Source organism: Nocardiopsis sp. CA-288880 (assembly GCF_050955985.1).
Taxonomy (GTDB): Bacteria; Actinomycetota; Actinomycetes; order Streptosporangiales; family Streptosporangiaceae; genus Nocardiopsis; species Nocardiopsis tropica.
Genome location: NZ_CP192105.1, coordinates 6,148,869 through 6,205,109, shown reverse-complemented (window position 1 = coordinate 6,205,109; position 56,241 = coordinate 6,148,869). Strand labels below are relative to the sequence as shown.

General features: G+C 73.3%; 52 protein-coding genes, 1 tRNA gene and 1 riboswitch (2 of these 54 running past the window's edge). Of the genes, 34 read left to right on the top strand and 19 right to left on the bottom strand.

Annotated features, from left to right (window positions below):
• On the bottom strand, positions 1–94 hold the 5' portion of the coding sequence (locus tag ACQPYD_RS26760; protein ID WP_433698230.1) for a glycosyltransferase family 4 protein. 1,256 nt of this gene lie to the left of the window's left edge; only the first 94 of its 1,350 coding nucleotides appear in the window; it begins with the start codon at positions 92–94; its stop codon lies off the left edge, out of view.
• A gap of 171 nt (positions 95–265) precedes the next feature.
• Entirely contained in the window at positions 266–1,294 is a 1,029-nt protein-coding gene (locus tag ACQPYD_RS26755; protein ID WP_433698229.1) for an MBL fold metallo-hydrolase, read from the bottom strand.
• Between the two features lie 362 nt (positions 1,295–1,656).
• Here ACQPYD_RS26755 and ACQPYD_RS26750 point away from each other — a divergent pair, with 362 nt between their 5' ends.
• Complete coding sequence (locus ACQPYD_RS26750) at positions 1,657–2,280, top strand: TetR family transcriptional regulator (protein ID WP_433698228.1); 624 nt, start codon at positions 1,657–1,659, stop codon at positions 2,278–2,280.
• 56 nt (positions 2,281–2,336) lie between these two features.
• Here ACQPYD_RS26750 and ACQPYD_RS26745 read toward each other — a convergent pair whose 3' ends face one another.
• Positions 2,337–3,791, bottom strand: coding sequence for a sigma-70 family RNA polymerase sigma factor (locus ACQPYD_RS26745; protein WP_433698227.1), 1,455 nt, complete (start codon positions 3,789–3,791; stop codon positions 2,337–2,339).
• A 171-nt stretch (positions 3,792–3,962) separates the two neighbouring features.
• Positions 3,963–4,961 (bottom strand): quinolinate synthase NadA, encoded by a 999-nt coding sequence (gene nadA / locus ACQPYD_RS26740; RefSeq protein ID WP_267946285.1) that lies wholly within the window; start codon positions 4,959–4,961, stop codon positions 3,963–3,965.
• Positions 4,962–5,097: 136 nt separating this feature from the next.
• On the opposite strand from nadA, the gene ACQPYD_RS26735 reads away from it, so the two are divergent.
• The 6 genes from ACQPYD_RS26735 to ACQPYD_RS26710 all read left to right on the top strand — a co-directional run bounded on the left by ACQPYD_RS26735 (position 5,098) and on the right by ACQPYD_RS26710 (position 10,407).
• Positions 5,098–5,829, top strand: a complete 732-nt coding sequence (locus ACQPYD_RS26735) for an NUDIX hydrolase (protein ID WP_433702139.1) — start codon at positions 5,098–5,100, stop codon at positions 5,827–5,829.
• Positions 5,830–5,903: 74 nt separating this feature from the next.
• The gene (locus ACQPYD_RS26730; protein WP_267946283.1) at positions 5,904–6,575 is read left to right on the top strand and encodes an HAD family hydrolase; all 672 of its coding nucleotides are present in this window, start codon (positions 5,904–5,906) and stop codon (positions 6,573–6,575) included.
• 285 nt (positions 6,576–6,860) lie between these two features.
• On the top strand, positions 6,861–7,976 hold the full coding sequence (locus ACQPYD_RS26725; protein ID WP_433698226.1) for an ABC transporter ATP-binding protein: 1,116 nt from the start codon (positions 6,861–6,863) through the stop codon (positions 7,974–7,976).
• Positions 7,976–8,776, top strand: coding sequence for an ABC transporter permease (locus ACQPYD_RS26720; RefSeq protein ID WP_433702138.1), 801 nt, complete (start codon positions 7,976–7,978; stop codon positions 8,774–8,776). Before ACQPYD_RS26725 ends, ACQPYD_RS26720 begins: the two co-directional genes overlap by 1 nt.
• Positions 8,764–9,444, top strand: a complete 681-nt coding sequence (locus tag ACQPYD_RS26715; protein WP_433698225.1) for an ABC transporter permease — start codon at positions 8,764–8,766, stop codon at positions 9,442–9,444. The genes ACQPYD_RS26720 and ACQPYD_RS26715 overlap by 13 nt, the downstream gene beginning before the upstream one ends.
• A 54-nt stretch (positions 9,445–9,498) precedes the next feature.
• Complete coding sequence (locus ACQPYD_RS26710; protein WP_433698224.1) at positions 9,499–10,407, top strand: ABC transporter substrate-binding protein; 909 nt, start codon at positions 9,499–9,501, stop codon at positions 10,405–10,407.
• Between the two features lie 226 nt (positions 10,408–10,633).
• Here the strand turns inward: ACQPYD_RS26710 and ACQPYD_RS26705 are convergent, their stop codons facing one another.
• Positions 10,634–11,635 (bottom strand): LacI family DNA-binding transcriptional regulator, encoded by a 1,002-nt coding sequence (locus ACQPYD_RS26705; RefSeq protein WP_433698223.1) that lies wholly within the window; start codon positions 11,633–11,635, stop codon positions 10,634–10,636.
• 151 nt (positions 11,636–11,786) lie between these two features.
• Between ACQPYD_RS26705 and ACQPYD_RS26700 the strand changes: the two genes are divergently transcribed.
• The 5 genes from ACQPYD_RS26700 (at position 11,787) to ACQPYD_RS26680 (ending at position 17,529) form a co-directional block, all read left to right on the top strand.
• Positions 11,787–12,347: a TRAP transporter small permease gene (locus tag ACQPYD_RS26700; protein ID WP_433698222.1), complete on the top strand. Its 561-nt coding sequence runs from the start codon at positions 11,787–11,789 to the stop codon at positions 12,345–12,347.
• Positions 12,344–13,618, top strand: coding sequence for a TRAP transporter large permease (locus ACQPYD_RS26695; protein ID WP_433698221.1), 1,275 nt, complete (start codon positions 12,344–12,346; stop codon positions 13,616–13,618). The genes ACQPYD_RS26700 and ACQPYD_RS26695 overlap by 4 nt, the downstream gene beginning before the upstream one ends.
• A gap of 102 nt (positions 13,619–13,720) precedes the next feature.
• Positions 13,721–14,716 (top strand): DctP family TRAP transporter solute-binding subunit, encoded by a 996-nt coding sequence (locus ACQPYD_RS26690; RefSeq protein WP_433698220.1) that lies wholly within the window; start codon positions 13,721–13,723, stop codon positions 14,714–14,716.
• Positions 14,717–14,761: 45 nt separating this feature from the next.
• A complete protein-coding gene (locus ACQPYD_RS26685) occupies positions 14,762–16,651 on the top strand; it encodes a bifunctional sugar phosphate isomerase/epimerase/4-hydroxyphenylpyruvate dioxygenase family protein (RefSeq protein WP_433698219.1) in 1,890 nt (629 codons plus the stop codon).
• On the top strand, positions 16,648–17,529 hold the full coding sequence (locus ACQPYD_RS26680; RefSeq protein WP_433698218.1) for a shikimate dehydrogenase: 882 nt from the start codon (positions 16,648–16,650) through the stop codon (positions 17,527–17,529). The genes ACQPYD_RS26685 and ACQPYD_RS26680 overlap by 4 nt, the downstream gene beginning before the upstream one ends.
• 48 nt (positions 17,530–17,577) lie before the next feature.
• Here ACQPYD_RS26680 and ACQPYD_RS26675 read toward each other — a convergent pair whose 3' ends face one another.
• Both ACQPYD_RS26675 and sppA read right to left on the bottom strand, forming a co-directional pair.
• Positions 17,578–18,036, bottom strand: coding sequence for a flavin reductase family protein (locus ACQPYD_RS26675; protein WP_267950490.1), 459 nt, complete (start codon positions 18,034–18,036; stop codon positions 17,578–17,580).
• A 20-nt stretch (positions 18,037–18,056) separates the two neighbouring features.
• Entirely contained in the window at positions 18,057–19,799 is a 1,743-nt protein-coding gene (sppA, locus tag ACQPYD_RS26670; protein ID WP_433698217.1) for a signal peptide peptidase SppA, read from the bottom strand.
• 157 nt (positions 19,800–19,956) lie between these two features.
• On the opposite strand from sppA, the gene ACQPYD_RS26665 reads away from it, so the two are divergent.
• The 4 genes from ACQPYD_RS26665 to ACQPYD_RS26650 all read left to right on the top strand — a co-directional run bounded on the left by ACQPYD_RS26665 (position 19,957) and on the right by ACQPYD_RS26650 (position 25,059).
• Positions 19,957–20,640: a hypothetical protein gene (locus ACQPYD_RS26665; RefSeq protein ID WP_433698216.1), complete on the top strand. Its 684-nt coding sequence runs from the start codon at positions 19,957–19,959 to the stop codon at positions 20,638–20,640.
• Positions 20,641–20,810: 170 nt separating this feature from the next.
• On the top strand, positions 20,811–22,154 hold the full coding sequence (locus tag ACQPYD_RS26660) for a M16 family metallopeptidase (RefSeq protein ID WP_433698215.1): 1,344 nt from the start codon (positions 20,811–20,813) through the stop codon (positions 22,152–22,154).
• 55 nt (positions 22,155–22,209) lie between these two features.
• Positions 22,210–23,556, top strand: a complete 1,347-nt coding sequence (locus ACQPYD_RS26655; protein ID WP_433698214.1) for a M16 family metallopeptidase — start codon at positions 22,210–22,212, stop codon at positions 23,554–23,556.
• Positions 23,557–23,892: 336 nt separating this feature from the next.
• Positions 23,893–25,059, top strand: coding sequence for a serine/threonine-protein kinase (locus tag ACQPYD_RS26650; protein WP_344178195.1), 1,167 nt, complete (start codon positions 23,893–23,895; stop codon positions 25,057–25,059).
• Positions 25,060–25,350: 291 nt separating this feature from the next.
• Here the strand turns inward: ACQPYD_RS26650 and ACQPYD_RS26645 are convergent.
• Positions 25,351–25,425: transfer RNA gene (locus ACQPYD_RS26645), tRNA-Leu, on the bottom strand.
• Between the two features lie 88 nt (positions 25,426–25,513).
• The gene (gene bcp, locus ACQPYD_RS26640; protein ID WP_433698213.1) at positions 25,514–25,996 is read right to left on the bottom strand and encodes a thioredoxin-dependent thiol peroxidase; all 483 of its coding nucleotides are present in this window, start codon (positions 25,994–25,996) and stop codon (positions 25,514–25,516) included.
• Between the two features lie 327 nt (positions 25,997–26,323).
• On the opposite strand from bcp, the gene ACQPYD_RS26635 reads away from it, so the two are divergent.
• Both ACQPYD_RS26635 and ACQPYD_RS26630 read left to right on the top strand, forming a co-directional pair.
• Positions 26,324–27,508 carry a CDP-alcohol phosphatidyltransferase family protein gene (locus tag ACQPYD_RS26635; protein WP_433698212.1) on the top strand — a complete coding sequence of 395 codons (1,185 nt, stop codon included), beginning with the start codon at positions 26,324–26,326 and terminating at the stop codon, positions 27,506–27,508.
• Entirely contained in the window at positions 27,468–27,863 is a 396-nt protein-coding gene (locus ACQPYD_RS26630; protein WP_267946265.1) for a DUF3618 domain-containing protein, read from the top strand. The genes ACQPYD_RS26635 and ACQPYD_RS26630 overlap by 41 nt, the downstream gene beginning before the upstream one ends.
• 165 nt (positions 27,864–28,028) lie before the next feature.
• Here ACQPYD_RS26630 and ACQPYD_RS26625 read toward each other — a convergent pair whose 3' ends face one another.
• On the bottom strand, positions 28,029–29,267 hold the full coding sequence (locus ACQPYD_RS26625) for an alanine racemase (RefSeq protein WP_433698211.1): 1,239 nt from the start codon (positions 29,265–29,267) through the stop codon (positions 28,029–28,031).
• Between the two features lie 171 nt (positions 29,268–29,438).
• Here ACQPYD_RS26625 and purU point away from each other — a divergent pair, with 171 nt between their 5' ends.
• The 8 genes from purU (at position 29,439) to ACQPYD_RS26585 (ending at position 33,506) form a co-directional block, all read left to right on the top strand.
• A complete protein-coding gene (purU, locus tag ACQPYD_RS26620; protein ID WP_433698210.1) occupies positions 29,439–30,326 on the top strand; it encodes a formyltetrahydrofolate deformylase in 888 nt (295 codons plus the stop codon).
• A 305-nt stretch (positions 30,327–30,631) separates the two neighbouring features.
• A complete protein-coding gene (locus tag ACQPYD_RS26615) occupies positions 30,632–30,820 on the top strand; it encodes a CsbD family protein (protein ID WP_267946262.1) in 189 nt (62 codons plus the stop codon).
• Positions 30,821–30,868: 48 nt separating this feature from the next.
• Positions 30,869–31,342, top strand: coding sequence for an Asp23/Gls24 family envelope stress response protein (locus ACQPYD_RS26610; RefSeq protein WP_433698209.1), 474 nt, complete (start codon positions 30,869–30,871; stop codon positions 31,340–31,342).
• On the top strand, positions 31,342–31,662 hold the full coding sequence (locus ACQPYD_RS26605; RefSeq protein ID WP_267946260.1) for a hypothetical protein: 321 nt from the start codon (positions 31,342–31,344) through the stop codon (positions 31,660–31,662). The genes ACQPYD_RS26610 and ACQPYD_RS26605 overlap by 1 nt, the downstream gene beginning before the upstream one ends.
• Positions 31,663–31,700: 38 nt before the next feature.
• Complete coding sequence (locus ACQPYD_RS26600; protein WP_267946259.1) at positions 31,701–31,874, top strand: hypothetical protein; 174 nt, start codon at positions 31,701–31,703, stop codon at positions 31,872–31,874.
• A 63-nt stretch (positions 31,875–31,937) separates the two neighbouring features.
• A complete protein-coding gene (locus tag ACQPYD_RS26595) occupies positions 31,938–32,306 on the top strand; it encodes a hypothetical protein (protein WP_433698208.1) in 369 nt (122 codons plus the stop codon).
• Between the two features lies 1 nt (position 32,307).
• Complete coding sequence (locus ACQPYD_RS26590; RefSeq protein WP_433698207.1) at positions 32,308–32,913, top strand: DUF6286 domain-containing protein; 606 nt, start codon at positions 32,308–32,310, stop codon at positions 32,911–32,913.
• Between the two features lie 2 nt (positions 32,914–32,915).
• Positions 32,916–33,506 carry an alkaline shock response membrane anchor protein AmaP gene (locus ACQPYD_RS26585; RefSeq protein ID WP_433698206.1) on the top strand — a complete coding sequence of 197 codons (591 nt, stop codon included), beginning with the start codon at positions 32,916–32,918 and terminating at the stop codon, positions 33,504–33,506.
• 151 nt (positions 33,507–33,657) lie between these two features.
• Here the strand turns inward: ACQPYD_RS26585 and ACQPYD_RS26580 are convergent, their stop codons facing one another.
• Entirely contained in the window at positions 33,658–34,926 is a 1,269-nt protein-coding gene (locus tag ACQPYD_RS26580; protein ID WP_433698205.1) for an amidohydrolase family protein, read from the bottom strand.
• 144 nt (positions 34,927–35,070) lie between these two features.
• Between ACQPYD_RS26580 and ACQPYD_RS26575 the strand changes: the two genes are divergently transcribed.
• The gene (locus ACQPYD_RS26575) at positions 35,071–35,904 is read left to right on the top strand and encodes a MurR/RpiR family transcriptional regulator (RefSeq protein ID WP_433698204.1); all 834 of its coding nucleotides are present in this window, start codon (positions 35,071–35,073) and stop codon (positions 35,902–35,904) included.
• A gap of 179 nt (positions 35,905–36,083) precedes the next feature.
• The gene (locus ACQPYD_RS26570) at positions 36,084–37,532 is read left to right on the top strand and encodes a sodium:solute symporter family protein (protein ID WP_433698203.1); all 1,449 of its coding nucleotides are present in this window, start codon (positions 36,084–36,086) and stop codon (positions 37,530–37,532) included.
• A 115-nt stretch (positions 37,533–37,647) separates the two neighbouring features.
• Here the strand turns inward: ACQPYD_RS26570 and ACQPYD_RS26565 are convergent, their stop codons facing one another.
• From ACQPYD_RS26565 to gcvT, 4 genes are all read right to left on the bottom strand, one after another.
• Positions 37,648–39,060: an L-serine ammonia-lyase gene (locus tag ACQPYD_RS26565; RefSeq protein ID WP_433698202.1), complete on the bottom strand. Its 1,413-nt coding sequence runs from the start codon at positions 39,058–39,060 to the stop codon at positions 37,648–37,650.
• Between the two features lie 79 nt (positions 39,061–39,139).
• Positions 39,140–40,408: a serine hydroxymethyltransferase gene (gene glyA / locus ACQPYD_RS26560; RefSeq protein WP_267946250.1), complete on the bottom strand. Its 1,269-nt coding sequence runs from the start codon at positions 40,406–40,408 to the stop codon at positions 39,140–39,142.
• Between the two features lie 7 nt (positions 40,409–40,415).
• Positions 40,416–40,796 (bottom strand): glycine cleavage system protein GcvH, encoded by a 381-nt coding sequence (gene gcvH, locus ACQPYD_RS26555; protein ID WP_267946249.1) that lies wholly within the window; start codon positions 40,794–40,796, stop codon positions 40,416–40,418.
• A gap of 154 nt (positions 40,797–40,950) precedes the next feature.
• Positions 40,951–42,066: a glycine cleavage system aminomethyltransferase GcvT gene (gcvT, locus tag ACQPYD_RS26550; RefSeq protein ID WP_433698201.1), complete on the bottom strand. Its 1,116-nt coding sequence runs from the start codon at positions 42,064–42,066 to the stop codon at positions 40,951–40,953.
• Positions 42,067–42,211: 145 nt separating this feature from the next.
• Positions 42,212–42,312: riboswitch (glycine riboswitch) on the bottom strand.
• 201 nt (positions 42,313–42,513) lie between these two features.
• Between gcvT and ACQPYD_RS26545 the strand changes: the two genes are divergently transcribed.
• A complete protein-coding gene (locus ACQPYD_RS26545; protein ID WP_433698200.1) occupies positions 42,514–43,488 on the top strand; it encodes a penicillin-binding transpeptidase domain-containing protein in 975 nt (324 codons plus the stop codon).
• A 16-nt stretch (positions 43,489–43,504) separates the two neighbouring features.
• Here the strand turns inward: ACQPYD_RS26545 and ACQPYD_RS26540 are convergent, their stop codons facing one another.
• The gene (locus ACQPYD_RS26540; RefSeq protein WP_433698199.1) at positions 43,505–44,530 is read right to left on the bottom strand and encodes an Lrp/AsnC family transcriptional regulator; all 1,026 of its coding nucleotides are present in this window, start codon (positions 44,528–44,530) and stop codon (positions 43,505–43,507) included.
• 190 nt (positions 44,531–44,720) lie between these two features.
• On the opposite strand from ACQPYD_RS26540, the gene ACQPYD_RS26535 reads away from it, so the two are divergent.
• From ACQPYD_RS26535 to ACQPYD_RS26525, 3 genes are all read left to right on the top strand, one after another.
• A complete protein-coding gene (locus tag ACQPYD_RS26535) occupies positions 44,721–45,995 on the top strand; it encodes an amidohydrolase family protein (protein ID WP_433698198.1) in 1,275 nt (424 codons plus the stop codon).
• A 39-nt stretch (positions 45,996–46,034) separates the two neighbouring features.
• The gene (locus ACQPYD_RS26530; RefSeq protein ID WP_433698197.1) at positions 46,035–47,636 is read left to right on the top strand and encodes an AbgT family transporter; all 1,602 of its coding nucleotides are present in this window, start codon (positions 46,035–46,037) and stop codon (positions 47,634–47,636) included.
• A 186-nt stretch (positions 47,637–47,822) separates the two neighbouring features.
• On the top strand, positions 47,823–49,064 hold the full coding sequence (locus tag ACQPYD_RS26525) for an amidohydrolase family protein (RefSeq protein WP_433698196.1): 1,242 nt from the start codon (positions 47,823–47,825) through the stop codon (positions 49,062–49,064).
• A 196-nt stretch (positions 49,065–49,260) separates the two neighbouring features.
• Here ACQPYD_RS26525 and ACQPYD_RS26520 read toward each other — a convergent pair whose 3' ends face one another.
• Positions 49,261–50,322 (bottom strand): 3-deoxy-7-phosphoheptulonate synthase, encoded by a 1,062-nt coding sequence (locus ACQPYD_RS26520; RefSeq protein ID WP_433698195.1) that lies wholly within the window; start codon positions 50,320–50,322, stop codon positions 49,261–49,263.
• Between the two features lie 238 nt (positions 50,323–50,560).
• Positions 50,561–52,279, bottom strand: a complete 1,719-nt coding sequence (locus ACQPYD_RS26515) for an AMP-binding protein (protein WP_433698194.1) — start codon at positions 52,277–52,279, stop codon at positions 50,561–50,563.
• 161 nt (positions 52,280–52,440) lie between these two features.
• On the opposite strand from ACQPYD_RS26515, the gene ACQPYD_RS26510 reads away from it, so the two are divergent.
• Together ACQPYD_RS26510 and pip are read left to right on the top strand one after the other, a co-directional pair.
• Positions 52,441–53,331, top strand: a complete 891-nt coding sequence (locus tag ACQPYD_RS26510) for a DUF4429 domain-containing protein (protein ID WP_433698193.1) — start codon at positions 52,441–52,443, stop codon at positions 53,329–53,331.
• Positions 53,332–53,510: 179 nt separating this feature from the next.
• Positions 53,511–54,470, top strand: coding sequence for a prolyl aminopeptidase (gene pip, locus ACQPYD_RS26505; RefSeq protein WP_433698192.1), 960 nt, complete (start codon positions 53,511–53,513; stop codon positions 54,468–54,470).
• Between the two features lie 107 nt (positions 54,471–54,577).
• Here the strand turns inward: pip and ACQPYD_RS26500 are convergent, their stop codons facing one another.
• On the bottom strand, positions 54,578–56,241 hold the 3' portion of the coding sequence (locus tag ACQPYD_RS26500; RefSeq protein ID WP_433698191.1) for a DUF4153 domain-containing protein. Its footprint extends 814 nt past the window's final position; only the last 1,664 of its 2,478 coding nucleotides appear in the window; the start codon falls outside the window, past its right edge; it ends in the stop codon at positions 54,578–54,580.

The following is a 56,241-nucleotide window of genomic DNA, read 5'->3' as shown; positions in this document are numbered from 1 at the left end:
GCTGCTTGCTGCGGTAGGACAGCAGGGCGACGCGGAGGGGGCGCTCGGCGGACGGCCGTGGGCCCGGTCCCGTGTTGTTGCCCGGCTGGGTCAAGAGTCCACCTCTTCGTTGGGTCGCTGGCCCGCCCGCCGCTGCGTGCCGCCGGTGTGCGGGCGGGGTGGCCGCCGTCGCGGACGCGCGTGTTCGCCGGTGACGGGCATGAGCGCCCCATATGTTACTCGGCAGTTGGGTCGGCGGCGGCGTCGGGCCGGTTGGTAAGGGATCCTATGCCGGGCGCCGTGCCGGGGCGACGGCGACCCAGCGTGGCAGGCCGTCCTTCTCCGAACGCTGTGCGAGACCGCGCGCTTCGAGGAGCCGCAGGTGGGCGGCGGTCTCGGAGGCGGCCATGTGGCGTGCCTGGACGCGCATGCCGGTCCAGGGCCGCTTCCACGCGAGGCGGGAGGTGACCTCCCACAGTGTGGCGGGGCCCCCGGCGAGCAGCGCGGCCATCTCGTCCAGGCGCTGCTCGTGGTGGGCGGTGATCTCCTCCGAGCGGGCGGTGAGCCCGGTGAAGCGGCTCTCGTGTGAGGGAAGGCACACCAGCCGGTCGGCGTCGGGGAGCCGTCCCATGCGCGCCTGGGAGTCGAGGAAGGCGCCGAGGGGGTCGCCCGTGTCGGACAGGAGCGGGAACCGGCCCACGTGCGGGGTGATGCGGGGCAGGACGTGGTCCCCCGTGAACAGCCTGCCGCCGTCCGCCAGGTGCAGGCACAGGTGTCCGGGGGTGTGGCCGGGGGTCCACACCGCGCGCAGGTCGCGGCCGGGGAGGTCGACGGCGGCGCCGTCCTCCAGGGCGAGGTCGGGCACGGCGGAGGGCGTGAACGGCCGGGGTCCGTCCAGGAGGGTCCGGACGTCCTCGTCGGGGAAGCCCGAGCGGCGCAGCTGGTCGGCGATCGAGGCGCGGCGGGTCTCCGCGGGGACGGAGCCCAGGTGCTCGGTCACGGCGATGTCGGCCGGGTGCATGGCGATCCAGGCGTCGGAGGCTTGGCGAAGGCGGCCGGCCAGGCCGGAGTGGTCGGGGTGGAAGTGGGTGAGGACCGCTCCCCGGACCTCCTCCACCGCGTGCCCGGTCCGTCCGAGGCCCTGGACGAGCGCCTCCCACGACTCGTCGTGGTCCCAGCCGGTGTCGACGAGGACGGGGCCGTCCGGGCCGGTCAGGACGTAGACGTAGGTGAAGCCGAGGGGGTTGCCGGGGATGGGCACCGGAAGGCTCCACACCCCGTCCCCGAGGTCCTCGACGGGGGGCACGTCAGGCATGGGGGCGACCTCTCACTAGAAACCGAATCCGGTTCGATTCTAGGATGTGGCCGTTCCGGGACCGCGGCCGGAGGGGCGCCGGGCGGGGCATAGGGGGCGGGGGTCAAGCGAGCCCCCTAAATAGAACATATTCTATAAAGCTTGGACGGGATATCCGAAAAGCCTGGCGTCCTCTTCGTATTGCTACTGCTACGTCGTGCGATGAGGTGTGGATCATGGGCGTGAAGAACTGCGCGGGAGGGAAACCGTTGGATAACGTGTTCTCGTACGGTCGGGGTTCACAGGAGCCTCGGCCGAGTCCTGGCCCTCAGCGCCGTGGCGAGCGGGCAGCGCGCGGACTGACGACGAATGGGAGAGATCCTGTGGCGGTGCAGGCGCCGAGCGGAACCATGTCGCGAAGTCAGACCCAGCGCCGGAAGCGCATCGTGCAGACGGCGGCCGCGCTCGCCGTGCGCGGTGGCGTCGAGGCCATGCAGATGCGGTCGGTCGCCGAGCGGGCCGGGGTGGCCCTCGGCACCCTGTACAGGTACTTCCCCTCCAAGATGGACCTCGTGGTCGCCGTGGTCACCGAGGAGCTCGACCTGTTGGAGGGCGGGATCGTCCGCCGGCCGCCCACGGCCGACTCCCCGGCCGAGCGCGCCGTCGACGTCCTGCTCCGCGCCACCCGCGGGTTGATGCGCGAGCCCGAGCTCGCCGACGCGCTCATCCGGTCGCTCATCATGGCCGAGGTCAAGATCGAGCTGGACGTGCGCATCTCCGACCTGGTGTGGCGGGTGGCCACCGGCAACCTGGAGGGCGCCGGAACCGCCCCGCCGGAGGAGGACCCCGCCGGGGTCGACCGGACCGGCGCCGGGTACGTCCTGGTCGGCTCGCTCACCAGCGTGTGGATCTTCGAGCTGGTCGAGGTCCTCAAGGGGCGTCGCGACGTCGACGAGGTCGAACGGCGGCTGCGCACCGCGGCCGAGCACCTCCTCGTCGCCTTCTGACACCCGCGTACACGTGCGGCCGCGACGGCCGCCCGGGAGGTCGGGGCGCCCCGGCGTCAGCCACCGCCGAAGAGCAGCCCCAGCAGCCCGTCGAACAGACCACCGCCACCGCCCCCGTCGTCGGACCCGTCCTCCTCGGACGGGTCGCCGGGGGCGTCGTCGTCCCCGGAGCCGTCCCTGTCCGAGCCGTCGGGGTCGTCGTCCGGTCCGCCGTCGGCCGGCGGGCTCTGCTCCCCGGCCGGCGGCGCGGGCGCGGCGTCCCCGTCCTGTGTGCCCTCCCCGGTGGCCTCCTCACCGGGAACGTCGTCCCCGGGCTTCCCCGGGACCTCGGGGGAGGAGGGAGCGGTCGGTTCGGAGGCCGGGCCGGTGGGCCCGGCCTCGGGTTTGGCGTCGGAGGCGGTCGAGGCGGTCTCCACGTCCGAGGCGCCGGGACCGCGTTCGGCCTCGGCGGGGGCCGTGCCGATCATCGTGGAGGGGCCGCCCACGGCACTCGCCCACGCCCACAGGGAGACCGCCACCGCGACCGTGGCCAGGCCGGAGACGGCGGGCAGCGACCAGCGGCGGTGGTCGGCCCGGCGGCGCCGAGCCCCCTCGTCGTCCGGTTGCGGGCGCGGACCGGGGAGCGGGGTCGCCCCCTCCTCGTGCGCCGGGTGGTCCGCGGTGGTCAGGCGGTCTCCGGGCAGGGCCCGGGGGAGGGGTTCGGGGCCGGGCTCGATGGCCTCCGGGGCCTCTTCGGGCTCTCCCGGCGCGCGGGACCGGTGCAGGGGGTAGCCCTCGCCGGTGAGCGGGTGCATCTGGGCGGCGATCCGGTCGCGGACGCCGGACGACCCGGGGTCGAGGCAGGTGAGCAGCACCCGCTCGCGGAGGCCGGGCGGCGGGCCGGGAGGGCGCAGCAGCGCGAGGGCGGAGGAGACCTCGTGGACCTGGGCGCGCCACGCCGCGGAGCCGGGGGCGCCGATCCCCCCGAGGGCCTCGGGCAGGGCCTCCCCCCGGTCGGCGGGGGCGGGTTCCGCCGCGGTCGTGGGGGCGGGTCCGCCGGCCTCCTCCGCCAGGCGCTCGGCCGCGCGGCGGATCGCGGAGCGGGACAGCTCACCGCAGATCACGGGGTCCAGGCCCAGGACGCGGGCGGTCGCCGAGGCGGGCAGCGCGTGCCGCAGGTTCAGTTCGACCAGTTCGCGGTGGCTGGCGGGCAGCCCGGCGAACATGCGGGCGACCGGGGCCTCGGCGGGCACCGTGGCCAGGCCGGTGTAGGGGCTGACGTGGGCCAGGCCGCGCCGCTGGCAGGCGGAGCGGACCAGGGCGTACAGCCAGGGGCCCCGGTCGGCGGGGTCGGAGCGGCGCGCGTCGAGGACGACGCCCGCCACCAGCCCGTCGTGCACGGCATCGGAGACCTGCTCCGGATCGTCTCCCAGGAGCGACCAGGCGTACCTGTACAGGGGTGGGGCGAAGGCGTCGTAGAGCGCCTCGATCGCCGTCCGTGCTGGTTCGCCTGTTTCGCTATCTCTGGTCACGATTCTCCCCCGCTCAACCGTGACGGTAGCGAGGGGAGGGGGACGGCGTGGAGGTAAAGAGTCAGCTGTATCCCGAAGGTAAGAGTTCTGTTACCCGAATTTCCGTGGCCGGCCGGGAGCGGCCGCGGGGGCGGCGCCGGCCCGGCCGGCCGGGGAGGGACGGGTCCGGTGCTACTCGCCGCCCCGCGAGGGCGAGCCGATCGCGACCATGCGCTCGACGGAGCGCCGTGCGCGCTCGGCCGTGTCGGCGTCGACCGTGATCTCCGTGGTGCCGTGGCGGAGGGAGCCGAGCAGCTTGTCGGCGTCGATCATCTTCATGTAGTGGCACTCGGCGCGGGAGTTGACCGCCTCGAACTCGGTGGTCGGGTTGACCCCGCGCAGCTGGTGCAGCATGCCGGTCTCGGTCGCGATCAGCACCTTCTTGGCGGTGGTGTTCTCCGCCGCGGTCAGCATGCCGCCGGTGGAGAGGACCTTCACGCGCTCCTGGGGGACGGCGCCGCTGCCCACGAGGTAGAGGGCGGAGGTGGCGCAGCCGCACTCGGGGTGGACGTACACCTCGGCGTCGGGTTCGGCGGCGACCCGCTCGCGCAGGGTGTGGCCGTCGATCCCCGCGTGTACGTGGCACTCGCCCATCCAGATGTGGATGTTCTCGCGACCGGTGACCCTCTTGACGTGGGCGCCGAGGAACTGGTCCGGGAGGAACAGGATCTCGCGGTCCTCCGGGATGGACCGGATGACGTCGGCGGCGTTGGAGGACGTGCAGCAGATGTCCGTCTCGGCCTTGACCGCCGCGGTGGTGTTGACGTACGCGACGACGACCGCGTCGGGGTGCTCGGCCTTCCAGGCGCGCACGTCCGCGGCGGTGACGGTGTCGGCGAGCGAGCATCCCGCGGCGGGGTCCGGGAGGAGGACGGTCTTCTCCGGGGCGAGGATCTTCGCGGTCTCGGCCATGAAGTGCACGCCGCAGAAGACGATGGTCCCGGCGTCCACGGTGGCGGCCAGGCGGGACAGCGCGAGGGAGTCACCGGTGTAGTGCGCCACGTCCTGGATTTCCGGGCGCTGGTAGTTGTGCGCGAGGATGACAGCGTCGCGCTCCTCTGCCAGGCGGCGGACCTCGGTGGCCCATTCCTGCCTGGTCATGGTGTCCGCCGTGGCGGTGACCGGTGCCATGTCCAACTACTTCCTTGGGGCTGTGGGCACGTCGTACGGACTCCGTGCCGTGAGAGGTCGGTGCGGACGAACAGGTTTTCGTCTGTCAGGCACAAACCTGGTGCAGCTTAACATGACGAGGAACGGAAGGGACAGGGTGGACAACCCGGAAGCAAACGGACAGGTCAGGGCCTCCGTCTGCGGCGAGGCGGACCACGCGGTGCTGTCGGCGCACGAGGCGCTCGCCGTCGTCCTCCAGATCCGCGCGGGAGAACTGTGCGTCCTCCTGTGGCGCAGGGCCCTCCCCCCGTGCGAGGGGGAGTGGGCCCTTCCCGGCGGGCGGCTCGGGGCGGGTGAGAGCCTCGGCGCCTCCATCCGGCGCCAGCTCGCCCAGAAGGTGGACGTGCGCGACCTCTCCCACCTGGAGCAGCTGGAGACGCGCAGCGACCCCGACCGCCACCCCCAGCGCCGCACCCTGGCCACGGCCTACCTCGGGCTCGTGCCCGCGAACATCGACCCGGTCGTGCCGGCCGACACCGGCTGGCACCCCGCCGCGCTCCTGCCCGCGATGGCGTTCGACCACGCGTCCATCGTCCGCTCCGGCCACCACCGGCTGCGCGCCAAGCTCAGCTACACCAATGTGGGGTTCGCGCTCGCCCCGCCCGAGTTCACGATGTCGGAGCTGTCGGGCTACTACCGGGCGGCCCTCGGGCACGACGTGGCGGCCACCAACCTGCGCCGGGTCCTGCTGCGGCGCGGGCAGATCGAGGAGACCGGCCGCTCCGTGCCCTCCGGGCGCTCGGGCGGGCGGCCCGCGGCCCTCTTCCGCTTCCGCGCACGGGGATTGGAGATCACCGACGCGTTCGCCGTGCTGCGACCGCCCGGCTGACCGGGGTTCCGGGGGCGGCCACCGGCTCAGTCCGCCCCCGGAACGGTACAGGGGTGCTTGTAGACTCCCTGACCGTGACAATTCGTACCGTGGTGTTCGACGTCGGAGAGACGCTCGTCGACGAGACGCGCATCTTCGCGCGCTGGGCCGACCGCTTCGGCATCCCGCACATGGCGTTCTTCGGCACCATCGGCGGTGTCATCGCCTCGGGCGGGACCCTCACCGAGGGCTTCCGGCTCCTCGTGCCCGGGTTCGACCTGGCCCGGGAGAGCGCCCGGTGGCGGGCGGAGGACCCCGGCGGCGAGCGCGAGCACTTCGGCGTGCGCGACCTCTACCCCGACGTGCGCCCGGCCTTCGCGACCATGCGCGACGCCGGGCTCTCCCTGGTCGTCGCGGGCAACCAGCCGCCCGAGGCCGGACCCGCCCTGGCCGCCATGGACCTCGGCGTGGACGGCATCGGCATCTCCGACGACTGGGGCGTCGCCAAGCCCGCCCCCGAGTTCTTCGACCGGGTCGTGGAGCTCGCCGGCCGGAGCCGCCCCGGGATCACGCCCGGCGAGATCCTCTACGTCGGGGACCGCGTCGACAACGACGTCGTCCCCGCGCTCAAGGCCGGGATGCGCGCGGTCCTGCTCCGCCGCGGCATCTACGGCTACCGCCACTCGGCCATGGACGACGCGGCCCGGGCCGACGCCGTCCTGGACGACCTGTACCAGCTCGCCGCGTGGATCGCCGCTCAGGACTGAGCCGCCACCACCGCGGAACCGGCCCACGGGCCGGGCCCACGAACGGGCCCGGCCCGTTCGCGTGTCCGGACCCGGAAGGCCCCGCCGGCGCCCCCGGGCCCGGCCGCGTCCGGGACGGCGACGCCCTGCCCCGCCGCCGACGCCACCCGCCGCGGACACGAGGTCCCGGTCGGGTCACGGCCGAGACCATACCGTTTGATCCACCTGCACACGGGTAACGTGCGGACGGCCTGCTCACCGCCGTCTCACCACCACCCCGGTCCCCGAACGGAGACAGCCCGGCCGATGATCACATTCGAGGGCGCTGCCAAGCTCTACCCCGACGGCACGGTCGCCGTCGACGACCTGGACCTCACCGTGGAGACCGGACAGACCACGGTCTTCGTCGGTCCCTCCGGCAGCGGCAAGACCACGTCACTGCGGATGATCAACCGGATGGTCGAACCCACCGGGGGCGCCGTCCTCATCGACGGCGACGACATCCGCGGCCGAGACCCCGCCGAACTGCGCAGATCCATCGGCTACGTCATCCAGCAGGCCGGGCTCTTCCCGCACCGCACCGTCCGCGACAACATCGCGACCGTGCCCCTGCTGCTCGGCTGGAACAGGCCCCGGGCCCGGGCCAGGGCCGACGAGCTCATGGAACTGGTCGGACTCGAACCCTCCCAGGCCGGGCGCTACCCGCACCAGCTCTCCGGGGGCCAGCAGCAGCGCGTCGGCGTGGCCCGCGCGCTGGCCGCGGACCCGCCCATCCTCCTGATGGACGAGCCCTTCAGCGCCGTCGACCCCGTCGTGCGCGCCAGCCTCCAGGACGAGCTGCTGCGGCTCCAGGCCGACCTGCACAAGACGATCGTGTTCGTCACCCACGACATCGACGAGGCGGTCCGCCTGGGCGACCGCATCGCCGTCTTCCGGCCCGGCGGCCGGCTCGCCCAGTACGACACCCCCGAGAACCTGCTGGCCGCCCCCCGCGACGCGTTCGTGGAGTCCTTCGTCGGCTACGACCGGGGCGTGCGGCGGCTGTCGTTCTTCCCCGCACGCGACCTGTCGCTGCGCGAGGACGTCGTGTTCGGCGACGGCACCCCGGTGACCGAGGCGGCCGCCGTCGCGCGCGGCAAGGGCGAGCCCTGGGTGCTGGTCGTCGACGGCGACCGCATGCCGCTGGGGTGGGCCGCGGCGGACCGGCTCGACCGCGCCCCCGCCGGGGCCGCCCTCGGCTCGCTCGACCTGGCCCCCTACGGCCACACGTTCGACGTCGGCGCGGACTCGCTGCGCGCCGCCCTCGACGCGGCCGTGCTCTCCCCGGCCGGCCGCGCCGTCGGCGTGGACTCCGACGGGCGCGTGGCCGGCGTGGTCACCCAGGACGACCTGGGCTCCGCGCTGTGGTCGGTGGCCGAGTGATCGGCGGGGCCTGGGAGTGGGCGGTCGGCGTCCTCGACTGGGGCGTGGCGAACTGGAGCTACCCGGGTGAGCCGGACCGGGGCATCCTGCCCCGCCTGACCGAGCACATGCGGCTGGCCTACCTGTCCATCCTCATCGGACTCGCGGTGGCCGTGCCGCTGGGCCTGGCGTGCGTGCGCTGGAAGGCGCTGTACCCGCCGGTGCTGACCGGCGTCAACGTGCTCTACGCGGTGCCGTCCATCGCCCTGTTCTTCCTGATGCTGCCCTACACCGGGTTCAGCGACTGGACGGCCGTCGTGCCGCTCGCCCTGTACACGCTGGTGATCCTGCTGCCCAACGTGGTGGACGGGCTCCGCCAGGTGCCGGAGCACGTGCGCCAGGCCGCCGTGGCGATGGGCTTCGGCCCGCTGCGCCGCCTGGTGTTCGTGGAGATGCCGGTGGCGGTGCCGGTGGTCATCGCCGGCCTCCGGGTGGCCTCGGTCGCCACCATCAGCATGGTCAGCGTCGCCTCCCTGGTGGGTCTGGGAGGGCTGGGCCAGCTGATCCTCAGCGAGGGGTTCCGCCGCCAGTTCGACGCGCCCATCGTGGTCGGCGTCCTGCTCACCGTCCTGCTGGCCTTCGTCACCGACGCCCTGCTCGTGCTCGCCCAGCGCGGGCTCACCCCCTGGGCCCGCCGGGACGACGGGAGGAGCGGCCGGGGCCGCAGGGCGGTCGCCCGCGCGTCCGCCGCACGTGCCGGGGCGGGAACCCCGGCCGGGGAACGCACCACGCCGGGGGAGAGGCAGCCATGGACATCCTGAACGAGCTGGTCGCGTGGTTCGCCGATCCGGCGCAGTGGACCGGGAGCGCGGGCATCCCCGCGCGCATGGCCGAGCACGTCTACTTCTGCCTGCTCGGCCTGCTGATCTCCGCCGTCATCGCCGTCCCCCTGGGACTGCTCACCGGGCACACCGGCGTGGGCGGGTTCCTCACCGCGAGCCTCGCCAACTTCGCCCGCGCCCTGCCGACCATCGGCGTCCTGTTCCTCATCGTCCTGGCGGCCGGGATCGGGCTCGTCCCCGTGGTCTGCGCGCTGGTGGCGCTGGCCGTCCCGCCGATCCTGGTCAACACCCACGAGGGCGTGCGCGGGGTGGAGCCCCGCCTGCGCGACGCGGCGTTCGGCATGGGGATGCGCGGCCGCGAGGTGCTGTTCAAGCTCGAACTGCCCGTGGCCACCCCGCTCATCCTCATCGGGATGCGCACCGCGGCGGTCCAGGTGGTCGCGACCGCGACCATCGCCGCGTACGTGGGCGTGGGCGGGCTCGGACGCTACATCGTCGACGGCCAGGCCCGCCAGGACCTGACGATGATGCTGGGGGGTTCCGTGCTGGTGGTGCTGCTCGCGGTGCTCACCACACTCCTGTTCGCCGGGTTGCGGCTGCTGCTCGTCGCACCCGGACTGCGCGCCGAGGCCGCGTCGGCGCGCTAGGCGGTCTCGGGCGCCGCATGCTGACGCAGTACTGAGAGAAGAGAAGGTTCGGACATGGACAAGAGGCTCGCCCTCGTCGGGCTCCCACTCGCAGCGGTGCTCATGACCGCCTGCGGCGGCAGCGACCCCTACGCGGAGGACGGGGAGGGAGGAGGCGGCGCCGAATCCGGCTCCGTCGTCATCGGCTCCGCCGACTTCCCCGAGAGCACCCTGCTCGCCGAGATCTACGGCCGGGCCATGGAGGCCGAGGGGGTGGACGTCACCTACCAGCTCAACATCGGCAGCCGCGAGGTGTACTACTCCCAGATCGAGTCCGGGAACCTGTCGGTGTTCCCGGAGTACAACGGCGCCACCCTGGCCTACCTCGACGACGAGGCGCCCAGCGGGAACAGCGAGGAGACCAACGCGCTCATCACCGAGGCGCTCCCCGAGGGCCTGGAGATCCTGGACTCCTCCAGTGCGGAGAACAAGGACTCGGTGACGGTCACCGCCGAGACCGCCGAGGAGCACGACCTGAGCACCCTCGCCGACCTGGCCGGCGTCGCCGGCGAGCTGACCCTCGGGGGGCCGCCGGAGTTCGAGACCCGCCAGCAGGGCGTGGTGGGCCTGGCCGACGTCTACGGCATCGAGTTCGGCGAGTTCCGCTCCCTGGAGGTGGCCCTGCTGACCCAGGCCCTCCTGGACGACGACATCCAGGCCGCGAACCTGTTCACCACCGACCCGCAGATCGCGGTGGAGGACCTCGTGGTCCTGGAGGACCCGGAGAACCTGTTCGGCGCCCAGAACATCACCCCGCTGATCAACGGCGAACAGGTCGACGAGACCGCCAGAGGCGCCCTGAACGCGGTCTCGGCGGCGCTCACCACGGAGGCCCTGACCGCGCTCAACGAGCGCGTCGTCGTCCAGAACGAGAACGCCGCCGACGTCGCCCAGGAGTGGCTGGAGGAGGAGGGGCTCGCCTAACGCGGCGGGCGCCGGGACCGGCCGCGAGGACGGGACCGTCGGGGGCGGGGCCACGCGCGCCGCACCCGCCGTGCTCCCGGCCGGCCCGCGGGCGTGACGGAGGGCGTCGGGACCGGTGCGAGGGCGCCGGGCCCGGCGCCCTCGCACCGGTCCCGGGGGTGACGGGGCACGCGCGGGGGTCCGCCCCGCCGCCCGGGCGGCGCCGGCCCTCCGGGGCGGCGGGAGGTCAGTCCGGCGCCGGGCCGGTCGAGTCGCGGACCACCAGGTGCGCCGGGAGGACCACCTGCCGCGGGGCCTCGCCGGCGGCGGCCCGCGAGACCCGGTTCAGCAGCAGCTCCACACCCGCGCGCCCGGCCTCCTCGTGGGGGCCCGCGAGCGTGGTCAGCGCCGGCACGCAGAAGTCCGCGCCGAAGATGTCGTCGTACCCCACGACGCTGCGGTCCCGCGGCACGCGGATCCCGCGCTCCGCCAGACGGCGCAGCATGCCGATCGCCAGCAGGTCGTTGTGGGCGACGAACGCCGTCGCCCCCGACACCAGCGCGGCGTCCGCCGCCGCGGCGCCGCCCGCCACGCGGGGCGAGAAGGGGCCCAGGCGTGTCGCCGCCATGCCGCACCGCCCCGCCGCCGCGCTCAGCCCCCTCCACCGCTCCTTCGCCTGCCACGACTGCTCGGGCCCGCTCAGGTACACCACCGACCGGTGTCCGAGGGAGGCCAGGTGGTCGATGATCTGCCGGCTGCCGCCGCCGTTGTCGACGATCGCGCTGGGCAGCCCCTCGACCTGGCGGTTGACCAGGGCCATGTTGTGCTCCCGGGCCAGTTCGACGGTGGTCGCGTCGCTCATCCGGCTGGAGGCGAGGACGAAGCCGTCCACCGAGCGGTCCAGCCGCAGGATCTGCTCGCGCTCGTTGTCCGCGGACTCCTGGGTGTAGCCCAGGATGAAGGTGATCCCCGAGGCGCTGGCCCGGCCCTCGGCGCCCCGTATCGTGCCGAAGAAGTGCGGGTTGGCGATGTCGGGGACCAGGAGCGCGATCGTGGCCGTGCGGCCGGACTGGAGGGCGCTCGCCAGCGGGTTGGGCCGGTAGCCCAGGCGCTCGGCGACGTTGAGGACGTGTTCGCGGGTGACCGCGTTGACCCGCCGCGGGTCGCTGAAGGCGCGGGACACCGTGGACGCGGCCACGCCCGCCTCCCGCGCCACGTCGTAGACCGTGCTTCTCCTGACCGGGCTCATGGGGACTTTCTACGCCGGACGGCAACTTTTGGCAATCGCTTGCCATGCGCGACGACCGAAACCTAGAGTTCACAACCACGACATACGGCCTCCAGGAGCACGTCTCTGAACAGGGCGTATGCAACCCCCCGTTTGTCGAGTGGAGCCCGGGATGACCAATCCCCCCAGTACGTCCGGAGACGGGCCCTCGGGCTCGCGCCCGGCACCCGTCCGATGGCTGGAGACCGCGGAACTCGTCCTCGGCGCGCTGCTCCTGGCCATGATCCTCGTCCTGATGCTCGTCCAGGCCGGCCAGCGCTACGTCCCCGGTGAGAGCTGGGTCTGGGTGGGGGAGCTCGCCCGGTTCGGCCTGGTCTGGCTCGCCTTCTCCCTCGTCGGGCACCTCGTCGGCCGCGACGAGCACATCACCCTCAAGCTCGTCGACTTCGTCGCCCGGGGCCGGGCGATGCGCGCCGTGTGGGTCTTCGCCAACCTCGTCGTCGCGGCGACGTGCGGCCTGCTCGTCGCGGCCGCGGCCGACCTCGTGTTCGCGGGCGGACCGCAGACCACGCCGGTGATGGGCATCCCGATGGCCTGGACCTACGTGATCCCGATGGCCGGGCTCTCCGTGGCCGTGCTGCGCGCCCTGGCCAACGCGGTCCTCGTCCCGGGACCGCCCGCGCCCGGCACCCCTCCCCCCGCACCGACCGACCACGAGGAGCCCACCCGATGAGCGCCGGCCTCGTCCTCCTGGGAATCGTCGTCCTGCTGGCCCTGCGCGTACCGATCGCCTTCGCCATCCTCGGGCCGTCCCTGGCGTACATGCTCCTGACCGACCAGTCCACCGGCCTGAGCCTGCGCACCGCGACGCAGGAGATCAACAGCTTCCCGTTGCTGGCCATCCCCCTGTTCATCCTGGTGGGCGTCGCCGCCAACCACACCGGTATCGCGGACCGCATCTTCGGCTTCGCCCAGGTCCTGCTGGGGCGCCTCCGGGGAAGCCTGGGCTACGTCAACATCGGTGTCAGCGTCGGCTTCTCGTGGGTGAGCGGCACCGCCCTGGCCGACGTCGCGGGCATGGGCAAGATGCTCGTCCCGGCGATGACCGACCGCGGCTACCCCAAGCGCTTCGCCCTGGGGCTCACCGCCGCCTCCAGCCTGATCAGCCCGATCATGCCGCCCAGCATCCCCGCGATCGTCTACGCCTCCGTCGCCGCGGTCTCCACCGCGGCCCTGTTCGCCGCGGCGGTGGTCCCGGCGTTCCTCGTGGCCGCCGGACTCGCCCTCGCCGTCCACCTGTGGGCGCGCAAGCAGCCGCACCTGGCCGGCGAGCGGGCGACCGCCGGAGAGGTCCGCGCCGCGGTCGTACGCGTCCTCGGCCCGCTGGGCGCGCCCCTCATCCTGCTCGGCGGCATCCTGAGCGGGCTCTTCACCCCCACCGAGGCCGCGGCGGTCGGAGCCGCCTACGTGCTCGCGCTCGGCCTCCTCTACCGCCGGCTCGACCCGCGCACCCTGTGGCGGATCCTCGTGGAGACCGCGACGACCACCGCGTCGATCGCGATCGTCCTGGCCGCGTCCGGCCTGCTCGGCTGGATCCTGGCCCGCGAACGCGTGCCGCAGGACATCGCGTCGTTCCTGCTGGGGCTCACCGACAGCCCGATCGTGTTCCTGCTGCTGGTGAACCTCGTGCTCATCCTCCTCGGCACGGTCCTGGAGCCCGTCGCCGCCCTGATGATCACCGTGCCCGTCCTGCTGCCCATCGCGGCGCAGTTCGGGGTCGACCCCGTGCACTTCGGGATCATCGTCATCGTCAACCTCATGATCGGGCTGCTCACGCCGCCGATCGGAGGCGTCCTCTTCGTGCTCGGCTCGGCCACCCGCAGCCCCATGCACGAGGTGTTCCGCGGCACGGCGCCCTTCCTCGTGCCCCTGCTGCTCATCCTGGCCCTGCTCACCTTCGTGCCGGACCTCGTGCTCTTCCTGCCCCGGTACCTCGGACTCTGAGCCGCGCCGCCCCGGGGCGCCCCTCCGCGGCTCCGCGCCCCGGCCCCGACACACCGCCGCCACCGCCGCCGTACGGCGGCACGACCCCCCAGGGAGCACCGCATGCGCACCCCCCACCGCTGGACCGCCCTGGTCCCCGTCGCCGTCCTCGCCCTCGCGGGCTGCGGCGCCGACGGGGCCGCCGACGGCGAGATCACCCTCTCCTTCGCCAACAGCTACACCGCGGAACACCCCCACACCCGGTGCGGTCTCGACCTGGTCGCCGAGCGCGTCGCGGACGCCGGCGTCGGAGTGACGGTCGAGACCTTCCCCAACAGCCAGCTCGGCAACAACACCGAGACCTTCACCTCGGTGATGTCGGGCGACATCGACATGGACGTCCAGGGCTCCGCGGCACTCGGCTCGGCGTACGAGCCGATCGGGGTGCTCGACGCGGCCTACGCGTTCGACGACGCCGACCAGATGTTCGACTACTTCGACTCCGAGGAGTCCGAGCAGCTGAAGGCGGACTTCGAGGCCGCGACCGGCGTCAGGATCCTCGACGTCTGGTACTTCGGCGACCGGCACTTCACCGCGAACCGGCCGATCCGCACCCCCGGCGACCTCAGCGGCCTGCGCATGCGGTTCCCCGACTCCCCGATCTACCTGGCCAACGCCGAGGCGATGGGCGCCACCCCCACCACCGTCGCCTTCGAGGAGGTCTACCTCGCCCTCCAGCAGGGGACCGCCGACGGCCAGGAGAACCCGATCCCCACGATCTCCGCCGACAGCTTCGACGAGGTCCAGAGCCACATCAGCCTCACGAGCCACCAGATCGGATCGCAGCTCATCGTGGTCTCCGGCCAGAGCTGGGAACTCATGGACCGACGCCAGCAGGAGGCGCTCCAGGAGGCGGTCAGCACGGTCAGGGAGGAGAACCGCGCCTGCATCGAGGAGTCGGAGGCCGAGATCCTCGACCGGTGGGCCGCCGACGGCGCCATGGAGGTCGTGGACGACGTCGACGTGGACGCGTTCCGCACCAGGTCCAGGGACTACTTCGCGGAGCACCTCGACGAGGGGCAGCGGGCCCTGTACGAGTCCTTGCACTCCGGGTCGTAGACGGCCGCGGACCGGACGGAACACGGAAGGACAGGGGAGACGGACATGCGGCGTTCCATCGCCACGGTGTCGTTGAGCGGCACGCTGGAGGAGAAGCTCCGGGCGGCGGCCGAGGCAGGTTTCGACGGCGTCGAGATCTTCGAGAACGACCTCATAGCGTCGCCGATGAGGCCCCGGCGGATACGGGCGCTCGCCGCCTCGCTCGGCCTGGGCATCGACCTCTACCAGCCGCTGCGCGACATCGAGGGGGTGGACGACGACCGGTTCCGGCGCAACCTGCGCCGTGCCCGGGACAAGTTCGCCCTCATGGTCGAACTCGGCGCGGACACGGTGCTCGTGTGCTCCAACGCCACTGCGGCGGCCCTGGACGACGACGCCCGGGCCGCGGCCCAGCTGCGCCTGCTCGCCGAGACGGCGTCGGAGTACGGGGTGCGCGTGGCCTACGAGGCACTGGCCTGGGGAACCCGGGTCGACGACTACGAACACGCCTGGCGCCTCGTCCGGGAGGCGGACCACCCGTCCCTCGGCGTCTGCCTGGACAGCTTCCACATCCTCTCCCGTGACGGCGACCCGTCCGGGATCCGCGGCATCCCGGGGGAGAAGATCTTCTTCCTCCAGCTCGCGGACGCGCCGCGCATGGCCATGGACGTGCTGCAGTGGAGCCGCCACTACCGCTGCTTCCCCGGCCAAGGGGGGTTCGACCTCACGGCCTTCACCGGCCACGTCCTGGCCGCGGGCTACACGGGCCCGCTGTCCCTGGAGGTCTTCAACGACGTGTTCAGGGCCTCGGACGCGCGGCGCACGGCCGCGGACGCCCTGCGGTCCCTGGCGCTGCTGGAGGACGGGCTGAGCCGGTCCGCGGGGGAGGAGCCCGCCGCGGCGGAGGGGGAGGGCGCGCGCGGGGCCGTGCGGCTGCGCCGGCTGCCCGAACCGGTCCGCCCGTCCGGGTTCGCGTTCGTGGAGGTGGCGGCCGAGCCGTCGTCGGCGGAGCGCGTGCGCGTGCTGCTCGGCGCGCTCGGCTTCGCCCACACCCGGGACCACCGCTCCAAACCGGTGCAGCTGTGGAGCAACGGCGACGCGCGCGTCCTGCTCAACTCCAGCGACCCCCGGCTCGGGCACACCTGGAGCGGCGACGCCTCCGTGACCGCCCTGGGGATCTCCGTCCCCGACCCCGCCGACGCGATGCGCCGCGCGGAGCGGCTCCTGGCGCCTTCCCTGCCGCGCCGCCGCGACCCGGCGGAGTCCGCGCTCAGCGCGGTCGCCGCGCCCGACGGGACCGCGGTCTTCTTCTGTGCGGACGGTCCGGGCGGCGGCGAGCCGTGGCTGGAGGACTTCTCGGCCCCGCCCGTCGGCGGCCACCGGGAGGGGGGCGGGGCACGGCTGACCGGCATCGACCACGTCGGGCTCCTCCAGCCCTTCGACCACTTCGACGAGGCGTCCCTGTTCTACCGCTCACTGCTCGGCCTGCGCCCGGACACGAGCGTGGAGATGGCCGCCCCCGACGGACTCGTGCGCAGCCGGGCCCTCACCGACCCGGCGTCCGCCCTGCGCGTCGCCCTGCACGTGTCCGTCCTGGGCGGCGAGCACGCGGACACGGGCGGAGGCGCCCAGCACGTCGCGCTGGGCTGCGACGACGTCTTCGCCGCCGCGCGCTCCCTGCGCGAGGCGGGGGTCGCGCCCCTGGCCATCCCGGACAACTACTACGACGACCTCGCCTCCCGGACCGACCTGCGCCCCGACACCAGGGAGCGCATGCGCGAGGGCGGCATCCTCCACGACCGGTCGGAGGAGGGCGAGTTCCTGCACTTCTACACGCCGACCGTGGACGGGCGGCTGTTCTTCGAGGTGGTCCAGCGCGTCGGCGGCTACCAGGGGTACGGGGCCGCCAACGGCACCGTGCGCATGGCCGCGCAGCGGGCGGAGCGCTCCCGGTGAGCGGCGCGTACGGCGCCCCGGGGCGGTCCTTCCTCGCGGGGCTCATCGGCGCGGGGATCGGCCCGTCGCTCACGCCCCCCATGCACGAGAGGGAGGCCGCGAGGCTGGGACGCCGCCTCGTCTACCGGACGATCGACATCGACCGGCTCGGCATGGAGCCGGGGTCGGTCGGCTACCTGGTGGAGGCGGCGTCCAGGCTCGGCTTCGACGGGCTGAACATCACCCACCCGTGCAAGCGGCTCGTGCTGCCGGCGCTCGACGGGCTCTCCCCGGAGGCGGAAGCCCTGGGGGCCGTCAACACCGTCGTGTTCGGGGCCGGGGGAGCGGTGGGGCACAACACCGACTGGTCCGGGTTCGCGCGGTCGCTCCGGCAGGAGCTGCCGGACGCGCCCGGGGACCGGGTCGTGGTGCTGGGGGCGGGCGGCGCGGGAGCGGCCGTGGCCTACGCCCTGCTGGTGTCCGGTGTGCGGGAGCTGGCCGTGGTCGACGTCGACGGGACGAGCGCCGAGGCCCTCGCCGCCCGTCTGGCGGAGCGGTTCCCCGGGGCGGTCTGCCGTCCCGCGGGGACGGACGGGCTCGGAGCAGCCCTGGCCGGGGCCGACGGCCTGGTGCACGCGACGCCCACGGGCATGGCGCACCACCCCGGGATCCCCCTGGACCCCTCTCTGCTGCGCCCGTCCCTGTGGGTCGCCGACGTGGTCTACCGGCCCGTCCGCACCGAGCTGCTGCGCGCGGCGCGGGCGCGCGGCTGCCGGACCCTGAGCGGCGGAGGCATGGCCGTCTTCCAGGCCAGTGACGCGTTCGGCCTGATCACGGGGCTGGAACCCTCGCCGGAGCACCTGCACGCCCACTTCCGGGAGCTCATCGCCCGCGAGTGAGCGCCGTGCCGGGACCGGAGGGCTCCGGTCCCGGCACGGCCCCCGCGGTCAGTCCAGGGCGTGGTAGCGGCCGGAGCGGCGCACCAGGGCCGGGCCCTCGCCCCGCACACCGGCCAGGCCCACCACGTCGGCGAGGTACACCACGTGGTCGCCGACCTCCAGGCGCTGTCGCACCGTGCACTCCAGGGCGGCCAGCGCGTCGTCCAGCACGATGGCGCGCGTGTGCCCGCCCCGGTGGTGGGGCTGGTCCGTCACCAGGAGTCTGGCGCTGGGGCGCCCCTCGGCCGAGAAGCGGCCCGCCACCACCCGCTGTCCGGCGCCGAGCACGTTCACGGCGAACGCGCCGGCGGCCCCGATGACCTCGGCCATGTAGCCCTCCGCGCCCACGCCCACCCACACGATCGGCGGGTCGGCCGACACCGAGCCGAACGCGGTGACGGTCGCGCCCACGTCGTCCCGGCCGTCGGCGACGGTCACCACGGTGACCCCGGCGGGCAGCAGCGCCATGGCGTCCAGGTACGGACCGGTCAACGGATGTCCCAGACGTCGGGCATCGTCAGCGGACCGGCCGCGGGCAGCCCCATCGCCACGGCCGCGTGCTGGAGCGGGCCCCAGGCGCCGAGCACCGTCTGCGGCTGCGAGGCCGCCATGTCCTCGCTGGACTCGTGCTGGCGGATCCGGTCCAGTGGGTGCGCGCGCGGGAAGGCGCGCAGGGGCAGGGGGCCGGCGCCCGCCTTCTCCCGGGCCAGGCGCACGGCCGTCTCCAGGCCGCCCAGCTCGTCCACCAGGCCCCGCTCCTTGGCGTCGCGACCGGTCCACACCCGTCCCCGGGCGACCTCGTGGACCTGCTCGCGGGTCATCTTGCGCGCCTCGGCGACCTTGCCGGTGAAGTCCTCGTAGATCTCGTCGAGGAGCGCGTTCACCCGCTCCCACTCGGACTCGGTGAACGGCTTGCGGGTGTCGAACATGCCCGCGTGCTCCCCGGTGCTCACGGAGTCGCTGGTCACGCCGTACCGCTCCAGCAGCCCGCCCAGGACCGGCTTGCCGGTGATCACGCCGATGGACCCGGTGAGGGTGCCGGGCTGCGCGACGACCGCGTCGGAGCCCAGGGTCACGTAGTAGCCGCCCGAACCGGCGATGTCGCCCATCGCCGACACCACCGGGATGCCGGCCCGGCTGGTCAGCTCGGACTCGCGGCGGATCGCGTCGGAGGCGGTCGGCGACCCTCCCTGGCTGTCCACCCGGAACACGACCGCCTTGACCTGCGGGTCCTTGCGGGCGGCCCGGAACGCCGCCGTCACGGTGTCCGAACCCATGACGGTGCCGCCGCCCAGCGGGGACCGCCGGGTCCGCCCCAGGCTGATGGCCCCGGTCGCGGAGATCAGCGCGATGTACCCCGGTCCGCCCGCCGCGCGGGGGCGGGGCGCCGGGGTGTGCTTGCGGTGGTAGCGGGTGACGAACTGGAGCGAGGGCTCCGGGGCGGAGCCGTCCCCGGCCCCGTCCGCCTCCGACCGGACCTCGCCGAGGAGGTCGGCGTACACCTCGTCCCGGTAGGCCAGGCCGTCGACCAGGCCGGCGTCCAGGGCCTCCTGGGGCATGAACGGACCGCGCGAGACCAGCTCGCGCACCTTCTCCTCGGGCAGGCCGCGCGCCTCGGACACCGCCTCCACCAGCTGGTCGCCCAGCGACGAGACGATGCGGCCGGACGCCTCCCTCTGGGCCTCCGTGAAGCCGGTCTCGGTGACGCTGTTCAGCGCGTTCTTGTACTCGTGGCGCCTGCCGACCTCGTAGGACACGCCCAGTTTGTCCAGGGCGCCCTTGAGGAACGTCACGCGCATCATCAGGCCGGTCAGCCCGAGCACCCCCGTGGGGGCCATGACCACGCGGGAGAACGCGCAGGAGAGGTAGTACGGGAGGTTGCCCTCGCCCGTCTCACCGAAGGAGTCGGCCCAGGCCACGGCGGTCTTGCCCGCGGCGCGGAAGTCGGCGACGCAGTCGCGCAGCTCCTGGACCTTCGCGAACCCCAGCGACCTGGCGTCCACGCGGACCAGGAGCGCGGCCACCCCCGGGTCGCGCGCACCGCGGCGGATGCCCTCGACGATGTCCAGGTAGTGCTGCCGGCGCCGGTTCACGATCTGGCTGATCGGGTCCCCGGGGGCCTCGTCGGCCACCCCTTCCGTCAGGTCCAGCTCCAGGACCAGCGGCCCCCGGGGGCGCGGCCCGAACCGGGCGAGGGACAAGGGTTCTGTGATCTTCGCGAGGTCCACCATGGCCCCAGCGTAGTGGCCGCCGTCCAGCGCCTCCCTCGCCCGTCCCGGCAGCGCCGCGGTTGTCGCGAACGTGCCGGGATCCTCGGGTTCGCACCGTGTGCCGGGGGCGCTATGGTCGACTGGGTTCTGACCACGGGACGCGGGAGAGGGACGACGCATGGCGGGCATCCACGGGCGACGGCATCGGGCGCGAGGCGTGCGCGCCGGGGCGGGAACGGCCGTAGCGGCCACCGCACTGCTGCTACTGGCCGCCTGCTCGGGCGGCGCGGAGGAGGGCGGCACCGCGATCGAGCTGGAGCGCGGCGAGAGCGGCATGGTCCCGGCGGTCGACCCGCCCGGCCCGGAGGGCTTCACCTCCCAGACGGTCGAGGGCATCACCATCGACGTCCCCGACGGCTGGGACGTCCAGAACCAGGGCGGCACGCTGTGCGCGAGCCCTCCCGGCCAGGCCGCCTGCGCCTACGGGTCGGTCCAGCTGACCGCGCACGCGGCGGAGAACCACCCGCAGGAGTGGCCCTCCAGGGGCGGGGCCCACAGCAAGGCGGACGGCTGGGCGGACAACACCGACCGCTGCCGCAGCCTCAACACCGCGGCCTCCGGCGACATCGGGATCAAGGACGCCGAGCTCCGGGTCTCCGACTTCACCGAACACGCCGACACCCTCAAGTCGCACCACTCCGTCTGGGACGTCACCTGCGCCAACGACGACACCTTCGAGGTGCGCATGTGGTTCCTGCCGACGAGCGACGTCCTCCTGTACGTCTGGTCCGCCGATTCCCAGCACTCCGCCGTCTACGACCAGATGGCCGCCTCCATGGACACCACCGAGTACCGGAGCTGACACCTGTCGCATCCGTCCCGGATTCGGCCACCGGTTGCGCCGTTCCAGTGTCCCCCGGGTCCCGTTAGGCCATAGGGTCGTACTCGTCACGGCAGAGGACGTCCGGGGCGGCGCACGGCCGCGCGGACGACGGCAGTTCAGGCGACAGCGCGAAGCGGGGTGCAGCACTGGTGACCACCATCGGAGCGGCGGGACGGGTTGGTCAGTACACGCTCGACAACGGATTGCGCCTGGTGACGGCGGCGGCCTCCACCGGCCAGGTCACCGCGGTCAACCTGTGGTACGGCGTGGGTTCCCGGCACGAGGTCCCCGGGCGCACCGGTTTCGCGCACCTCTTCGAGCACCTCATGTTCCAGGGCAGCGGCAACGTGTCCAAGGGCGAGCACTTCGAGGAGATCGAGCGGCTCGGCGGCGACATCAACGCCTCCACGTCGAGCGACCGCACGAACTACTACGAGACGGTCCCCGAGCACGCCCTGGACCGGGTGCTGTGGCTGGAGGCGGACCGCCTGGAGACGCTGCGCGACGGCATGACCCAGGAGGTCCTGGACAACCAGCGCGACGTCGTCAAGAACGAGCGCCGCCAGCGCTACGACAACCAGCCCTACGGCACCGCCCTGGAGCGCATCCTGCGCCTGGCGTACCCCGAGGGCCACCCGTACCACCACCCGACGATCGGCTCCATGGCCGACCTGGACGCCGCCGACCTCGACTACGTCAAGTCGTTCCACAAGGCCCACTACGGGCCGGACAACTGCGTGCTCACCGTGGTCAGCGACCTCGACCCCGAGGACGTCCTGGCCCGCGTCGAGAAGTACTTCGGGTCGATCCCCGCCAGGGACTTCGTCCCCGAGGCGCCCGACGCCTCCCTCGGAGCGCCCCTGGGCGGTCCGGTGCGCGACGCCGTCACCGAGACGGTGCCCGCCGCCGGGGTGTTCATCGGGTACCGCGTCCCCCCGTACGGCGAGCGGGAGTTCGACGTCGTGCACCTGGCCTCGGCCGTGCTCGGCCAGGGGCAGGGCAGCCGCCTCTACCGCTCACTGGTGGTGGACCGACCCATCGCCGCCGACGACGGCGGCGCCGCGGCCGACATCCTGCCCTTCCGCTACACCGACAGCCTCCTGCTGGTGAACATGCTCGCCCGCGAGGGCGTGAGCGGCGACGTGCTGGAGGAGGCCGTGCGCGAGGAGATCGCGAAGCTGGCCTCCGGCGTGACCGAGGAGGAGCTGGAGCGCGCCCGCGCCGTCATGGAGCGCGACCACCTCCAGTCCATCTCCAGCCCCGCCGGGCTGGCCGACAGCATCAGCAGCTGCACGCAGCTGTTCGACGACCCGGAGCTCGCCTACACCTGGCCCCGGCGCTGGGACGACATCACCGCGGAGGAGGTGCGGGCCGCCGCCGAGCGCCTGCTGGTCGACGACAACCTGCTCGTGGTCCGCTTCGACCCCGAGGAGACCTCGGAGGCCGAGACCCTCCAGGCGGACGCCGAGGCGAACGCCGCCGGCGCCTCCTAGGGCGCGCCGCCACCCCTGGCCCTGTCACCGCAAGCCGCAGAAAGAGCCGCAGAGCATGCCGCAGACCCGCCCGCCACTCGGTGCCGTAGCGTCCTACTCCTTCCCGAAGCCCCAACGGGTCACCGTCGGGGGCGGCACCGTCGTCGCCATCGACGTGCCCGGCCAGCGACTGGTCTCCCTCCGCCTCGTGCACCCGCACGGGGGCGCCGTGGAGCCGCTGGACGCCATGGGCGTCAACGTGCTCACGAGCGAGGTGCTGGAGGACGGCCCCGACGGCAACAGCTCCCTGGCTCCCGCCCTGGAGCGCCACGGCGCCGAGTGGATGTCCCGCGTCAACTGGGACGGATTCATCACCGGCCTGGACGCCCCCGCCAACCGCGTCAACGAGGCCGTCCACCTGTTCGCGGACGCGGTCCGGCGCCCCGCCCTGAACCCGGACGACATCGTCCGCCGCCGCGAGCAGCTGCTGGAGCGGTTCTGGCTGGAGGCCGCCACGGCCGGGACCCTGGCCATGCGCAGCCTCGGCGGCCAGCTGTTCACCGGCCGCTACGCCACCCCGCTCGGGGGAGGCCCGGTCCGGCTGGCCGACATCACCCCGGAGACCGTGGCGTCCTACCACGCCGAGTCCATCGCCTCCGTCGCCGGGACCCTCGTGGTCGTCGGCGACCTCGACGGGATCGACCTGGAGGAGCTGGGCAAGACGGTGTTCGGCGACGCCGCCTCCGTCCCGGAGCGCGAGTCCTCCGTCCCGGCCCCGCCGCCCGGCGAGCTGCCCCGCATCCTGATCGTCGACCGCCCCGGCTCCGTCCAGTCGGCCCTGGTCATCGCGCACCGCGCCCCGTCCCGCTCGCAGGTCGACCTGCCCAGGGCCGAGGGCATCAGCGAGGTGCTGGGCGGCATGTTCACGTCCAGGCTCAACATGGAGCTGCGCGAACGCCTCGGCTACACCTACGGCGCCGGGTCCCGGTTCGACCTGCGACGCGACAGCGGCGTGTTCTTCATGTCCACCCAGGTGGAGGCGGACACCACCGCCCACTCCGTCACCTCGTCGCTGGAGCAGGTCGCCGAGCTCCGCGAGTCGGGCGTCACGGAGGAGGAGCTCACCGCGGTGCGCGAGTCCAACACGGTGGGCCTGCCCGTCAGCTACTCGACGGCGCGCTCCCTCGCGGGGGCCCTGGTCGACATGGTCGTCCACGACCTGCCCGACGACCACGTGGACCGCAACCGGGCCGGCTACGAGAGGCTGACCAAGGAGAGCCTGGACTCGGCCGCCGCCGAGTACCTGCACCCGGAGGAGGCCGTCGTCGTGGTGGTCGGCGACGCGGACCGCCTCCGGCAGCCGCTCACCGACACCGGGATCGGCCCCGTCGAGGTCCGCGACCCGGAGTCCCTCTGGTCCTGACCCGGGGCGTGCGGGCGTGTCGCGCCCGCACGCCCGCCCCACGGCCGGGGCAAGGACGGGTAAAGGAGAGGCAGGTCATGGCATGTGCAGGTTTTCGTCGGACATAACGAAAGCGAACCTATGTGCCAGTGTTATGGCAACTACCAGCGTGGACTCGGCGTCCTGCTGGTATAACGAGTGATCCGTGCACCTACATGGTGACAGCGACCGCAATGCTCCGCAGGAGGCCACCATGGCCGGTGAATGGACCCGTGGATAACCGTGTCCTCCCTAGACAACCCTCACACGCAGCGGCCCCGGGCGTCGCGCTCTTCCGAAGGTCCGGAGGTAGCCGGTATGGGCGACTCCGGTCCTGAGGGGCGCCTGCTCAAAGGGCGCTACCAGCTGGTGTCGGAGATCGCCAGGGGCGGTGTCGGCACGGTGTGGCGCGCCGTCGACCTGGTCATCGACCGCGAGGTCGCCGTCAAGGAGCTCAGACTCCCGGCCGACCTGAGCCGCTCCGAGCGCGAGTCCCTCCTCCAGCGCACCACGCGTGAGGCCCGGGTTGCCGGGCGCCTCACCCACCCGAGCCTGGTCACCGTCCTGGACGTCGTGGACGAGGACGACCGGCCGTGGATCGTCATGGAGCTGGTCGAGGCCTCCACCCTGGAGGAGCTCATCCAGGTGGGCGGCCCGCTGCCCTACCAGCGGGTGGCGGAGATCGGGCTCCAGCTGATCGACGCCCTCAAGGTCGCGCACACCGAGGGGATCGTCCACCGCGACGTCAAGCCCGAGAACGTGATGATCAGCCAGGCCGGGCGCGTGGTGCTGACCGACTTCGGGCTGGCCGCCTGGAACGGCGAGTCGGCGCTGAGCGCGTCGGGCCGCATCATCGGCTCGCCCGCCTACATCCCGCCGGAGAGGGCCAAGGCCGGACCGGTCGGGCCGGAGTCGGACCTGTGGTCCCTGGGCGCCACCCTGTACGCGGCGGTGGAGGGCCACCCTCCCTACGACCGCAAGGGCTACATCAAGATCCTGCGCCAGGAGCAGCTGGACGAGCCCGCGGAGGCCGCGAACGCGGGCCCGCTCGCGCCGGTGCTCGCCGGCCTGCTCCGCGTCGAGCCCGGCGAACGGCTGACCGCGGAGAACGCCACCAAGATGCTGCGGATCGCGGCCCTGGCCCCGTGGGCCCCCGAGACCAGCGTGGAGACGGCCGCCTCCGGGGCCCGTCCGGCCGAGCCGCGTCCCGGTGAGGGCGGCGGGGACGAACAGGACCGGGAGTCGGCCCGCGAGCACTTCAAGGCGGGCGCCCACGTCCTGGCGGAGTCCATCAACGAGCGGCTGCGCAACAGCCCCGAGGCGATGAACTCGATCATGACGTCGATCCGCGAGTCCACGGACACGCTGGGGCTGACGAGTTCGGGCCGGCACGCGGAGAAGAGCATGCTGCCGGTGTTCGCCGGCGTCGCCCTCGGCGTGGTGCTCCTGCTGGCCGTCGTGCTCTGGGCCCTGCTCGGCCGCTAGCGGCCGTCGCGGCCCGGCGCCCCCGCCGGTCCTGTGCCCGTGGCGGGGTTCGGCGCCGGGGCCGGCCATGCGGGACCGCGGTGCGCAGGAGGCGGGCCGGGACCGTCGGCCGGCGCGTGCCGTCCGCGGTCCGGGGCGGGCGTTCCCCGAGGTGTCGCGGGTCGCGCGGAGGGTGGGCGGGGCCCACCGACCAGCGCATACCACCGCGGTTCGGGGCGGGGGGTGTCCCCCCGAGGTGTCACGGGTCGCGCGGAGGGTGGGCGGAGCCCACCGACCAGCGCATACCCCTCGTAGGGCCGGCGGGATTCGAACCCGCACTGTACAGCACCTAAAGCTGTCGTCTCCTGCCGGTTGGACTACGGCCCCGTCGGGACAACTGTACCGGGGACGCGGGCGGACCCGGCCGCCAGGCCCCGCAGGGCCGGGCCCGGCCGGGCCGCCGGAGGCCGGCGGGTCAGACGCCGAGTTCCTTCTTGAGGCGGTCGACGTGCCCGGTGGCCTTCACGTTGTAGAAGGCCTTCTCCACCTTGCCGTCGGTGCCGACGACGACGGTGGAGCGGATGACGCCCTGGACCGTGCGGCCGTAGTTCTTCTTCTCACCGAAGGCGCCGTAGGCGCGCAGGGTCTCCTTGCCGGGGTCGCCGAGGAGGGTGAACGTCAGGCCCTCCTTCTCCCGGAACGCGGCCAGCTTGTCGGTCGTGTCGGGGGAGACGCCCAGGACGGTGAGGCCCGCCGAGCCGAACTCGCGGAGGTTGTCGCGGAAGTCGCAGGCCTGGGTGGTGCACCCGGGGGTCATCGCCGCCGGGTAGAAGTACAGGACGACGCGCTGCCCGGTGGAGGCCAGCACCTCGCTGAGGGTGACGGGCTTGCCGTCGGCGTCGTCGAGGGTGAAGTCGGGGGCCTGGTCGCCGGGCGCCAGGCGGATCGGGTCGCTCACGTGGTGTTCCCATCTGCTCGTCGGCGGGGCGGTGGGGCCCCGCCCGCTCACTGCTCCTACCGTAGCGAGCGCGCGGGGTGCCCCGGGGAGCGGCGCTTCTTCACCTGTGTCAGGCTGGGTTTACCGGCTTCGGTTGCGATTCCGGTTCGGTTCATCCGCTTTGGGGGTGACCAGCGGTTCGATCACCTATTGTTGACCGCACTCGTGCTTTCGGTCGACCCGCTGGTGACGCCCTTCGCGCACCCGGGCGCCACGCCCCTCCGGTGGTGGTCGGCACGGCCTCCGGGCCGGAACACATCCGCTTCGTGTTGGGGAGTATTGGCGACGATGCCTGGATTCACACTCGACGAGGTCAGGGAGCGCACGCTCAAGGAGCGCGACTCCTGGCTGACGGTCTCCCTCGTGGACCCGGTCGCGGTCCGGCTCGTCCGCCTGGTCGCCAACCGGACCTCGATCACGCCCAACCAGCTGACGGTGGTCGCGCTCTTCCTGGGGCTCGGCGCGGCGGTCTGCTTCGCCCTGGGCTACTGGCAGTTCCTGGCCCTGGGCGCGGTCCTGTACGTCCTGTGCTTCCTCGTGGACTGCGTCGACGGCAAGCTGGCGCGGCTCACCGGTTCGGAGTCGCTGTTCGGGTCGTGGATGGACTACGTGTCCGACCGGTTCCGGGTGCTGGTGTGCGCGGTCGCCCTCATGGGCGGGCAGTACGTCGTGTCCGAGGAGGTCGTCCCCGACTCCAACCCGGTGTGGTTCGTGTGGCTGGCCCTGGCCGTCGTCTTCCTGGACATGCTCCGGTACCTCAACGCCCTGCAGGTCTACAAGGTGCGCAGGGAGATGCGCTCGCACCTGGCGGCCGCACTGGAGAGGGCCCGTGCGACCCTGTCGATGCTGGAGCCCGAGGACGACGACACGGCGTCGGCCACCGGCGGCGGCGGACGCACGATGAGCGACGGCGGCGAGCAGGCGGTGCTCCGCCACGGCATCGGCGTGCTGGAGCAGATACTGCACAGCCAGAACGAGCGGGAGGCGCGCAACCACCGCACGGCGGGCAAGCAGCCGGACCTGACGCTGCCCAAGGTGGACCTCCACCAGGAGTTCCGCTCCCGCTTCCCCTGGTACCAGCGCTTCTGGTCGGCGCTCAACGCCAGGCGCATCAGGACGCACCTGGTGGGCGGTATCGAGTTCCAGCTGGCGGTGTTCGTGGTGGCTCCCCTGGCCGTCGCGGTCCTCGGCTCACCGTCGCTGATCGGCTGGATCACCGCCGCCGCGGGCGTTTTGCTTCTCGCCTTCGAGATAGCCATCATCTATAAACTGTGGTTGTCCACGCGGGACTTCTTCCGCGTGGTCGACGGAATCGACGGCGCGCTGAGATTCTCCGGTCCGTCCGACGGCGCGGAGGAGAGCCGGGACTCCGGCTCGGACTCGGACTCGGGCTCTCAGACGACCCTGCGCCAGTGGAGAGAGGCGGAGCCCCATGACGGGACGCGACACCGAACCGCGCCAGACCCCGGCTGAGATCCAGGCCGAGATCACCCGCGAACAGCGGCGGCTGGCGGAGACCCTGGACGAGCTGAGTGAGCAGGCCCGGCCTGCCAACATCGCCCGTAGACAGATCGGGAGGGCCCGCGAACGCGGCGCACGGATCGTCGACGAGGCACGCGCCCTCGTGGTCGGCGGAGGCGCCGTGCGTGTGGAGAGCCACCTCGTGGCCCCCGAGGAGGGCAGCATCGTCATCAAGGGCGACGACGAGGTCGTGACCACCTACCAGTCGCGCCGCCGGCTGCCCCCGGAGGCGCTGATCCTCGCGGTCGGCGTGGGCGCGGTGATCGCCGTGGGAGTGGTGGCCTGGGCGGTCCGCCGCCGCGGGTAGCGGAACCGGTGGGAGGGGCCCGTGCGCTCGGCGCACGGGCCCCTCGTCGTACGGGCTCCCGTGTTCAGGCGACTCCTCTCAGGCGGCTCTGTTCAGGCGGCCCGGCCCGGCGGCCCCCGTGGCGGGCGCCGGCGGTGCGGCCCGGAGCGAGGGCCGCCGCCCGGCTCAGAGGAAGGTCCGGCCCTCGCCCCGGTAGGTGGGGACGGCGCCGACGTACTCGCCGGTGTCGGAGTCGATCAGGTGCAGGGTGTCGAAGCGCTCGCAGAGCTCGCCCGCCTTGGCGTGGCGCATCCACACGCGGTCGCCGACGGCGAGGCCGTCGGCGGCGGCGCCGACGAGGGGGGTCTGCACCTCTCCCGCGCCCTCGTTGGCCGTGTAGGACAGTCCTTCGGGGAGGTGGGGGGTGGGCGCCCGGTGGGGGTCGACGGGCCCGGAGGCGGGGTAGCCGCCCCCGAGGGCGGTCACCACGCCCGGGGCGGGGCGGCGCACGACGGGGAGCGCGAAGAGGGCGGCGGGGCGGCCGCGGAAGGCCCGGTAGTGGTCGAACAGGCGCGGGTGGAAGAGGCCGGACCCCGCCGCGAGCTCGGTGACGGCCTTCTCCCGGCCGGTGGTGTGGAGGCTGCCGGTGCCGCCGCCGTTGACGAAGCGCAGGTCGGCGACGGCGCCCACGGCCCGCACGACGGCGGCTCGGCGCCGGGCGAGTTCGACCGCCGATCTTCGCTGGACGGCGCGCAGGACGCGCGCGTACAGGGGGCGCCCGGGAGGGGCGTCGCCCACCCCGGCGATCTGTCCCTCGTAGGCCATGATCCCGGCCAGCTCCAGCCCGGGCCGCTCGACGACGGCGCGGGCGAGCGCCGCCGCCTGCGCGGGGGTGCGCACGGGGGAGCGGAAGGAGCCGATGCGGGCGCGGGAGCCGAGGGGCTGCCAGCTGGTGTCGATGTCCAGGCAGACGCGGACGGGCGGGGCCCCGGCTCCGCGCGCGCCGGAGGCGGCCGCGTCGGCCACGGCGGCGCTGATCAGGTCCAGGTGGGCGGTGTCGTCGACCATGACGGTGACGGTCCGGGCGGCGGCGGGGTCCCCCGCGAGCCGGGCGAGGGCGTCCCGGTCGACGGTGGGGTAGGCCACGAGGATGTCGTCGTCCAAGGGGCCCTCGGAGTCGCCCTCGGCCAGCCAGAGCGCCTCGGGGAGGGTGTAGGCCATGATCCCCGCGTAGCCGGGGAGGGCGAGGGCGGTGCGGAGCAGGGCGCGGCTGCGCACGGACTTGCTGGCGATGCGGACGGGCTTGCCGTGGGCCCGGCGGGTGAGGTCGGCCGCGTTGGCGCGGAAGGCGGCCAGGTCCACCATGGCGAAGGGGGCTTGGAGTTCGCGCGTCGCGGCCTCGTACTTCTCACGCAGGCTTGTCATGCGTCCGAGGATGCCAGAACATGAATGTGTTTCATATTCCCGGTGGTGAACGGTTCGGTGAACCCTGTGGCCGGGACGACGCCCCGGAACCGCCCCGCCGGGCGGCCCGGGTCGATATCCTGGGGCGTCACGGCTGATCAGCCGGTCCGACCCCAGGAATGGTTCTTTCCCATGAGTGAGCGCGAGTACGTCCTGACCCTTTCGTGTCCCGACAGCAGGGGCATCGTCGCGGCGGTGGCCAACCTGCTGTCCGACCACGGTTGCAACATCACCGAGAGTCAGCAGTACGGCGACCACTACACGGGCCGCTTCTTCCTGCGGATGCAGTTCGTGGCGGAGCCGGGCGGCGACGGGCCGGTCGGCGAGGACGTGCTGCGCGGGGCGTTCGCGGCGCTGGCGGGGGACTTCGGGTCCGGTTCGGGCGAGGCGTTCGTCGAGTGGACGCTCAACTCCCGCGACGTGCGCCCGCGCATGATCGTCATGGTGTCCAAGTTCGGCCACTGCCTCAACGACCTCCTCTACCGCCAGCGCAGCGGGCTCCTGGACGTCGACATCGCCGCCGTGGTGTCCAACCACCCGGACCTGGGGTTCCTCGCGGACTCCTACGGCGTGGACTTCCACCACCTGCCGGTGACCGCGGGGAACAAGCCGGAGCAGGAGGCGCGGCTCCTGGAGCTGGTGGACTCCTACGACGTGGACCTGGTCGTCCTGGCCCGCTACATGCAGGTGCTCTCCGAGCAGCTGTGCACCAAGATGTCCGGCCGGATCATCAACATCCACCACTCCTTCCTGCCGAGTTTCAAGGGTGCGCGCCCCTACCACCAGGCCCACACGCGCGGGGTCAAGCTGATCGGCGCGACGGCCCACTACGTCACCGCCGACCTGGACGAGGGGCCCATCATCGAGCAGGAGGTGTCCCGGGTGGACCACACGCACAGCCCGGAGCAGCTCACCGCGATCGGCCGGGACCTGGAGTCGGTGGCGCTGGCGCGCGCGGTCAACTGGCACGCGCAGCGCCGGGTGCTCCTCAACGGGGGGAAGACGGTCGTCTTCGGCTGACGCCGGGGACACGGCCTCCCCGGCGGATCGCCGGGCGGGACCGCTTTTCGGACTCAGGGGCGCCTTCCGGGGCGCCCTTTTCGTTTTCCCGAGAAGCAAGGGTGTGTCGTGCCCGTGGAGACGAGATGGGAAAGACTCTCTCCTCTTCTGACCAGCGATTCGTTACTCAAAGTATCTTGGCCACTACGTACAGTGTGTATATGGTGTGTTTAGTTCGGAACTCATCTGGCCGTCCCATGGCGCAGATACCGGGTTTCGGTCCGAAATCTCCGAGGGCAATGCGCTCGGAGGAGGGGGCAGAAAACATGGGCAAGCACTTCGACGACGCCGCCGGCAAGGCCAAGGAGGCCTACGGCAAGGCCGCGGGGGACCGCGGCAAGGAGGCCGAGGGCAAGGCGGACCAGGCCAAGGCCGATGCCAAGGACAAGGCCGACCGGGCCAAGGACAAGGCGAAGGACGCGAGCGAGAAGGCCAAGAACGTCTTCAAGCGCTGACGACCGCTGTGACCACGGGGTTTCTGCACACTGCGCAGGGGGGGACCAGTGTCGGACATCAGAACCGAAGCGAAGGTGCCGGGCGCCCGCGAGGCGGGCAGGGGGGACGCCTCCGGCGACGGGGGAGGACGCACCCAGATCGCGGACGGGGTGGTCGCGAAGATCGCCGGGATGGCCGCGCGTGAGATCGGCGGCGTCCACGCGATGGGCGGCGGGACGGCGCGCGCCGTCGGCGCCGTGAGGGACGCCGTGACCGGCGGCGGCGCCGACCGCGGCTCCGTCTCGCGCGGGGTCTCGGTCGAGGTGGGTGAGAGCCAGGCCGCCGTGGACATCGACCTGGTCGTCGAGTACGGGGCCGCCATCCAGGACCTCGCGGCCTCCGTGCGGCGCAACGTCGCCACGGCGGTGGAGCGCATGACCGGCCTGGAGGTCACCGAGATCAACATCAGGGTGGACGACATCCACCTGCCCGACGAGGACCGGGACGACGACTCCGACGACTCCGGGCCCCGGGTCCGGTAGTGGCGGCCGGCGGCGGGGACCCGGGCGAGGTGGCCCGGCGCGTGGCCGAGGAGGCCGTCCGCTTCCCGGACGTGGTGGAGCTGTCGTCCGGAGGGTTCGGAACGCTGGCCACCCCCGTGCCCGGCGGACGCGTGCACGGCGTCGCGGTGCGCTCGGACGGGGTCGAGGTGGGCGTCGTGGTCCGCTTCGGGCGACCGCTGCCGGAGATCGCAGCCGAGCTGCGCCGGGGCCTGGCCCCGCTGGCCGGCGGCCGCACCGTCCACATCTCGGTGGAGGACGTGGTCGCCGGTCTCGGCGACGGCAGCCGGACGGGGCTCTGAACGTGGAAGCAACAGGTGCTGGACAAGAGGGGGAAGCCATGTGGCCCATCGTCGGCCTGTCCTACGGGACGGTACTGGGTCTCGCCGCCGCCTTCGGCGGGTTCGCGGCCTTCGCGCTGGTCCTGGTTCTGGGCCTCGTCGGGTTCGTCGCGGGCCGGGCGATGGAGGGCGAGATCGACCTCGGTGAGATGTTCTCGCGGCGATCGGCCTGAGGCGGGTCCCTCGGACGGTCGAGGGCGCCGCCGACACACACGCCCCGGAGGGAAGGAGCGGCCGTGGCCGGAGTGCGGACCGATACGGTCCCCAGGCAGAGGGAGCACCCGCCCGGCGGGCCGGGCCACGGGCGGCACGAGCGCGAACACGGTCCCGCGGGCCGCACCGTCATCGAGCCCGGAGTGGTCGAGAAGGTCGCGGCCCGGGCCGTCCGCGAGGTCGAGGGGGCCCGCGCGGCCAGGTCGAGGGCCGCACGGGCGAAGGTGAGCGGTGACGTGGTCCTTCTGCGGCTGCGGATCACCGTGCGCTACCCGCGCTCGGCGCGGGAGGTCGCCGCCCGTGTCCGCGGACACGTCAAGGAACGGGTCGAGCGGACCACCGGCAAGCAAGTCCACCACATCGACATCGAGATCGCGGAGCTGGTGCGCTGACATGACCACCGTGGAAGAGGTGCTCGGCCGCCCGGACCAGGGCGTCGACCGTCGGGCGAAGCGGGTGGCGGTCCATACCTTCCGGCCGAGGAGGTCGTGGCCCGCGGTGATCACGGGGCTCGTGATCCTCGTCGTGGCCGTCGTCGCCGCCGCCGAGGTGATCTCCGCGCTCGCCGGGAGCCCGCTGCGGCTCATCCCGGTGGGCGCGGCCACCGGATACGCCGGGGCCACCACCTGGTCCGCCCCCTCGGTGCAGATCGCGTCGGCCGTCCTGGCGCTGATCGGCCTGGCGCTGATCGTGGCCGCCCTCACGCCCGGGCACGGGCACTGGACCGCGCTGCGCACCGACGACCCCGCACTGGTGGTGGGGCTCACCAGGCCCGCCCTGCGCCGTGCGGTGGCCGCGGCGGCGCACGAGGTCAGCGGTGTCGACTCCGTGAACGTCGCCGTCCGGGGCAACAGGCTACGGGTGCACGTGCGCACCGGTATGCGGGAGGCCGCGGGGCTGCCCGCGGAGGTGACCGCGGCCGTGGAGCGGCGGTTGGAGGAGCTGGCGCCGCTGCGCAGCATGCGGATCGCCACCCATGTCAGGTACGCGGAGGTGTGACCGTGGTGCGAGACAGGGCCCGCAGGTCGGCCCGGGGGAACCGGTGGGGCCTCGCGGTCGTGGGCGCGGTCCCGCTCGCCGCGGGGCTGGCGGCGCTCGCCGCGGGACGCGGGCTGTTCGGCGCGTCCCTCGCGGAGAGCCCCCTGCTCAGCGCGTCGGCGGCCGACTTCCTCGGACGGCCGTGGGTGCCGTACGCGGCGGTCGCGGTGGCGTTCGCCGCGGGGTTCCTGGCGCTGCGCTGGCTGATGATCCAGGGGCTCAACGACACCGTGGGGCGCCTGGTCCTGGACAAGGGCCACGACGGCCGGGTGGAGATGTCCGAGAGCGTGGCCCGCGGAGCGCTGGAGCAGGAGGTCGCGGACTACCCGGGTGTGCGCCGCGCACGTGCGAGGCTGACGGAGTCCTCCGACGCGCCGCACCTGCGGCTGGCGCTCACCCTGGACGAGGACGCCGACGTCAGGGGGGTGTGGCAGCGGGTGCGCTCGGACGCCCTGGCGAACCTGCGCAGCTCGCTCGACCTGGAGAGGGTGCCCGCCGTCGTGCGGATGTCGATGACCGCTCCGGCCAAGAACCCCCGGCGGGGCCTCGCCTGAGGGGGAGGGCCCGGGGACGGCGCAACCGCGCGACGCCCCGGGGCGCGGTCCGCGACAGCCGCCGCGAACCCCGCCTCGGCAGCGTCTTCCCGCCCACCGCCCTCGGCGGCCCTCCCGCCTCCCGTGTCCCCGACCTCCCGGGTCGGTACACCTAGGACAGGGCGGCGTCCGCGTCGCCGCGCTCGTGCCGCACGCGGCCGTCGCGCAGGACGGTGCGCACGTTGCGCTCGGGATCCGCGAGCACCCCGATGTCGGCGAGGGGGTCGCCGTCCACGACCAGCAGGTCGGCACGGGCGCCGTCGCGCAGGGTGCCGACGACGCCCTCCAGGCCGAGGAGCCGGGCGGCGTTGACGGTGGCCGAGCGCAGGACGTCGGCGGCGGGCTGGACCCGGCCGCGGATGGCGAACTCCCGGCTCTGGCGGTCCTGCATACCGCCGAGCAGGTCGCTGCCGAAGACCAGGTTCACCCCGGCCTCGTGCGCCATGCGCAGCGCGTCCATGCCGCGGGTGAGGACGGTGTCGACCTTCTCCTGGCTCGCGGCGGGCAGGCCGTAGGCGGCGCCCTGGAGGGACAGTTCCTCGTAGGTCACGAGCGTGGGCACCAGGAAGGCGTCGTGCTCCAGGAACAGCTCGACGCTGCTCCGGTCGATGAGGTTGCCGTGCTCGATGCAGCGCACGCCCAGGCGCAGGCCCCGGTTGACGGCGCGGGCGGTGTAGGCGTGGCCGGTGACGTAGCGGTTGGCGGCCTCGGCCTCCTCCACCACGGCGCGGATCTCGTCCTCGGAGGACTGCGTGGAGTCGATGCGGTCGGTCGGGGAGGCGACCCCGCCCGACAGCATGATCTTGAGGTGGTGCGCGCCGGTGCGGAGCTGTTCGCGCGCGGCCCGGCGGAACTCGTCGGGGCCGTCGCAGACCACGCCTGCGCCGGGGCAGCAGGCGTGGGTGTCGTTGCCCTGGCGGCCGGGGCCCCGGAAGTCGCCGTGCCCGCCCGTCTGGGAGAGGGCCTTGCCGCCGAACATCAGCCGGGGGCCGTCGACCAGCCCCTCCTCGACCGCGAGGGCCAGGCCCCAGTCGCCCCCGGCGACGTCGCGGACGGTGGTGAAGCCGCGCTTGAGCATGGCGTTGAGGGACGTGGCGGCGTAGCTGGCGACGTAGGAGGGCGAGTGGTCCATGGCCGCGCCGAGGTCGGCGCTGAAGGCGGTCGCGTGGATGTGGCCGTCGATGAGGCCCGGCATGAGGGTGGCTCCGCCCAGGTCGACGACCTCGACGGCCCCGCCCGTCTCGGGGGCGGGGCCGCGGCCGCTGCCCGCGATGAGCCCGTCCTCCACGAGCAGCCAGGAGTCCGGCGTCCTGGTGCCCGCCTCCGGGTCGAGGAGGCCCGCCCCGGTGAAGAGGAGCGGCGGCTGGGACTGGCGGGTCATGTGTACCTCCGATGGAACGGCTCGGCGTGTGGGCCACGCATCTGCAATATATGTTGCATCAAAGGCGCGCGGACGGCCAGGGGGTGGTATCGCTTGGTGGACGCGCGGACCGGGGTGTTCCGGCCGCGCCGGGACGGAGGGGTGATGGCGGACTGGATCGAGGCCGCGCTCGGCGACGGGCGCCTGGGCCGCGCGGCCGAGCGCGTGGTCAGGGTGCTGCGGGACCAGCCGAGGTTCGCGTCCTACGCGAGCACCGCGGAACTGGCCGAGCGCGCCGGGGTCAACGTCGCCACGGTGGTCCGCGCCGCGCAGGCCCTCGGGTTCAGCGGCTGGCCGGCGCTCCGCGTCGAACTGCGCTCGCGCTACCTGGCCTCCCTCAGCGCGGGGGAGGTGCTGGCCGAGCACGCCGGGTCCGACGCCGACCCGGTCCGGGCGGCGGTCCGCGCCGACCGCGAGGGGCTGCGGACCCTGGAGCTCACGCTCGAACCCGGCAGGGTGCGCGCGCTCGCCGCCTCCATCCACACCGCGCGCAGGACCAGGGTGGTGGGCTCGGGGACCTTCGCGGCGCCCGGCCTGCAGCTGGCGCACGCCGCCGGGATCATGGGCTACGACGTGGAGCGGTTCGACGTCGGGGGGACGGCGCTGGTCAACGCCCTGGCGCGGATGGGGCCGGAGGACCTGCTGGTGGCGTGCGACCTGTGGCGGCTGCCCACCGCCCTGCGCGCCGCGGTGAGGGTCGCCGGGCAGCGGTCGGTGCCGGTCGCGGTCATCACCGACCGCAGGGACTCCCCGCTGGCGGAGGGCGCCGCGCACCTGCTGCTCGTCCCGAGCGAGGGGGTGGGCATGTTCCCCTCGCTGGTCCCGGCGATGTCGGTGATCCACGCGGTGCTGGCCGAGCTGGCGCGGATCGGCGGGGACGGGGTGCTGCGGGCCGTGCGCGACACGGAGCGACTGTGGGAGGAGTCGGAGCTCTTCTGAGCGACGGCCGGGTGGATGACCTGCGGCGACGGAGTGACGCGCACGTGACGTGATCAGAGTCACGTTCTTTGCAATAAGTGTTGCACTTCACTGGCGCGACTGCTTTCATGGCGGACGGATCACCGCCGGTGGTCTCCCCCCCCGTGCCCATCCCCTGAACCGAACCTCGCAGGTGGCCAATGCAGACGACCCATCTCGTGATCCTCGCCGTGTACATCCTGGCCATGCTGGGGATCGCCCTCTACTTCCTGCGCTCCGGCAGGGTCAGCGGCGGTGACGACTTCCTCTTCGCCGGACGCAGCCTCCCCCGCCCGGTCATGATCGCCACCATGCTGGTCACCTGGGTCGGGTCCGGAACCATCATCGGCGGCGCCAACTTCGCCTACACCTACGGGCCGACGGCCGGGCTCGTCTTCTTCGCGGGCACCCCGCTGGGCATCCTCGTCCTGCTCCTGGCGGCCCGCCGCATCCGGAGGGCCTCCAGGCACACCATCCCCGAACTGCTGGAGGTGCGCTTCGGGATCGGGGTCCGCACCGTCGCGGCGGTGGTCACCACCATCGCCTTCCTGGGGCTGACCGCCTCGCAGTTCGTCGGCGGCGGGTACGTCGTCAGCCTGGTCACCCCGCTGTCCGCCACCCAGGGAACCCTGCTCATCGCCGTCGTCGTGACCCTGCTGACGATCAGCGGCGGCCTGTTCTCGGTCGCCTACACCGACTTCGTGTCCGCCATCCTCATCGTGCTCGGCCTGTGCATGGCGCTGCCCCTGGTGTTCGCCGCGGTCGGCGGTCCGGGCGCCTACTGGGACGGGCTGCCGGAGCAGGCGCGGACCTTCAGCGGCGGGCTGAGCGCGCTCCAGCTCCTCGGCTACTTCCTCCCGCTGTTCCTGCTGCTCCTCGCCGACCAGAACATGTACCAGCGCCTCGCCGCCGCCAAGGACGAGCGCGACGCCAGGTCCTCCACACTGGGCATGCTGGTGGGCAGCTTCTTCGTCTTCATCCCCGTCGTCCTGCTCGCCACGGCCGCCGCCGTCCTCATGCCCGGCATCAACGGGGACATGGCGGTTCTCGCCCTGGCCTCCGAGGGCTACCTGCCCGCCGTCCTGGGCGGCCTGATCCTGGCCGGCGCGGTCGCCTTCGTCATCACGACGGGCTCGTCGTACATGCTGTCCGGGGCCTCCAACGTCGCCTACGACCTGTACGCGCGGTTCGTCGGGGACCGGGTGAGCGAGCGGAGCAAGCTCGTGGTCCAGCGGCTGTCGGTCCTGGGCATCGCGCTCGCGGGCCTGGCCCTGAGCCTGTACTTCCCGACCGTGCTCGAGCTCCAGATGTACTCGTACACCGTCTACGGCGCGGCGATCACCCCGGTGGTCCTGTCGGTGCTGTTCTGGAAGCGCGCGACCACCGCCGGAGCCGTCGCCGCCCTGGTCGTCGGCGCGGCCACGACCATCGGCTGGCAGCTGGCCGGAACCCCGGCCGGCCTGAACGGGGTCATCGCGGCACTGCCCGCGGCCCTGGTCGCCCTGGTCGTCGTCAGCCTCCTCACGAAGGCGCCGGACCCGGCGAGGGTGGCCGCCGCCGTCGCGGCGCCCGACGCCGACACCGGCGCCGGGGCCGACGCCCCGAAGTGACCCGCCCCCGGGCCGCGCTCCGGCGCGGCCCGGCCGGCGTCCCCGCGCAGGCGGGGCGCCCGGCCGCCGCGGCGGAGGCCGCCGCGCGCGCTCCACGGGTTCCGAGGGTCCCCGGTCAGCACTCGATGACGTTGACGGCGAGGCCGCCGCGCGAGGTCTCCTTGTACTTGTCCATCATGTCGCGGCCGGTGTCGCGCATGGTGCGGATGACCTTGTCCAGCGACACGAAGTGGCTGCCGTCGCCGCGCAGCGCCATGCGGGTCGCGCTGATCGCCTTCACGGAGGCGAGGGCGTTGCGCTCGATGCACGGCACCTGGACGAGGCCGCCGATCGGGTCGCAGGTCAGCCCCAGGTTGTGCTCCATGGCGATCTCGGCGGCGTTCTCCACCTGGGCCGGGGTGCCGCCCAGGACCTCCGCCAGGCCGGCGGCGGCCATCGAGGAGGCCGAGCCCACCTCGCCCTGGCAGCCGACCTCCGCGCCCGAGATCGACGCGTTCTGCTTGAACAGGATGCCGATCGCGGCGGCCGTGAGCAGGAAGCGCACCACGCCCTCGTCGCCGGCCCCCGGGCTGAAGTGCAGGTAGTAGTGCAGCACGGCCGGAACGATGCCCGCGGCGCCGTTGGTCGGCGCGGTCACCACACGGCCGCCCGCCGCGTTCTCCTCGTTGACGGCCAGGGCGTACAGGGTGATCCAGTCGCTGCCGCGCATCGGGTCGGGGTCCACCCCGGTCGGCGCCAGCAGGCCCGCCTCGTCGCAGTTCCCGCCCAGCTGCCGGTACAGGCGGTGCGCCCGGCGCGGCACCTTCAGGCCGCCGGGGAGGCTGCCCTCGGTCATCACGCCCCGGCGCACGCACTGGCGCATCGCGGTCCAGATGACCAGGAGCTCCTCGCGGATCTGCTCGGGGGTGCGTCCGAACGCCTGCTCGTTGTCGAGCATCACCGCGCTGATCGACTTCCCCGTCTCCGCGCAGATCGCCAGCAGCTCCTCGGCACTGTCGAACGGGTGCGGGACGACGGTGACGTCGGGTGTGATCCGGTCGGCTCCGGCGGCGCGCTCGTCCACGACGAAGCCGCCGCCCACCGAGTAGTACACCTTGGAGGCCAGTTCGCCCCCGTCGGCGTCCAGGGCCGCGAACCGCATCCCGTTCGGATGGTCGGGCAGGCTCTCCCGGCGGCGGAAGTCGATGTCCACGGCCGGGTCGAAGGCCACCCGCGGCCCGTCCGGGCCGCCCAGGCACAGGGCCCGGTCGTCCCGGACCCCCTCGACGATTCCGGGGACCCCGTCCACGTCCACGTGCTCGGGGGTGTGCCCCATCAACCCCAGCACCACGGCGGTGTCGCTGCCGTGCCCCTTGCCGGTGAGCGCCAGGGATCCGTACAGCTCGGCCCGGACACGGGCGGTCCGGTCGGCCGTGCCCGCCTCGCGCAGCCCGGTGGCGAACGTGCGGGCCGCCTTCATCGGGCCGACCGTGTGCGAGCTGGACGGCCCGATGCCGATCTTGAACAGGTCGAACGCGCTGATGGCCATGGCTGTCCTCCTCGTTGAGTACAGGGCCCGGGGAGCAGAGGTGCCGTGCGGGGCCCGGGGGCCCCGCACGGCGGGCGCCCTACAGGTTGGGGTAGAGCGGGTACTTGGCGGTCAGGGCGCGGACCCTGCCGCTCAGGGCGTCGGCGTCGAACTCCGGCTTGAGCGCCTCGGCGATGACGTCGGCGACCTCGGCGAAGTCTTCGTCGCCGAACCCGCGGGTGGCCAGGGCCGGGGTGCCGATCCGCAGACCGGAGGTGACCATCGGCGGACGCGGGTCGTTGGGCACCGCGTTGCGGTTGACCGTGATCCCGATGCCGTGCAGGCGGTCCTCGGCCTCCTGGCCGTTGAGCCGGGAGTCCACCAGGTCGACCAGGACCAGGTGCACGTCCGTGCCCCCGGAGGCGACCTTGACGCCGGCCTCGGCCATGTCCGGCCGGGTGAGGCGCTCGGCGAGCAGGCGCGCACCGCTGACGGTGCGGCGCTGGCGCTCGGCGAACTCCTCGCCCGCGGCGACCTTGAACGAGACCGCCTTGGCGGCGATCACGTGCTCCAGCGGTCCGCCCTGCATGCCGGGGAACACCGCGGAGTTGATCTTCTTGCCGTACTCCGACTTCGCGAGGATCATGCCGCCGCGCGGCCCGCCCAGCGTCTTGTGCGTGGTGGTGGTGACCACGTCGGCGAACGGCACCGGGTTGGGGTGCAGCCCGGCGGCGACCAGCCCGGCGAAGTGCGCCATGTCCACCATCAGCAGGGCGCCGACGGAGTCCGCGATCTCCCGGAAGCGGGCGAAGTCCAGCTGGCGCGGGTACGCCGACCAGCCGGCGACGATCATCTTCGGCTGGTGCTCCTTGGCGAGCGCCTGGACCTCGTCGTAGTCGACGGTGCCGTCCTCGTCGCGCACGTGGTAGGCGACCGCGTTGAGGATCTTGCCGGAGTAGTTGATCCGCATGCCGTGGGTGAGGTGGCCGCCGTGGGCCAGGTCCAGGCCCAGGATGGTGTCGCCCGGCTTGAGCAGTGCGAAGTACACGGCCGTGTTGGCCTGCGCGCCCGAGTGCGGCTGCACGTTCGCGTGCTCGGCGCCGAACAGCGCCTTGGCGCGGTCGATCGCGAGCTGCTCGACGACGTCGACGTGCTCGCACCCGCCGTAGTAGCGGCGGCCGGGGTAGCCCTCGGCGTACTTGTTGGTCAGGACGGTGCCCTGTGCCTCGATCACCGCCTGGGGGGCGAAGTTCTCCGAGGCGATCATCTCCAGGGTGTCGCGCTGGCGGGCCAGCTCCGCGTCGACCGCGGCCGACACCTCGGGGTCCAGTTCGCCCAGTGTCTGGTTGAGCGTGTTGTCAGTAGCCATCGGGGGCCTACTCCTCGCCTTCGGTCAGCTTCGTGTACTCCTCGGCGGAGAGCAGCCCGGAGGGCTCCTCGGCGAGCCGGGCCCTGAACAGCCAGCCACCCTCGAAGGGGGCGGTGTTGATCGTCTCGGGCGCGTCCTCGAGGGACTCGTTGACCTCGACGACCTCGCCGCTGACCGGCGAGTAGATGTCGCTGACGGACTTGGTGGACTCCACCTCGCCGCTCGGCTCACCGGCGGTCACCTCGCTGCCGACCTCGGGCAGCTCGACGAAGACGATGTCGCCCAGGGACTCGGCGGCGAACGAGGTGATCCCGACGGTGGCGATCCCGTCCTCGACCGCGACCCACTCGTGTTTGGCCGTGTAACCCAGCTCCGTGGGAACGCTCACTTCAACTCTCCTTGGAGGTGTTCCATTTTCCTGCCGTGCACCTGTGCTGCCCGGCCCGGCCTACGCCCGGTCGCGCCCCGTGCGTGCCGGTCCCCGGTCAGGGGATCCGGCCGCGCGGGGCGCGCGGGCCTTCGGGGTGTGAAGGCCCCTGCTGCTACGGCTGCCGCTTGTAGAACGGCAGCTCGACCACGTCGACGTCCTCGCCCCTTCCGCGCACGTCCACGGTGAACGCGCCGGTCGAGGTGTCGAGGTCGCCGTCCACGTAGGCCATGGCGATGGGGCGGCCCAGGGTGGGGGAGGGCGCGCCGCTGGTGAGGGTTCCGACGGTCTCGCCGTCGCGGAGGACGTCCTGGCCCTTGCGCAGCGGGCGGCGCCCGCGCGCGACGAGGCCGACGAGGCGGCGGGGTCGGGCGGTGCGGGAGGCCTCCTCCAGGGCGCCGCGGCCCACGAAGTCGCCCTCCTTCTCGAACTTGACCACGCGGCCCAGCCCGGCGTCGAAGGGGGTGAGCTCCGCGGTGAGCTCCTGCCCGTACAGCGGCATCCCGGCCTCCATGCGGAGGGTGTCGCGGGCCGACAGCCCGGCCGGGACGAGCCCGTGCCGTTCGCCCTCGGCCATCAGGGCGTCCCAGACCAAGGGGGCCTTCGCGGCGGGCCGGACGAAGATCTCGAAGCCGTCCTCGCCGGTGTACCCGGTGCGCGCGAGCAGGACGGGCTGGCCGGCGACGGTGTGCTCGTACCCCGCGTAGTAGCGGATGCCGTCCAGGTCCGCGTCGGTGAGCGGCGCGAGGATCTCGACCGCGCGCGGCCCCTGGATCGCGATCAGGGAGTGGTCGGCGGACTCGTCCGCCACCTCGACGTCGAAGCCCTCGGCGCGTTCGGCCAGCGCGGCGGCGACCACGGGCGCGTTGGCGGCGTTGGCCACGACGAGGTACTCCTCCTCGCCCAGCCGGTAGACGATGAGGTCGTCCAGGACGCCGCCCCCGGCGTCGGTGATCATGGTGTAGCGGGCGCGGCCGACCTTGACCCGGGACAGGTGGCCGACCAGGGCGAAGTCGAGGGCTTCGGCGGCCTGCGGGCCGGTGAGGCGGATCTCGCCCATGTGGGAGAGGTCGAAGAGTCCGGCGGCCTCGCGGACCGCCTTGTGCTCGGCGGTCTCGCTGCCGTAGCGCAGCGGCATGAGCCATCCGGCGAAGTCGACCAGCGTGGCGCCGGCCTTCTCGTGGACCTCGCGGAGCGCGGTGGCGCGCGGCGCTGATGCGGGATCGGACATGGGCACTCCCGAGAGGATGGGCGTCGTGTCGTGCAGAGGCGTTGCCATCCTCCCCCTCTGTCATCTGTGCCTGAGAGCTTCGCCGCGCGCTCGGCGTGGCTTGCACCTTCGGCGAGGGACGCTGGTCCCTGCTTTCCAGAGTGGTCTCGCCCGTACGGTCCGCTGTGCCTGAGAGGTTGTCGTGGGGAGGGATTGCTCCTTCGGCGGCCCGAGATGGCTACGCGGGCACTCTCCCGTACGGGGTCAGCAACACGTTCAGCCTAGCAGCGGGCGCACACGGCCCCCAAAGGTGCCCGGGCCGGTGCGGGAGCCGGGGGCGGGGCGCGGCACGGGTCCCCGGGGGGAGCTGCCGCCCGGTCGCGGGAGTCGGGCCGAACCCGTCGCGGAGGGGGGCTCCGGGGGTTAGCGTGAGCCGGGGACGGACTTCCTGCGTGGGAGGGATGACGGGTGCGAGCGGACGGGAACCGGGAGACGGGCGGACGGGCGCGGGCGGAGCGCCGAGGGAAGCGGCGGCCGGCGGCCGTGCACGGCACGGCGGTGCTGGCCGCGGCGTGCGTCCTCGGGCTGACCGCGGGCAGCGGGTGCGCGCAGGGCGGCGGCGGTGGCGGGCCGGAGGCGCCGTCCGAGGGCCGGCTGGAGGCGAGTGCGCAGGAGCGGCGGGGCGACGTGGCCGCGGTGGAGCGCCAGGACCTGGAGTCGGTGTTCGCCGAGGCCGGGGTGGAGGGCACGTTCGTGCTCCACGACACCCGTGCCAGGGAGTCGACCCTCGTCGGGGCGGAGGCGGCCTACGAGCGCGCGGTGCCCGCGTCCACGTTCAAGCTGGCCAACACCCTGATCGGCCTGGAGACGGGCGCGGTGTCGGGACTGGACGAGGTGCTGCCCCACGGCGGCGGGCAGCAGCCCGTCGAGGCGTGGGAACAGGACATGTCCCTGAGGGAGGCGTTCCCCGCCTCGAACTTCCCCGTCTACCAGGAGCTGGCCCGCAGGGTGGGGCACGAGCGGATGGCGGCCTGGGTGGACCGCTTCGACTACGGGAACCGGGACGTCGGCGGCGAGGACGTGGAGGACCGGTTCTGGCTGGACGGTCCGCTGGAGATCTCCGCCGTCGAGCAGACCGAGTTCCTGGCCTCGCTGGCCCGTTCGGAGCTGCCGGTGGACGCGGCCCACCAGGAGGCGCTGCGCGAGATCGCCCTCGTGGAGGAGGGCAGCGGTCATACGCTCTTCGCCAAGAGCGGCTGGGCGGTGGACGTCGATCCGGCCCCCGGCTGGTGGGTCGGCTGGGTGGAGCGCGGGGAGGACCTGTACACGTTCGCCCTGCGCATCGAGATGGACGACGACGCGAACGCGGAGCTGCGGGAGCCCCTGGCCCGGGAGCTGCTGGTGGAGCTGGGCGCGCTGCCGGGCGGGGCCGCCGGGGACTGATCCGGGCGCGCCGCCGTCAGGGGGACCCGGCCGGGAGCAGCTGGACGGGGACCGAGCGGGTGAAGCGCTGCTCGGCGTCCATCACCCCGCCCATGAACTTGAAGGTGCGCAGGGTCATCCGCCGGTCCGCGATGCGCAGGCCGGGCAGCTCCTCCAGGAGCTGGCGCTCCACCCGGGTCAGGTCGGGGGCGTCGCGCAGCCACAGGATGAAGAGGGTGTTCTCGGGCCCGGCGATGGTGGTGCACAGGCGTACTTCGGGGATGCGCTCGCCCAGGTCGCTGGCGCCCTCCAGGACGCGGGGGTCGACGGTCCCCCAGAGGGTGGCGGCCGCGTGCCAGCCCATGCGGGCGCGGGAGATGTCGCAGCGCAGCCCGACGAGCGACTGGCGCAGGAGCCGGTTGACGCGCCGCGCGGCGGTCGTGGGCGCGATGTCGAGGCGTTCGGCGATGTGCTGGTACCCGAGGCGCGCGTCGACGCACAGCAGGTCGATGATCCGCTGGTCGAGGGGGGTGACGCGCTCGTCGCCCGGCCCGGGCCCCCGCACGGGGGAGAGGGCCCGCAGCCGGCGCCGCTGCTGCGGGGACAGGGCGCGGACCTGCCACAGGTAGGCCTCCCGGGGCACCTCCGTCACGACGTGCACCCGGTAGGACACCACGTCGGGGAAGCCGCCGACCCAGTTGAGCAGGTAGTCGGCCAGCCCCGCGCCGGGGACCACGGTGAGCATCAGCTGGTGCGACCCGGCCACGAACTGGATGCTGAGGGTGTCCCGGTCCTGTGCCAGGGCGGCGGCCACCCGTTCGACGGTGCCGTTGCGGCAGCTGAGTTCGACGTAGGACAGGTTGCGCCGCGCCATCACGCGCTGCCGCGGGAAGACGGCGATCCTCGCCAGCCCCTCCTCCTCCAACCGCCTCCACCTGCGCGCGAGCGTGGTCGGGTCCGCCTCCAGGATCGGCGACAGCTCGGACCAGGACGCGCGGGGCGCCATCTGCAGGGCGTTGACCAGCGACAGGTCGAACTCGTTGGGTGTGGTGGATTCCTGCATCAGCGACCTCGAAAAACTCTTTTCCGGCGATCTGGGCATCTTAGGGGCGGCTGAGCGTAGGTTTTCGCACAGCCGTCAAACGGCTCTGAGCTGCGTATTTCCAGAATGTTAACCATGGCCGGAGCAGTGATTTCGCATTGTGGAATCAATGGTCCGAGGCCTGGCGAGGAGAAGGGTGAAGGTGGCGCCGATGGCTTCGGAGGACACCGCTGTCGTCTTTCGCAACGGGACGGTCGTGGACGCGACCGGCGCCGGACCGCGCGAGGACTGGGTGGTCGTGGCCCGCGGCGGCCGCATCGACTGGATGGGGCCCGCCGCCGACGCGCCCGAGATCACCGCGCCGCACCGGGAGATCGACGCCCGCGGCGGCACCGTCCTTCCTGGGTTCGTCGACGCCCACGTGCACATGACCATGGGGGGCGACGGCATGAACCCCGCCGCGTTCCTCCACCAGCCGCCGCACTACGGCTACTACACGGCCATCCCCCGGCTGCGCGCCACCCTCGACGCCGGCGTGACCAGCGTCCGCGACCTCGCGGGCCTCGACCTCGCCGTGGTCCGCGCGGTCGAGGAGGGCATCGTCGCCGGACCCCGCATCATCACCGCCTACCGCGCGCTCGGGCCCACCGGCGGCCACGGCGACTTCCGCACCTGCTGCGGGTTCGACTTCGGCACAGCCCTGGGCCCCGGCGGCGCGGTGTCCATCAACACCGACGGCGCCGCCGAGGCCCTGCGCGGCACCCGCGAGGTCATGCGCAACGGCGCCGGGGTCGTCAAGGTCATGGCCGGCGGGGGCGTGTGGAGCCCCCAGGACACCCCCTGGCACGACGGGCTCAACATCGAGGAGATGACGGTCGTCGTCCGCGAGGCCGCCGCGCACGGGATCCCGGTCGCCGCCCACGCCCAGAGCGCCCGCAGCATCCGCAACGCGCTCGCCGCCGGTGTCACGAGCATCGAGCACGGCTACGAGATCGACGCCGAGGGCATCGAGGCGATGCTCCGCGACGGAGCCTTCCTCGTCCCCACCCTCGCCACCGCCACCACGCCGCCCGACCCCGCGAAGTCGGCGGGCTACGCGGTGGAGAAGAAGCTCAGGCTCCAGGAGCACCTCGGCGAGAACATCTCCGCCGCCGTGGCCGCCGGGGTGCGCGTCGCCCTGGGCACCGACTCCGGCATCTTCCCGCACGGCCGCAACCTCCACGAGCTGGCCCTGCTCGTCGAGCACGGCATGACCCCCATGGGCGCGATCCTCGCCGGGACCCGCGAGGCCGCGGAGCTCCTCGGCGTCGCCGACCGGGTCGGCACCCTCCAGGTCGGCAAGTGCGCGGACATCGTCGTCTGCGCCGGCGACCCCCTGGAGGACATCACGCTGCCGGGAGACCCGGCCAACATCACGGTGGTCGTCAAGGACGGCGTCGTCCACAAGGACACCACCGCCCCCGGCCGGCCGCCGGCCGCCGCCTGAGCCCCCCAGACCCCGCCCCCATCCCCCCGTGAGGTGACCATGACCACGCAGAGCCCGAAGAAGGGCGCGGCCGGCGGTGGGACCGCCCAGGAGCGCCCCGGCCTCCTCGCGCGCTCCCTCGACGGCATCGAGCGCGTCGGCAACAAGATCCCCGACCCCTTCGTCCTCTTCCTGATCCTCTTCGCGATCATCGCGGTCCTGTCGACGGTCATGTCGCTCAGCGGGGCCACGGTCGAGGTGCCCGGGAGCGAGGACGGCGCCCAGCCCGTCAGGAGCTTCTTCTCCGCCGAGGGCATCACCTGGCTGACCACGTCCCTGGTCACCAACTTCGTGTCGTTCCCGCCGCTCGGCGTCGTGCTGACCGTCCTGCTCGGCGTCGGCGTGGCCGAGCGGACCGGGCTGCTCACCGCGCTGGTGCGGCGCGCCTTCGGCGGCGCCCCCCGCTGGCTGCTGCCCTACGTGGCCTCGTTCGTCGCGGTCTCCGGCAGCATCATGAGCGACGCGGCCATGGTGGTCGTCCCGCCGCTGGCCGCCATGGTGTTCAAGGCCGCCGGGCGGCACCCGGTGGCGGGCCTGCTCGGCGCCTACGCGGCGGCCACGGCCGCGTTCAGCTGCAGCCCCTTCGTCACCAGCACCGACGCGCTGCTCTCGGGCGTCACCAACGCCGCCGCCGAACCGCTGGGCCTGGGCACCTACGTCAGCCCGATCTCCAACTACTACATCACCCTCGCCATCGCGCTCATCCTCAGCTTCGCCGCGGGGTTCATGATCGACCGCGTCCTGGAGCCGTCCCTGGTCCGCCGGGGGATCACCCGCGACAAGGTCCGGGCCGAGGCGGGAACCGAGGAGTCCGAGGCCAAGGTCATGGACCCGAACCTCACCGACACCGAGCGGCGCGGCCTGCGCCGGGCCGGGGCGGCCCTGCTGCTGACCGCCGCGGCGGTCCTCGCCCTGTGCCTGCCCCCGGGGGCGCCGATGCGCAACGAGGACGGCGCCTTCCTGCCGGAGTCCCCGCTGCTCAGCTCCGTGGTCTTCATCGTCTTCCTGGTGCTCCTCCTCCCCGGCGTCACCTACGGCGTCGTGACCGGGAGCATCCGCAAGGGGGCGGACCTGGCCCTCGTGATGGGCCAGACGGTCAAGGAGATGTCGCCGTTCATCGTGCTGGCCTTCGTGATGGCGCAGTTCCTGGCGCTGTTCAACTGGACCAACATGTCCAGCTGGATCGCCATCCAGGGGGCCGAGGGCCTGGAGGCGACCGGGTTCACGGGCTTCGGCGCGATCCTGTGCTTCATCCTCCTGGCGTTCATGGTGAACCTGTTCATCATCTCCGGGTCGGCGATGTGGGCGCTGCTCGCGTCGGTCTTCGTGCCGATGTTCGCGCTGCTCGGCTACGAGCCCGGGTTCATCCAGGCCGCCTTCCGTATCGGCGACTCGACCTCGAACGTCCTGTCACCGCTCAGCCCGTACCTGGTGATCATGCTGGGGTTCCTGCGCGCCTACGAGCCCAGGGCGGGCATCGGCACCGTGATCGCCCGGTGCCTCCCCTTCACGGTCGTGTTCACCGTCCTGTGGATCGGCGTGCTGGCCGTGTTCTACTTCGGCGGCCTCCCCGTCGGCCCCGGGATGGACGTGCGCATCTGATCCGACCGCCCGGCCGGGGCCCGCGTCCGCGGGCCCCGGCCCCGCACGTCCCGGGCGCTCCGCGCCGGGGACGCACGCCGCCGCACCACCCCACCGCCGCACCGCGCGGCGCCGCCCGCACCGTCCGCACCACCGCACCACCGCACCGCGCGGCGCCGCCGCGCAGCACCGACGTGAGGAGTCGTCATGACCGGCACCAGGACCCTGTACCGAGACCTGACCCTGATCGACGGGACCGGGGCCCGCCCGGTCGCCGACGCCGCCGTGCTGGTCGAGGACGGCACGGTCGCCTACGCCGGCCCCGCGGCCGGGGCCCCGGAGGCCGACGGAGCGACGGAGATCGTGTCCCTGGGCGGGCGCACCGTCCTGCCCGGGTTCATCGACACCCATGTGCACCTCGGCGTGGCCGACGGCCGGGCGCTGGCGACCAACCACGCCGACATCCCGCTGAGCCTGCACGCGCTGGAGACCGCCGAGCGCATGCGGGTCACCCTGGCGGCGGGCGTGACCGGGGTGCGCGACCTGGGCGGGGCCGACGCCGGCTTCCGCACCGCGCAGGAGAGCGGGCTCGTGCCCGGCCCGCGCATGCGTGTGGCGCTGCGGTTGATGAGCCACACGGGCGGCCACGCCGACTTCACGCTCCCCTCGGGCCACGACCCCCACGCGCACGGGCTGTCGGTGACCGAGATCGTCGACTCCCCCCAGGAGGCGCGGGTGGCCGCGCGGCGGCTCATGCGCGACGGCGCGGACGTCATCAAGGTGTGCGCCACGGGCGGGGTGTCGAGCCCCTCGGACACCCCCGACGACGAGGGGCTGACGACGGAGGAGATCGCGGTCGTCGTCGAGGAGACCGCCCGCCACGGGGGCCGGCCGGTCGCCGCCCACGCGCAGGGCGCCGCGGGCATCCGCAACGCGGTCCTGGGCGGGGCGGCCAGCATCGAGCACGGCTACCTGGTGGACGACGAGGGCATCGACCTGATGCTGGAGCGGGGGACCTTCCTGGTCCCGACGCTGTCCACCTTCGACTTCGAGGACCGCGTCCACCTGATGACGAGGAAGGCGGTGGAGACCAAGCGCGCCCTCGCCGAGCGCACCTTCGAGCGGATCACCGAGGCCGTGCGGCGGGGCGTGAGGGTCGCCATGGGCACGGACGCGGGCATCTCCGAGCACGGGCGCAACCTGAACGAGCTGCGCCACCTGGTGTCGGTCGGGATGAGCCCCATGGACGCGATCGTGGCGGGCACCCGCAACGCCGCCGAACTGCTCGGTACGGCGGACCGGGTGGGGACCGTGGAGGCGGGCAAGCTCGCCGACCTGGTCGTGTGCGACGGCGACCCGCTCGCCGACGTCGCCCTGCTCGGGGACCCGGGGCGCGTGGTGATGGTGGTGCAGGGCGGCCGGGTCGTGAAGGACATCCGGGCCGCCTGAGGGCCGGTCGGCGGGCGGCCCCGGACACCGTGCGGAGCAGCGGGGCGGGGCACGCCGGAGGTCCGCCCCGGACCGGCGGCCGGTTCCGACCGCGGAACCGGCCGCCTCCGTCGCGGGGCGGGGCGTGCCCGCGGACGGCGTCCGCCGGGCCCGTCCGTCCCGGACGGGCGCCCCGCCCCGGGGCGCCCCGGGTACGTCAGGCGGCGTTCTCGCGGCGCTTGCGCACGGCCTCGGCCAGCTGGTTCAGCACCTCGCCGGTGGTCTCCCACCCCATGCACTTGTCGGTGATCGACTGGCCGTAGGTGAGGTCGGCGGGGTCGCCGAGCTTCTGGGCGCCCTCGACGATGAAGCTCTCCAGCATGACGCCGATGACGCCCTTCTGGCCCGCGGCGACCTGGGCCGCGATCGCGGAGGCCACGCCCGGCTGGCGCTTGTGGTCCTTGCCGCTGTTGGCGTGGCTGGCGTCGATCATGAGGCGCCGGGGCAGGCCCGCGTCCTCGATGACGTCGAGGGCGGCCCCGACCGGCGCCGTGTCGAAGTTGGGGCCGCTGCGGCCGCCGCGCAGGATCACGTGGCAGTCCGGGTTCCCCTCCGTGACGACGACCGACCCGGCCCCGGCCGGGTCGACGCCGAAGAAGGTGTGCGAGGCGGAGGCCGCGCCGACCGCGTCCACCGCGACCTGCACGTCGCCGTCCGTGCCGTTCTTGAAGCCCACGGGGGTGCTCAGGCCGCTGCTGAGCTGGCGGTGCACCTGGCTCTCCGTGGTGCGGGCGCCGATGGCCCCCCAGGAGACGACGTCGGCGATGTACTGCGGGGTGATGGGGTCGAGGAACTCGGTCCCGGCGGGCAGGCCGAGGGAGTTGATGTCGAGGAGGAGCTTGCGGGCGATGCGCAGGCCGTGGTGGACGTCGTAGGTGTCGTCCAGGTGCGGGTCGTTGATGAGGCCCTTCCAGCCGACGGTGGTGCGCGGCTTCTCGAAGTACACGCGCATCACCACGCACAGGTCGTCGCGCAGGGACGGCACCAGTTCGGCCAGTCGGCGGGCGTAGTCCAGGGCGGACTCGGGGTCGTGCACCGAGCAGGGGCCGACGACGACCAGGAGCCGGTCGTCCTCACCGTCCAGGACGCGCTTGACCTCGGCGCGGGACTCCTCCACCAGGGCGCTGCGGTCCGGGCCCAGCGGGAGTTCTGCGAGCAGGTCCCGGGGGGCGATGAGCGGCTTGTAACTCGCCACCCGTGTGTCGTTGGTGCTCGGCATCGTGTAGTTCCCCTTGGTCCCGTCTGTCCATGTATCGCACTGCTGTCACGCTGTCGCCACGAAAACACTAGCGCGGCCGTGCGTGCGGGGAGGCGTCGATCCGGAACACCGGCGCCGGTCACGGGATGGGAAACGCCACATCCGCCGAGGGGGAAATCGGGTGTCTCGCGATGTGGGACGCCATTCCCGTGGAAATCCGCGGCAATGGCGGCCGGGGCCGCCGTCCGGGCCCGGGGGCTCAGTCCTTCAGGCCCGGGAGGTCCTCCTCCCAGAACTCGTGCGGATTGCGGGTGCCGTCGACGACCGCGCCGCGCTCGGACTCCGCCGCGCGCAGCTGCACGCGGCGGATCTTACCGGACACGGTCTTGGGCAGGTCGGCGAACTCCAGGCGGCGGACCCTCTTGTACGGCGACAGCCGCGCGCGGGCGTGGAGCAGGATGGCCCGCGCCGTGGCCGCGTCGGGCGGCGCCCCCTCGACCGGGGTCACGTACGCCTTGGCGACCGACAGGCGCAGCGGATCCGGCGAGGGCACCACCGCGGCCTCGGCCACGTATTCGTGCTCGATCAGGACGCTTTCGAGTTCAAAGGGTGAGATGCGGTAATCCGAGGCCTTGAAAACATCGTCGATCCGACCGATATAGGTAATGTGCCCGGTCGAATCCCGGCTCGCGATGTCACCGGTGCGATAGCGCCCCCGGCGGGTCAGTTCGCGGGTGAGGACCGGGTCGTCGTCGTACCCCTTCATGACCCCGACGGGACTCCGGGTCATGTCCACGCAGATCTGCCCGGTGTCGGACGGCTCGTCGGTGACCGGGTCGGCCAGCACGACGTCGTAGCCGGGCATGGGCCGTCCCATCGACCCGGGGAGGACCTCCTGGCCCGGCCCGTTGCCGATGACCAGCGTCGTCTCGGTCTGTCCGAACCCGTCGCGGACGGTCAGCCCCCACGCCTCCCGCACCCGGTCGACCACCTCGGGGTTGAGCGGTTCGCCGGCGGACAGGGCCTCGCGCAGCCCCACCTTCCATCCGGCCGGGTCGGCCTGGACGAGCATCCGCCACACGGTGGGCGGCGCGCACAGGGTGTCCACGCCGCAGCGCACCACCTCGTCGAGCAGCCGTCCGGGGTCGAACCGCTCCTGGTCGACGACCAGGACCGTCGCCTCGGCGTTCCACGGCCCGAACACGCTGCTGTAGGCGTGCTTGCCCCACCCGGGGGAGGACACGTTGAGGTGGATGTCGCCGGGGCGGACGCCCAGCCAGTACATGGTGGACAGGTGGCCCACGGGATAGGACCGCTGCGTGTGGGTGACCAGCTTGGGCCGCGACGTCGTCCCGGACGTGAAGTACAGCAGGAGCGGGTCGTCCGGGCCGGCGTGGTGAGGGGGGTGGAACTCCAGGGCGGCGTGCTCGGAGTCGGCGTAGCTCAGCCACCCGTCCATGTATCCCACGCAGATCCGCGTCCAGTGGCCTCTGAGGTGCGCGAACTTATCGGTCTCGGCGACCGAGCAGACCACGTGCGCGATCTCTCCCCGCTCCAGCCTGTCCACCAGGTCGGCCTCGGACAGGGCGGTGGCCGTCGGCGCGACGACCGCCCCGAGCTTGACCGCCGCCAGGGTGGTCTCCCACAGCTCCACCTGGTTGCCGAGCATCACCATGATCCGGTCGCCGGCGCGGACGCCCTGGCCGAGCAGCCAGTTCGCCACCTGGTTCGAGCGCTCCGACAGGTGGCGGTAGGTGTACTTGGCCTCGCCGCCGTCGTCCTCCACGATCCACAGGGCGGTCCGGTCCGGGCGCCGCTCGGCGACCTCGTCGAAGTAGTCCAGCGCCCAGTTGAACACGTCCGGTCTCGGCCAGGCGAACTCGCGGTGGGCGGCCTCCTGGTCGGTGCGGTGCGCCAGGAGCAGGTCCCGTGCGGCACGGAACTCCGCGGCGCCCTCGGCGGCCATCTCTCTCGACATGTCTGGCGACCTCCGGTTCAGGGACAGGGCGCCGACCGCACTGTCCGCGGACTCCGCCCGGAGAGGGCGGTGGAACGGGTGTGCCCCGCTGGTCCTACCCGGGATGCGCGCCCCCGACGCCTCCCCTTGGGGCGCCCCGGCTGGCTCTAGGATGTGTGGACATGGAGGAACTGCGCGGACACCACGGAACCTGGCGGATCGACGACGAGACGGTCCGCATCCGTTTCGAGTCCGGCCGCAAGGTCCCCACGCTGCTCAAGTCCCTGGGAAGCTGCACGGTGCCGTTGGCGGCCGTCCGCGAGGTGGATTTCGACCGGGGCGACCGCAAGCACGGGTGGCGCCTGCGCCTCGGGCTCGCGGACGGCGCCGACCCGTACGCGGCCCTGGGGCTCCCCGGCCGGGACTCCTCCACCCCGCTGCTGCTCACCGGCCCCCACGACACGGAGCTCGTCGCGGAGTACCTCTCCGAGCAGATCGCCTCCTCGGCCCGCTACGCCGGGGAGACCCTCGCCGGGGAGCTCGACCCCCGGCAGGTCGCCCTGGGGCTGGTCGGCAGGCCCCCTCTCCAGGTCCGCACCGCGGAGGGCTCGGCGTCCTTCGACGGCGCCCGGGTGCGCCTGCAGTGGGACGGCTGGCTGGCCAGCACGGCCAAGGAGAAGGAGAAGGCCCGCGACTACCGGCTGTCCGAGGTCCTGGAGGCGGAGTGGCGGCCCCCCGTGGACGTCACCGAGGGCCACCTGCGGATCGTGCTGCGCGGCGTCACCCTCCCGGGGGCGACCGAGCTCGCGAACGACTTCTTCACCCTGGCCTCGCACGGGACGAAGGGCAGTGAGGACACGCTGCTGATGGCGGCCACCCTCAACGCCCACATCCGGGCCGCGGACGCCCCGGGGGAGGGCCCCGCGGCCCTGGGCGCCGGCGACCGGGCCGACGACGGCGGAGGCGAGGCGGTCTTCGCCACGATCCGCGAACTCGGGCGCCTCCACTCCGAGGGGCTGCTCACCGACGAGGAGTTCAGCGCGAAGAAGGCGCAGCTCCTCGACCGGCTCTGACCGCGTTCCGGCGCCCCGGGGCCGGCCGGGTCCGGGACGGCGGCGGGCCGGCCGGCCCGCCGCGCTCCGCCGCGGTCCGCCCGCGGGCGCGGCCGGAGCTCCCGGCGCGTCCCCGCACACCATCCCCAGCTCCCGCCGGGACCCCGGCGGGAGGCCGCACACAGGAAAGGGCTCACGCCTTGCGCACTCTGTACCCGCCCATCGAGCCGTACGACTCGGGCATGCTCGACGTCGGCGACGGACACCGCGTCTACTGGGAGCTCTGCGGCAACCCCGAGGGCAAGCCCGTGGTGTTCCTGCACGGCGGGCCCGGCGGCGGCTGCGTCCCCGACCACCGGCGGCTGTTCGACCCGGCACGGTACCGGATCCTGCTGTTCGACCAGCGCAACTGCGGCCGCTCCACGCCGCACGCCGGCCAGATGGACACCGACCTGTCCACCAACACCACGTGGGCGCTGGTGGAGGACATGGAGCGCCTGCGCGAGATGATCGGCGCGCAGAGCTGGCAGGTCTTCGGCGGTTCGTGGGGGAGCTGCCTGGCACTGGCCTACGCGCAGAAGCACCCGGAGCGCGTCAGCGAGCTCGTCGTCCGCGGCATCTTCACGCTCCGGGACGAGGAGCTGCGCTGGTTCTACCAGGAGGGCGCCTCGAACCTCTTCCCGGACCTGTGGGAGTCCTACCTGGCGCCGATCCCGGAGGAGGAGCGCGACGACCTCGTCGCCGCCTACGCGCGGCGCCTCGCCTCCCCCGACCGGGAGGTCCGGCTGGAGGCGGCCCGCGCGTGGAGCGTGTGGGAGGGGTCCACGGTGACACTGGTGCCCGACCCGTCCCTGCGGGAGCACCACGCGGACGAGGAGTACGCGCTGGCGTTCGCCCGGATCGAGAACCACTACTTCGTCAACAAGGGGTTCCTGGAGCCGAACCAGCTCGTGGACGGGGCCGGGGCGATCCGGCACATCCCCGGCGTGATCGTGCAGGGCCGGTACGACGTGTGCACGCCGGTGCGCACCGCCTACGACCTGCACAAGGCGTGGCCCGAGGCGGAGTTCCACATCGTGGACGACGCCGGTCACGCCTTCAGCGAGCCGGGCATCCTCGACCGCCTCGTCGAGGCGACCGACCGCTTCGCCGGAGAGTGAGCCCGGAGCCCGGGGCGCCCGTCACGGGGCCCCGGGCGGCCGGTTCCGGGAGCCGCGGCCCGCGGCGGTGGAGCCCGAGCGGCGGGGCTCCGGCCCCGGACCCGCGCTCAGTAGAGGGCCCGGCAGGGGCCCTCCTGGGCCGTGACGTCGTCGGCGGGGCCGGTCTGCGCCAGCTGAGCGCGGGCCCGGTGCCGCGACAGGTTCCACGAGGCGAGGCCCTCCTCCCCGGGGTCGTCCAGGCGGTACGCGATCCCGCTCAGGGCGCACGCGCGGTCACCGCCCTCCAGTTCCACCAGGGCGGGCAGGGCGTCGGCGGACAGGTCCCTCAAGTACCACGTGTCGACCTGCGTCAGCTCCAGGTCGTGGTGGCTCTCCGCGATGCGCAGGTCGGGGTTCCCGTAGGCGAACACCGCCAGGGCGACGCCGGCCAGGGCCGCGGTGCCCCGGGGCAGCCAGGCGGCGCGGCGGCCCAGGGTGTTGAGGACCCCGGCCGCGATCACCAGTCCGAACACCCCGGCGCTCCACACGATCCACGCCTCGGCGCTGATCCGCAGCCGCGTCAGGCCGTAGGTGTCGATGTAGAGCTGGAGCCGCATCATCGCCGAGGCGAGGATGACCAGGGTGAGCACGCACAGGAGCCCGAGCAGGGCGTTGCGCAGCGTCCGGGTGGCCGCGGGCCGGGACGGCAGGACGTACACGGCGACCGCGATGACGCACAGCACCAGCAGGCTGACGACCACCAGCTGGAAGAAGCCCTGGCGCGCGTACTCGGCGTAGGTGACCCCGGCGACCCGCTGGACGTGGTCGTCGCCGCCGAACATGGCGACGGCCTGCACCCCGAGGAACGCGGTGAACAGGGCGACCAGCGCGCCGAGCGGGACGGTCCACACCCAGACGGGCAGCGAGGCGGACGCGTGCCCGGCCCCGGCGGGCCGGGCGGGGGCTTTCGCCGGGGCGCGGCGGCGCCTGGCGGCCAGGACGGCGGACCCGGTGAACAGGACGGCCGCCAGCATCGCGAACAGCCGGGAGAACCCGTCGAAGAACGTGCTTCCCGAGAACGCCCCCTCGAACAGCCGCGCGACGTAGCCCGCGAAGACCGCGTCGGCGAAGGAGAACAGCAGGCCGAAGACGAGCAGGAGCGCGCCGGTGACGAGCGTGGTGAGCAGGACCGGTCCGGCCAGGCGCCGTCCGCGGCCGCTGCGCAGGGGCCCCACCAGGAACAGGGGGGTGGAGGGCAGGTTGCGGAACAGGCCGAGCGAGCCGCTGACGACCCCGACCGCGCCCTCGCGCGAGGACGGGTTGCGTACGGAGAACGCGAGCGAGGCGAAGAAGAAGGACGAGGTGAGCGTCCAGAACAGCACCCAGCCCGCGTCGCGCAGGGCCGCCGTGAGGAGCAGGGCGGCGGCGATCACGCCGTAGCCCGCCGACCAGGCGTGGGCGTAGCGGTCGGGGCGCGGCTCGTCGGCGGCCCCGCCGCGGGCGGTGTCGGGGGCCGGCGCCGGGGCGTCCGGCGTTCCGGCTCCGGACGGGGCGGGCCCGGACGTCCCCGGCGCGGACGGGTCGGCGGCCGTGTGCTGCTCCGCCCCGTCCTGCCGGGCGTCCGTGTCCGCCTGTGCCTCTGCGTCCCCGGTCTCCTGCGCGGCGTCGGTCGTCCCCGCCGCGACGGCGGAGCCGTCCTCCTGGGCGTCCGCGTCTGCCTGCGTCTGCGCGACGCCGGTCTCCTGTGCCTCTGCGTCCCCGGCGTCTCGGGCGACCCCGGCCTCCTCCGCGG

Bases quoted from the DNA above. Each gene is read 5' to 3' on its own strand.
- ACQPYD_RS26755 (WP_433698229.1), bottom strand. From the start codon at position 1,294: ATGCCTGACGTGCCCCCCGTCGAGGACCTCGGGGACGGGGTGTGGAGC.
- nadA (WP_267946285.1), bottom strand. From the start codon at position 4,961: ATGGCACCGGTCACCGCCACGGCGGACACCATGACCAGGCAGGAATGG.
- ACQPYD_RS26725 (WP_433698226.1), top strand. From the start codon at position 6,861: ATGATCACATTCGAGGGCGCTGCCAAGCTCTACCCCGACGGCACGGTC.
- ACQPYD_RS26715 (WP_433698225.1), top strand. From the start codon at position 8,764: ATGGACATCCTGAACGAGCTGGTCGCGTGGTTCGCCGATCCGGCGCAG.
- ACQPYD_RS26710 (WP_433698224.1), top strand. From the start codon at position 9,499: ATGGACAAGAGGCTCGCCCTCGTCGGGCTCCCACTCGCAGCGGTGCTC.
- ACQPYD_RS26705 (WP_433698223.1), bottom strand. From the start codon at position 11,635: ATGAGCCCGGTCAGGAGAAGCACGGTCTACGACGTGGCGCGGGAGGCG.
- ACQPYD_RS26700 (WP_433698222.1), top strand. From the start codon at position 11,787: ATGACCAATCCCCCCAGTACGTCCGGAGACGGGCCCTCGGGCTCGCGC.
- ACQPYD_RS26695 (WP_433698221.1), top strand. From the start codon at position 12,344: ATGAGCGCCGGCCTCGTCCTCCTGGGAATCGTCGTCCTGCTGGCCCTG.
- ACQPYD_RS26690 (WP_433698220.1), top strand. From the start codon at position 13,721: ATGCGCACCCCCCACCGCTGGACCGCCCTGGTCCCCGTCGCCGTCCTC.
- ACQPYD_RS26685 (WP_433698219.1), top strand. From the start codon at position 14,762: ATGCGGCGTTCCATCGCCACGGTGTCGTTGAGCGGCACGCTGGAGGAG.
- ACQPYD_RS26675 (WP_267950490.1), bottom strand. From the start codon at position 18,036: ATGGCGCTGCTGCCCGCCGGGGTCACCGTGGTGACCGTCGCCGACGGC.
- sppA (WP_433698217.1), bottom strand. From the start codon at position 19,799: ATGGTGGACCTCGCGAAGATCACAGAACCCTTGTCCCTCGCCCGGTTC.
- ACQPYD_RS26665 (WP_433698216.1), top strand. From the start codon at position 19,957: ATGGCGGGCATCCACGGGCGACGGCATCGGGCGCGAGGCGTGCGCGCC.
- ACQPYD_RS26655 (WP_433698214.1), top strand. From the start codon at position 22,210: ATGCCGCAGACCCGCCCGCCACTCGGTGCCGTAGCGTCCTACTCCTTC.
- ACQPYD_RS26650 (WP_344178195.1), top strand. From the start codon at position 23,893: ATGGGCGACTCCGGTCCTGAGGGGCGCCTGCTCAAAGGGCGCTACCAG.
- ACQPYD_RS26635 (WP_433698212.1), top strand. From the start codon at position 26,324: ATGCCTGGATTCACACTCGACGAGGTCAGGGAGCGCACGCTCAAGGAG.
- ACQPYD_RS26630 (WP_267946265.1), top strand. From the start codon at position 27,468: ATGACGGGACGCGACACCGAACCGCGCCAGACCCCGGCTGAGATCCAG.
- ACQPYD_RS26625 (WP_433698211.1), bottom strand. From the start codon at position 29,267: ATGACAAGCCTGCGTGAGAAGTACGAGGCCGCGACGCGCGAACTCCAA.
- purU (WP_433698210.1), top strand. From the start codon at position 29,439: ATGAGTGAGCGCGAGTACGTCCTGACCCTTTCGTGTCCCGACAGCAGG.
- ACQPYD_RS26615 (WP_267946262.1), top strand. From the start codon at position 30,632: ATGGGCAAGCACTTCGACGACGCCGCCGGCAAGGCCAAGGAGGCCTAC.
- ACQPYD_RS26600 (WP_267946259.1), top strand. From the start codon at position 31,701: ATGTGGCCCATCGTCGGCCTGTCCTACGGGACGGTACTGGGTCTCGCC.
- ACQPYD_RS26590 (WP_433698207.1), top strand. From the start codon at position 32,308: ATGACCACCGTGGAAGAGGTGCTCGGCCGCCCGGACCAGGGCGTCGAC.
- ACQPYD_RS26580 (WP_433698205.1), bottom strand. From the start codon at position 34,926: ATGACCCGCCAGTCCCAGCCGCCGCTCCTCTTCACCGGGGCGGGCCTC.
- ACQPYD_RS26575 (WP_433698204.1), top strand. From the start codon at position 35,071: ATGGCGGACTGGATCGAGGCCGCGCTCGGCGACGGGCGCCTGGGCCGC.
- ACQPYD_RS26570 (WP_433698203.1), top strand. From the start codon at position 36,084: ATGCAGACGACCCATCTCGTGATCCTCGCCGTGTACATCCTGGCCATG.
- ACQPYD_RS26565 (WP_433698202.1), bottom strand. From the start codon at position 39,060: ATGGCCATCAGCGCGTTCGACCTGTTCAAGATCGGCATCGGGCCGTCC.
- glyA (WP_267946250.1), bottom strand. From the start codon at position 40,408: ATGGCTACTGACAACACGCTCAACCAGACACTGGGCGAACTGGACCCC.
- gcvT (WP_433698201.1), bottom strand. From the start codon at position 42,066: ATGTCCGATCCCGCATCAGCGCCGCGCGCCACCGCGCTCCGCGAGGTC.
- ACQPYD_RS26540 (WP_433698199.1), bottom strand. From the start codon at position 44,530: ATGCAGGAATCCACCACACCCAACGAGTTCGACCTGTCGCTGGTCAAC.
- ACQPYD_RS26535 (WP_433698198.1), top strand. From the start codon at position 44,721: ATGGCTTCGGAGGACACCGCTGTCGTCTTTCGCAACGGGACGGTCGTG.
- ACQPYD_RS26530 (WP_433698197.1), top strand. From the start codon at position 46,035: ATGACCACGCAGAGCCCGAAGAAGGGCGCGGCCGGCGGTGGGACCGCC.
- ACQPYD_RS26525 (WP_433698196.1), top strand. From the start codon at position 47,823: ATGACCGGCACCAGGACCCTGTACCGAGACCTGACCCTGATCGACGGG.
- ACQPYD_RS26520 (WP_433698195.1), bottom strand. From the start codon at position 50,322: ATGCCGAGCACCAACGACACACGGGTGGCGAGTTACAAGCCGCTCATC.
- ACQPYD_RS26515 (WP_433698194.1), bottom strand. From the start codon at position 52,279: ATGTCGAGAGAGATGGCCGCCGAGGGCGCCGCGGAGTTCCGTGCCGCA.
- ACQPYD_RS26510 (WP_433698193.1), top strand. From the start codon at position 52,441: ATGGAGGAACTGCGCGGACACCACGGAACCTGGCGGATCGACGACGAG.